The sequence below is a fragment of the Streptomyces kronopolitis genome (assembly GCF_014646275.1).
In the GTDB taxonomy this organism is placed as follows: domain Bacteria; phylum Actinomycetota; class Actinomycetes; order Streptomycetales; family Streptomycetaceae; genus Streptomyces; species Streptomyces kronopolitis.
The window spans coordinates 284176-339948 of the sequence record NZ_BMND01000002.1 but is presented as its reverse complement, the minus strand read 5'-3'; the positions used below and the strand labels follow the sequence as shown (position 1 = coordinate 339948).

Here is a 55773-nt window from a genome sequence, read left to right as displayed (position 1 = left end):
GGCAACGTGTTGCCGAACGGGACGCGCAGCAACTCCGCCTGCCCACCCGGAACTTGACCGTAGAGCTTGGAGAAGCCGAAGAGCGCCGCTCCCATCCCACGGTCCGTGACCTGGGTCGTTTCACACTGCGACTGCAGGCCCTGACGGCACATCCAACAGGTGCCGCAGGAGATGTTGAAGGGAACGACGACTCTGTCTCCGACCGCTAGCTCCGTGACCTCCGCACCGGTCTCCTCGACGATGCCCATCGGCTCGTGGCCGAGGATGTCCCCGGGATCGAGAAAGGGTCCGAGGACCTCGTACAAATGCAGGTCCGATCCGCAGATTCCGGTGGAGGTGATCCGCACGATGATGTCGGTCGCATCGACGATCTCAGGGTCGGGCACCGTCTCCACCCGCACATCACGCTTGCCTTGCCAGGTCAGGGCCCTCATCTTGGCTCCTTACCCGCGTGGCCTCCCACCGGCGGCACGCGAGACACGTTCGGCGATCCACTTCCACCATGCGACGGTTGTCCCGTCGGCGCAGGACCGGGAGGACGAGCGCGGCACGTGAGGGAGGTGGACCGAAACCGCTGGGCGTCGTCGGTCACGTCGTACAGGCCGGTTTCACGGTCGGCCCGGCGGATGAGCGGTGCGGTGCAGTGCCGTGCGATGACTCCACCCGGGCCCCTTTGCGGAGTCCGGGTGGAATGGGCGGTTCGACGTCAGACCGGTACTGCTTCCTTGATCTCGTGGTCGGGTGGCGTGGCTTCATTGGTCGCACCGTCGGGCCCGGAGGCCGATGCCGGGAGGGCGGCTTCGGCTGTCGGGGCGGGGGTTCGGTGCGGTCGGGGTGCGGCGGCGGGCTCGTGCCAGCCCGGTGGACCAAAGAGGTAGCCGGCCCGGCCGTGCCAGGTGCGGGCGTGGCGGATGTCGCGGAGCATTCCGGTGAACTCGTGGTAGTTGGCCTTGACCGGATTGTGGGTGTCGATGTTCGTGGTCAGGCCGTATCGGACCGGCTCGGCGGCCGGGGGCAACGGGGCGCCCGGGCGGGCACAGGTTCGCCCGCCCGGGCGCGCCGGAGTCAGGGCCGGTAGGCCTGGCGGAGGGCGCAGGTCCAGATGACGGCGCGGGATGTCGCGGTGGCGTCGGCCGCGGTGCCGCCGACGCGCTGGTCGTCACTGACCGCGAAGGCCTGGGAGGGGCCTTCCGGGGAGAGCCGGGGCAGGGCCAGGAGCGGGCCGGTGCCGGGCCAGATCTGGGCCTGGATCGGGGGCGCGGTCTCCGGCGGGAACGGGCCGTCCATGTAGCTGTCCCGGGCGGTGCCCACGCTGACGTTGGTGGTGGGGCTGATCGCCTCGAAGGTGCCGCTGGTGCGCTCGCCGAGGTGTCCGACCTGGTTCTCGGTGGTGTACGGCGGGAGCCACTGGGTGGGGGTCAGGGTGTCCAGGCGGACGTAGTCATAGGTGCCCACGATCCGCCCGGCGCGGTCGATGTCCCGGGGGTACCAGTAGTCGTAGGGCACTCCCGCCGGCCAGAAGCGCTGCAGCGGGATGGCCGCGGCGCCTCCGGCGGGCCAGGTCAGGCCCGCCGACCACGATTCGTCGCCCTTGACGGCCTCGCCGGAACCGGCGATCTGCCCGGCGTTGTTGAGGGCGGTCACCGACCTGAGCGAGTAGCCGGGCGGCGGCTTGAGCCGGCGAACGATCCGGGCCCCGTCCCATTCGAGACCGACGAGGGCGTCCGGTGCCCTCCCGTCTCCGACGATCAGGCCCCGGTCGTTGACGTCCGCCGCGTGCGCCCCCTGCGGCAGCAGGGTCACCCTGCGGGCCCCGACGCGGAAGCTGAAGGCGGCGGTCCGGCCCGCGCCGTTCAGGGATCCGACCATCAGCCCCTTCGCGTTGACCGCCGCGACCTCGCCGCCGGTGAATCCGGCGGGCAGCGGGACGGGGTGCACCCGGGTTCCGGTCCAGTAGACGGGCCAGCCGTGCGACCCTCCCACCGCCAGGCCATTCGGCCCAAGTCCCTTGACCTGGCTGTCTCCTGAGCCGGGGAGGGAGGCCAGGACCTGGAGGGCGGGCCGGCAGTCGGCGGGCTTGTGCACGTCGCCGGCGGGCCGGGCCGGGGAGGCGGGCGCGGGGCTCGCCGTCAGCAGGGGCGCGAACAGGACGGTCGCGACAACCGTCACTGCGGCACGGATGTGTCTTCGCATGGTGTTCTCCGTTTCCGAACGACGCGGGAAGGCCGCGTCGGCGTCGGGATGAGATGGGCGATGCCCGTAACTCCGCTGATCTGCGCAGGACTTCATGGACGTTGTTGGTGTCTGCGCGGGCTTTCCGGGCCTCGTCCGGGAGGCTCTGCGAGGCTCAGGAAGCCGGGGAGGCCGAGGAAGCCGAGAAGCCGGGGAAGGGCCCGGCCGGTGCCGTGCGGACCGCGGTTCGGTGCTCGGCGCAGTGGCGGGGGCGCGCTCCCCTCGCGCTGCCGCCGTGGCCGGCCGGGATTCGTGCACGCACGCGTACCGGTGCCGCGCGCCCTCCACTCCCTCCGGTGCCCGTTGGGGAAGTTCCGCGGAACGGGCCCCTTTCCTACCGCGCGTTCATGGTCGTGCGGGACGGGCCTGCCGTCCAATGGCCGGAATTCGTCCCGGAGTGTCCGGGAGTGTCAGGGTCCGCTTCCGGTGCACGCGTACGGCGCCGGGGCGGGGAGACGGCTGCCGTACGGGCTCGTCAGGGGCCCTGCCAGCGCAGGTACAGGGCGGCGATGTCGTCGGCGTCGGCGGGGACGGGCGCCGGGAGGCAGACCTGCTCGATATGGGCCAGGAGCTCGCCCTCCGGGACCGAGCGCAGTCCGGAGCCGAAGACGGAGAGGAGTTGGCGGGTACCGGCGTCCAGGTCGCGCCCGGGGCGCTCGACGAGTCCGTCGGTGTAGAGCAGCAGGTGCGAGCCCGGGGTGAGGGTCAGCGTCGTGGTGGGGAACTCCGCGTCCGGGTCGATGCCGAGCGGCAGTCCGCCCTCGACGGGGAGGATCTCAGGCTGCTTCCCCGGGGCGGCGTGCAGGGGCTGCGGGTGGCCGGCGCGGCACAGCGAGAGGTGCCCGGTGGAGGTGTCGAGGTGGGCTATGACGCAGGTGGCGAAGAGGTCGGAGTCCGGATCGGTGGAGAACTGGGTGAGCAGCGTGTTGGTGCGGTGCAGGACGTCGGCGGGTGAGTGGCCCTCGGCGCTGTAGGCGCGCACGGCCGTCCGCAGCCGCCCCATCAGGGCCGCGGCCGCGGTGCTGTGGCCCTGCACATCGCCCACGACCAGGGCGAGTTCGCCCGAGGGCGTGTACCAGGCGTCGTACCAGTCCCCGCCGACGGCGGCACCCTCGGCCGCGGGCCGGTAGTGGGTGTGCACCGTGGTGTGGGGCAGCTCCGGGAGAGCCTGCGGAAGCATGCCCTGCTGGAGTTCGACGGCCCGCCGGTGCTCCCGGTCATGGATGCGTGCCCGTTCCATGGCCTGGGCCAGCAGGGCCGCCACGACGGTGAGCAACGACCGTTCGGCGGGGGCGAATTCGTGCGGCGCGGAGAAGCCGATCAGACAGGCGGCGGTGCCGTCCTGGGCGGTGGGCAGGGGCAGGACCGCCCAGGACTGGCGCTTGGTGGCGTGGGCGAAGTCGACCAGCGAGGGGTAGGTGGCCAGGCCGTCGCGCAGGGAGCCGGCGAAGGTGGGGGTGCCCCCGAGCAGCGCGTCGCGGAAGGGCGTCGGGGCGTGCAGCGGGAAGCCCTCCGCGGCCGCCTCCTCCGCCGGGCCGTACCCCCAGGAGGCGATGACCCGCAGCCGGTCGCGTTCGGTGTCCACCACGAGCAGCCCGTCGGCGCCGAACGCCTGCAGGGCGGTGCCGGTCGCGCCGACGACCTCGTCGAGGCTGGCCGCGCTCACCAGATGCGTCGCCAGATCCCGCAGCCGTCCCGACTGCTCGGCCTGGGACGACAGCAGGCGCTGGTTGAGCTGCTGGCGGTCGCAGGCCACGGTGATGTCGGCGACCAGGCCGTCCATCATCATCGGGTGACCGTCGGCATCCGGGTGGGCCCGGCCGCGGGCCTCCAGGATGCGCAGCCGGCCGGTGGCGTCGTACGCGCGGTAGCGGACCTGGTAGTCCGCGCACCGCTGGGCGATGTGCCCAAGGCTCTGCCGGAGCGCGGGCAGGTCGGTGGCGGGCACCTGGGACAGGAAGTCGTCCAGGTTCAGCGGCGGATCGGACCGCGGCGCCAGGCCGTGGAGGCGGGCCAGCGCGTCGTCGCCCTCGACGACACCGGTGTCCAGGTGCCAGACGAACGTGCCCAGCTCCATGGTGCCGCTGGCGTCCGCGGCCACATCGCCGTCCTCCGGTCCGCCGTGGTCGAGTTGACGTCCCGTCAGGGCGGCCAGGGCCGGCCCGGCGTGGTCGGCCAGGCACTGGAGGAAGGCCCGCTCCACGGGGGAGAAGCCGCTCTCGTGCTGCCGCAGGACGGTCAGCACGCCGATGACGGTGTCGTTGTCGATCAGCGGCAGGGAGCCCGTCACCAGGTCGACCGGCAGTCGCTCGATCAGGCCCGGGTAGCGCGTCTGCCGCTGGGCGAAGGTATTCAGCCAGATCGGCTGCGCCTTGCGCACCGCGTCGGTGGCCGAAAGCTCCTCATCGATGCCGATGGCCTCCATGGGGAGGGCCACTTCGGCCGGGAGGCCCTGGGAGGCCACCAGGAACAGGTAGCGGCCGGAGGCGTCCAGCAGCAGGATCGCGCCACCCAGGTCGCCCAGCAGCGGCGCGGCCGCGTCGAGGACACCGGCGAGCAGCTCCCGGGCGGTGCGGGAGCGCGCCGCCTTCGAGGTCGCGCCATGGAGGGCGGCGAGCCATACGGCGGGATCGGACGGGGGGCGGCCCGCGGGGCCGACGGTGCGTACCGCCAGCGTGAGACGACCGGGTTCTTCCATGGCCGAAACCGTAGAAGGCACGAGTCACCGGCGAGCAGGATGTCAAAATTTGAACGATTCCGGCTGCTGCTGCCCGCGTACGCCCCCGGCGTGAACGGCTTCCGCCGGGCGCGAACGGCGGGTTCAGCGCGCTTCCCGCGGAGGGACACCCGCGGGAGAGCCGCGCACCGGCTCAGGGGCGGGGCGTCCAGTACCGCTTGAAGACCTCGCACCACCGTCATGGTCGGACTGGCGCTCCCCGGCATGCTGGTCGAGATCGGCGCGCAGGCGGTGGTCGGTCCCTGAAGGACGGCTTCCGGTTCGTCAACGACAGGCGGACGGATCCTCCGCCGGCCGGGCCGAGCGGTGCTCCCCGGCCGGGAGCCATTCCAGGCAGGCATTCCAGGCAACGGCATTTCCGCAGGTCAACACCCCTCCCGGCATTCCCGCGTTCTTCTCTGGCCCGGATTCGTTGCCGTCCGGCCCTCCCGCACCGCAAGCTGTCGACAGAGCCGGGCCGGAGCACACAGCACTGCGCACGCCGTACCCGCTTCCGCAGCGGCCGCGTTCGCGCCCGGACGGTCACCGTCCGCCCTCGGGCCACCCGCGGTGCCGACCCGCCCGCCGCCTGCTCCACCGCCACCATGCCCCACGGGAAGACGCACCGCCATGCACCGCAACCGCACCGCCCCCTGCCCACACCCGGGCCGCCACCACCCCTCTCCTCGCGGGACCTTCGGTGACCTCCCCGGCCGGACCGACGCGTTCCGGTCCGCCCGGCCGTCGGCTGCCGCCGCCCCCTGTGACCGGCAGCAGCACTGACCGCTCGGCGGACCCGGGCCGGAGTCACGGACTGCAGAAGACGAGGAAACCCCTATGCACACCACCGAGGTTCAGACCACCGAGCCGCAGATACCCGTCGTGGTCCGCGCACCGGACCCGATCTCCCTGGCGGGCGTGACCAGCCAGCTCAACCAGCACCGGGGCGTGCGGCTGACGGAGAGCGGCGGCGGACGCCCGGCCGCGGTGACCGTGGTGGTCGCCGCGGCGACGGACGAGTCCCTGATCCCGGAGCTGCGCCGCCTCGTCCGGATCGACCGGGCGCGAGTCGTGCTGATCGCGGACCGGATCCGGGAGGCCGAACTCCTCGCCGTCATCGAGTGCGGCGTCGGCGCGATCCTCTGGCGCCGCCAGGCCACCCCCCACCGGCTGTACCAGGCCGTACAGGCGGCCTACCGCGGCGAAGGCGACCTGCCCGCCGACCTGCTCGCCCGGCTGCTCCACCAGGTCGGCCAACTCCAGCGCACCGCCGACGACCGGCCCGGCACACCGGCCGGACTGGCTCCCCGCGAGATCGACGTCATCCGCCTGGTCGCCGAAGGCCTGGACACCGCCGAGATCGCCGCCAAACTCTCGTACTCCGAACGCACCGTCAAAAACGTCCTGCACGGCATGACCACCCGCCTCCACCTCCGCAACCGCGCCCACGCCGTCGCGTACGCACTGCGGGAGGGACATATCTGAGGGGTTGTTGCCGACAGGGACGGGACACTGGCGCAAGGCCGGGCCGGTCTGCGGTCAGACGGTCAATTCCGTTTGTGCCCCTGCCGCGGAGAGGGCGTCGTGGCGGATGTACCACTCGGTGGAGAGCAGCTGCTCCCGGTCGGACTCCGGGAGACCCGCGATCAGCCCCGGAGCGGCTCCCCGCGCCACTTCGGTGCGGTGCGCGAGCACGGCGGATACCTTCTGCTCCAGCCACGGACCGACGTCGACGGTCGCGGTGATCCGCGCGTCGGGAACGCTGAGCATGGCCCTGCCGGTGGAGGCCAGGTGTGCGCCCCACACCCGCATGGCCGAGTGCGGGTGCGCGGCCAGATACAGGGCACGGGGCTGCCACGGCTCACTGGCCTCCGGGGCGAACCGCTCCAACCCCGCCGCCTGGAACGCGAGCAAGGTGACCCGATGCGTGTGCACGTGTTCCGGATGGCCGGTCAGTCCACCGTAGGCATCGTGCGTGACCACGACCTCCGGGCGGAACTCCCGGATATGTGCCACCACTCGCCGCACCGCCCCGTCGAGCGGCGCCTGGCAGAACCGCTCCCGGCCGGGGGCCGAGTGTCCGGCGCCCGCGTCCCCGTAGCCGAGCATCCTCGGTTTGCCGGCCCCGAGGATCCGCAACGCCTCGGCCAACTCCGCGGCACGGGGAGTGTCCGGGGCCCAGGTCGCCGTGATCACCGCGGTGCGGGCGCCCGCGGCCGCGTGGCGGGCGAGCACACCGCCCGCCGACAGCGACTCGTCATCCGGGTGAGCGAAGACCGCCAGCAGACTCGGCACACGCATGCACGGTCACCTTCCCGAGTGTGGAATCCGGTTCACGTGCAGTATCGCGCTGCGAGCGAGGGCAGTGAGCCGCAGTGCGCAGAAAGGCCGCTTACCCTCCGAGCGATCACCCCGTCGGCAGTTTCTGTTGGAGCCAGTCGAAGACGACCTCGCAGTGTTGTTGGGGGGCCATCGGGGAGCAGTGGAGTTGGGCGCCGGTGGCGGCGGTGAGTTTTACGTAGTCCTTGGGGCAGGTGAGTCGGTCGTACATCTGGCGTGGCTGGCCCGGGTAGAACTGTTCGTCCTCGTAGTCGAGGACCAGGGTGGGCATCTTGATCCGGGGTACGACGTCGGTGATGTCCAGCGACTTGATGAGCATCGCGGGGGTGTAGAAGTCGGTGAACATCTTGCCCTGGCGGGCGGCGAGCATCGCCGGGATGGAGAAGGGCTCGAAGCGCTTCTTCATGGTCGCGGCCGCGGGCGGCGGCAGTTGCGGGACGACGTCGTTGTTCCAGATGGCGTTGGTCTGCTGCTTGTCCGGGGTGAGGATCTTCCGGATCTCCGGGGGAAAGCCCAGCCAGGGGGAGAGCACGCCGGGCATCGCCACCAGAGCGGCGATCCGGGTCTCGAAGGCGGCGGCCCGGGGGGCCAGATCGCCGGCCATGCTCAGGCCGGTCAGGGCGATCTTGCCGGTGTCCACGTCCGGGCGGGCGGAGAGCCAGTCGACGAGCGGGGTGACGACGGTTTCCCAGCGCGGGGTGAAGACCGTCTGGTCGACGAAGAGCAGCTGGCCCTGGCCGGGTCCGTCGTAGACCAGGGCGTTCCAGCCGCGTTGGAGGGCGGCCGGGACGCCGTAGGTCCACATGTCGACGTTCTGCCCGTCGCTGCCGTTGGTGAGGATCACGGTGGGGCGGCGCTTGCCGGAGGTGTCCGGGCGGAAGAACCAGACGGGTAGCGGGGTCCGCCCGCCGTAGGGGACATGGGCGGTGACCGGTGGCGGGTCGCACAGGCCGCAGAACGTGTCCCAGGCGTCGCGCCCCGCCTGATACAGCTGCTGCTCGCTGCCAGGGGTGTCGGAGCCGAGGACGAAGAACAGGGCCTGGGCGTAGTACTGGGCGGCCCGCAGCGCACGGAAGCGTGTGGTCTGGTTCCCGGGCTTGCCGTTGCCGGGCGGTCCGCTCAGCTGCTCGCCGAGGTTCTTGAAGGTCTCGGTGTAGGTCTGCGCGGAGAGGCCGGCCTTGTTGATCGTGTTCACGGCGGTGAGCACCTCGCCCACCTCGCCGGCGCCGTACCCGGCCGAGCCGAGCGCGAGGAGCCCGTTGAAGTTGAATCCGGGGTCCTTGAAGAGCGTCATCGCGCCGGGCGTGGGGTTGCCCATCGCCGCGGAGGCCCACGCCCGGCTCGTGGGGGTGGGATCCGGCGCGGGCGAGCCGCCGGCCGCGGTGCACCCGGTGGCCAGCACGGCCCCCGCCCCGCCGATGAGCCCGGCGAGCGTACTGCGGCGAGTGGGGCCTGACGCGGGATCACCCGATGCGTAGGTCATAGCGACCGAACGTACGAGCCGCGGACCCGGGCCCCTCGGTCCGACACCCGCCGTTCGCCCGAACGGCGCGTCCCGCCGTGCCGGGTGGCGGCGTGCGCGGGGGCGGTTTCGCGGGCGGCGCTCAGGCTCGGAATCGCTGGGCGGCCTCGCGCAGGCGCTTGCCGCGTTTGCCGGTCACGAATCTGACCGGGACCAGTACCAGCCACCACAGCTTCGCGCCGGTGGGCGAGACGAAGGCGAGCGGTACGGCGGCGGCGAAGACCAGCACCGTCGCGCCGAGGTCGGCCACGTCGTTGCGGGCGATGGCGTCGGGCAGGGGCGAGGTCCCCAACCAGGGGCGTTTCCACACCACCACGGCCAGGGTGAGCTGCACGGCTCCCATGGCCGCGACGGCTCCGGAGTAGATGGCCACGGCCTGCGGCAGGTCCGGGTACTCGGCCAGCAAGGTGGTGGGGAACGGCATCAGTGCGACCAGTCCCAGGCTCAGCAGCACGAGTCTGATGACCGTGCCGTCGACGTCCCGGACGGAGTGGAAGAGCTGGTACTGGCCGCGCCAGAACGCCGCGATGACCACCAGGCTGAGGGCGTACGCCCACACCTTGGGCATCACCTCGCCCAGCGCGTGCGCGAAACCGGCGGAGTCCAGCCCGTCGGGCACGGTGATGTCCAGCGCCAGCAGCGTCATCGCGATGGCGAACACGCCGTCGGACAACGCGAGGAGCCGGGGCGCGCTCCCCTCGTCGTCCCGCACTCTCCGGACGTCGTTCACCACGCCACTCTAGGATCACCTGCCCCGGAACAGTCCGATTGGTCCGTTGTGCGTGTGGGGCGGCCCCCGGCGCCGGGTGTCCAGGACGGGGCCGCGGGGCGCCCGACGTCACGTGCCCTTCCCCTCTCAGGCCTCCCCCGTCTCAGGCCTCCCCCGCCACCGCCGTCTCGTCCTGACGGTCGAGCAGCCGGGTGCGGAGGAGGTCGAGCACCCCGTCCAGGGCCGCGCGGGTCGGCTGGCCGGGTGCGTCGATGAGGTGCTCGGTCAGCACGGAGTGCGGTGGCAGGACGGCATCGGGGTGCGCGGCGGCGTCGTCCAGTTCGACGGCGGTGAACGCCGCGCCGAGTGTGCGGCGCAGAAAGGCGAAGCGGTCGCCCGGCACCAACCGGTCGCCGCGGAACCGCAGCCCCATGACCTGGAGCCCCTCCCGCTCGCAGCGGCCCCGGACGGCGGCGAGGTCCGCGGCGGAGATGTCGATGACGGCGGACCGGCGCCGGGTGAGGGCCAGCGGCAGGGACGGCTGGGACAGGACGGGGGCGAGCAGGCGCTCGTCGGCCGCCATGGCCAGGGCGAAGCCGCCGGTCAGGCACATGCCGACGGCGCCGACGCCGGGACCGCCGCAGCGCTCGTGCTCGTCCGCGGCCAGGGCCCGCAGCCAGGTCACCACGGGAGAGGTCCGTCCGGTGGCCAGGACGGTGAACTCCCGGCTGACGCACACCTTTGCCATCGACGCGGCCGTGTAGAGCGCGGAGTTCAGCCGGCCGTGGGCCGTGGGGTGGGCGTCGCGGCCGGGGGTGCCGAAGAGCACCGGGAGGACCGCGGTGCAGCCGAGGTCGGCCACGCGCGCCGCGAACTCCAGCACCTTGGGGGTGATCCCCGGTATCTCCGCCATCACGATCACGGCGGGTCCGGTGCCGCGACGCAGGAGGCGGCGGGTGGTGCCGTCATGGGTGAAGGTGCCGCGGTCGAACCCGGTCAGGTCGTGATCTGCCATGGAGTGCCGCCGTCCTGGTCGATTACGGGGAGGCCGGGCCCCCTCGCAGAGGTGCGGAGGGGGCCCGGCCGGATCCATACGGCATCGTAGGGACAGGGCGGCGGCGAAGCGGGTGGAGGGCGCGTTTTCGCCAACACGCCGCCGATGAGCTGGTGTTGGGGGCGGCGCGCCCTCCGGGTCAGGACAGTGCCGAGGCCAGGAGTGCGGCCGTCTTGGCGACCAGCGGGTTGTCGGCGGCCGCGTCGCGCGTGCGCTTCGCCGTCAGGACGGCCAGGACGATCGGTGCGCGGGCGGGCCGGCGGACCAGGCCCGCGTCGTGGTTGGTGCCGTACTCGCCGCCCGCCGTCTTGTCCGCGACGGTCCAGTCGGACGGCAGGCCGGCCCGGAACTTCTCCCCGCCGGTGGTCGTGGCCAGCATCCACTCGGTGAGCTGCTTGCGGTCGCGGGGGGCCAGCGCGGTGCCGAGGGTGAGGCGCTGGTAGGTCTGCCCGATGGCGCGGGGGCTGGTGGTGTCGGTGACGCGCGAGGGTTCGGCGGAGTTGAGGTCGGGCTCGTAGCGGTCGAGCCGGGTGACGCGGTCCCCGGTCGAGCGGCAGAAGCGGGTGATCGCGTGCGGTCCGCCCAGTTCGCGCAGGAGGAGGTTGCCGGCCGCGTTGTCGCTGTAGGAGACCGCGGCGGAGCACAGGGCCGCGACCGTCATGCCGTGCGCGAGGTTCTCGGGCTTGCCGGTGATCGGTGTGTAGCCCGCGTCGCCGACGTCCTTCGCGGTGTACCGCAGGCGCTTGGCCAGGAACTCGCCGTGCCGGTCGAGATCGCGCAGGACGGCCGCGGCGGCGAGCGTCTTGAAGAGTGAGCACATGGGGAAGCGTTCGTCGGCGCGATAGCGCACGCTGCGGCCGGTGGCGGTGTCGTGGGCGAACACCCCCAGGCGGGCGGAGTGCTGCCGTTCGAGGTCCGCGAGGCGGCGCGAGAGCTGGTCCGTCCGCGGCGTCGCCGCCTGGGCGCCGGCGCTCAGGGGCGTGGCGACGGCCAGTACGGCTCCGGCACCCAGGGTGAGCACGGTACGCCGAGAGGTGTTCGATCCTGTGGCGAGCACAGTCATGTCCTCCTGAAATCAAGGTACTTCGGTTCACAAACCTGCCTGAACGGGGTGGCCGGCCGGTGTTGCCCGCGGAACGGGGCGGTGCCGGCGGGCTGTTCCGGGGAGTGCGGGTGGGCCCCGGCACCTCCGCCGGTGGTGGGTCACTGGAGCGCCGCCTTCATCATCGCGGTGGCGACGGGGCCGGCCAGGCTGCTGCCGGAGACCTCGGCGCGCGCCGCGTCGGCCTGCTGGACGATGGAGGCGACGGCGACCTTGTGGCCCTGGGAGTTCTTCGCGTAGGAGACGAACCAGGCGTAGGGGGTGCCGCTGTTGTTCACGCCGTTCTGCGCGGTGCCGGTCTTCGCGCCGACCGTGAGCCCGGGTATCTGCGCGCCGGTGCCCGTTCCGGACTTGACGACGGTCTGCATGGCGGACTGGAGCGAGCGGGCGACGGCGGGGGTGACGGGCTTGCTGTATTCCGTGGGTGGGAAGTCCTGGATGCTGTTGCCGCTGCCGTCGGTCAGCTTGTCGACCGTCATCGGCTTCATCAGGGTCCCGTCGTTGGCGATGGCGGAGGTGACCATCGCCATCTGCAGCGGGGTGGCCAGGTCGTCGTACTGCCCGATGCCCGACATGGCTTCGCTGGCCCGGTCCATGCCGGTCGGGTAGACGCTCTTCCCGGCGCGCACGGGGATGTCCAGCTTGTCGGTGTTGAAGCCGAACTTCTCCGCCATCTGCTGGATCTTGTCCTGGCCGACGGTGTTGGCGACCTTCCCGAAGACGTTGTTGCAGGAGTACTGGAGCGCCACGCGCAGGGTGGCGTCCTTGCAGGGGGCGTTGGGGTCCTCGTTCGGCAGCGAGATGCTGGTGCCGGGCAGCGGGTAGGGGCTGTCCGCGTCCGTGCGGGTGTCGATGTCGGGGTAGGTGCCGGGCGCGTCGGTCAGGGCCGCGGCTGCCACCACGAGCTTGAACGGGGAGCCGGGGGCCAGGGACTGCCGCATGGCGCGGTTGACGTTGGGCTTGTTCTTGTCCTTCTCCAGCTTTTCCCAGGCGGCCTGGTCGGCGGGGGCCGAGCCGGCGAACGCCCCCGGGTCGTAGGACGGGGTCGAGACCACGGAGAGGACCTTGCCGGTGTCGGGGTCGAGGGCGACGGCGGCGCCGGACTTCCCCTTCAGCGCGGCGTATCCGGCCTTCTGCACCCGGGCGTCGACGGTGGTGCTGACGTCCCCCGCCTTGGGCCGCTTCTTCATGAGGGTGTCCGCGGGCTTGGCCAGCCGGGGGTCGCTGCCGTCCAGGACCTTGCTGTAGACGCCCTCCAGCTGGGTGCTCCCGTAGATCTGGGAGGAGAAGCCGGTGATCGGTGCGTAGAGCGGTCCGTCGGTGTAGGTGCGCTTGTACGCCAGGTTCCTGCCGGTCTTCGCGGAGCCGGTCACCGGGGCGCCGTCGACGAGGATGTTGCCCAGCGGCTGGGAGTAGCGGGCGAGGGCCACGCGCGGGTTGTGCGGGTCGGACGCGTAGGTGTCCGCCCGGAAGAACTGGATCCAGGTGGCCCGCCCCATCACGGCGAGGACCAGCGCCAGGAAGCAGACCGCGACCCGGCGCAGCGGCTTGTTCATGCCGGCGCGCGGCTTGGGCGCCGTGGGCCGCTGCCGTCGTGCGCCTCGTCTGCGCCGGGACCACGGCCGCCGGGGCGGCGAGGGCCGCGCCGCGGCCGGGTCCCGGGGCGAATCGGAAGATGCGGACATGCCCCGAGAACAGCACCGAAGAGCCGTTCATGTCCAAGATGCAGATCGTGCACGTATTCATTAGCTTTTGATATTCTTGCTGCTCATGGACCTCCTCGGGCATCTCCGGTGCTTTGTGGCTGTTGCGGAAGAATCACATTTCGGCCGTGCGGCAGCCCGCCTGGGCATGGGCCAGCCGCCGCTGTCGCAGCGCATCCAGCGGCTGGAGCGCGAACTGGGCATCCGGCTCTTCGAGCGCTCCAGCCGGCAGGTGACGATCACCCATGGCGGCGCCCTGCTGCTGGCGGAGGCCCGCGAGATCCTCAGCCGCTCCGAAACGCTCCTGGCCACCGCCCGGCGGATCCGCGACGGGGAGAGCGGGCTGCTGCGCGCCGCGCTCCCGCCCGACATCTCCGGCGAGACCATCGCCGCGCTGCTGGCGGACTTCGGGGAGCGCCAGGCCGGCACGGAGCTGGAGCTGCACGAGCTGACCACCGCCCAGCAGCTCGAACGCTTCGGGGCGGGGCGGCTCGACGTGGGACTCGTGCACCATCCCTGCGATGTGTCCGGGCTGGAGATCGGCCCCCTGCTGCGGCGCGAACTCGGCGTGCTGCTGCGGCACGACCACCCCGCCGCCCGGCTGACCGACGTGCCGCTGGCCGCCCTGGCCGGCCACGACCTGGTCCTCTTCCCGCGCGGCGACGCCCCCGCGCTGCACGACGAGCTGCTGACCACCTGCGCCCGCAACGGCTACACCCCGCCCACCGTCCGCCACGGCCGGAGCCCCAGCTTCATCCGCGGCCTGATCCTCTCCTCCCAGGCCGTCTCCTTCAGCCCGTGGGACACCCAGCCCGCGCCGCCGCACCCGCAGATCATCTGGCGTCATCTGGCCGACGCCCCGCTGGCCTGGCGGCACTCGGTCGCCTGGCGCCAGGGGCAGCGTGACGCCGCGGTCGACGCCTTCGCCGAAGCGGTCGCCCGGGCCCTGGGCGGCACTGGCACAGTGGGCCCGGACCAGCCCCTGCCCCCTCTCCACCTACGCCCCACAGCGGAGTACTGGCTATGACCCGCACCCAGCAGCAGATCCGGACCGCCTTCGCGGACGCAGCCGTCACGGGCTGGCTGCACGCCTGCGACATCGACTCCGGCGCGGAGGTCGGTCTGCATCCGGACCGTCCGGTGGTCACGGCCAGCGTCCACAAGCTCTGCCTGCTCGTCGCCCTCCACCAGCGCGCCGCACAGGGCGACTTCGACCTCACCGAGCAGATCGAGGTGCCGCCCACCGGCCGCACCTTCGGACTCACGGGCCTGGGGGCCATGCTCGATCCCGTGCGGATGTCCCTGCGCGACGCCGCCTATCTGATGATGAGCGTCAGCGACAACATCGCCGCCGACCTGCTGCTGGAACGCGTCGGCCTCGACGCCGTCAACCGCACCACCGCGCAGCTCGGCCTCTCCCACACCCTGGCCATCCACACCTTCCGCCAGCTCCTCGACACCCTCAAGAAGGACGCCGGGCCCAACGGCCCCCGGGCGCTGAACGATCCACACACCCTCACCCGGCTCACCGCGCTCGACCCCGCCCGCACCAACCGCAGCACCCCGCGGGACATGACCCGGCTGCTGGCGCACATCTGGCGGGACGAGGCCGGCACCCCCGACCACGGCGCGGCCATCCGCCGGCTGCTCGGCCTCCAGGTCTGGCCGCACCGCCTCGCCTCCGGCTTCCCGTTCGACGATGTGCACGTCGCGGGCAAGACCGGCAGCCTTCCCACCCTGCGCAACGAAGTCGGTGTCGTCGAATACCCCGACGGCGGGCGCTACGCGGTCGCCGTCTTCACCCGGGCGGCCAACACCGCCGCCACCCTCCCCGCGGCCGACGCGGTCATCGGCACCGCGGCCCGCATCGCCGTCGACGCCCTCCGGGCGGCGGGCACGGGGCGGCGCGCGGGCGCGTAGGGCGGGTGGAGCGCCCGGGGCGGGTGCAGCGCGTAGGGCGCGGGTCCTCCGGGCCGCCTCGGGGGACGTGCGGCCGGTTCATTCGTCGGGAGGCCACAGCGGTTCGATCGGGCGGCTGCCGCGCACCCAGGAGCGGTGCAGCAGCGGCAGGCACGCCTGCACCCGGACCTGCTCCGGGTCGTTCTCCTCCTCCGGCGTTATGGCCCAGTCCATGACCGGTGACCGCTCCCCGTCGAGGTACCCGCACAACAGGTCGTTCCAGGCGGAGTACGAGCTGCGCAGCACCTGCGCGTCCGGCACCTCCAGATCCAGGACGACGACGCCCGCGGCGAACTGCACGTCGCTGAGCAGCAGGCGGGCGGTCACCGCCACCCGGCTGTCCTGGGTGTCCGGTTCGGGCCACGCCCACACCGGGGGCCGGCCCGCACAGTCGACCCCCCGGCGCGCCATCTCGGCGGCCATCACCCGGTAGGCGGGGCGCCATGCCGCGGGCACGAGGTCCCAGTCACCGACCAGCCGCCCGGTCCGCTCCAGCACCCCGACGACGTCCTGGTGCTGCGCCGTCCACAACCGCATGTGCTCTCCCCCGCTTTGCCACGGTCCTCGCTCCGCTCTGCGCCGCCACGGTCCTTCCTCCCGGCGCGGAACGGCGCATGCCCCGGCCCGTCGGCAACGCCGCCGCGGGCGGGACTTCTTGCACGGTCCACGAGGGAAGCGGCAGAGGCCCGCTGCGGACGAGGATCCGGTCAGTGCCGTGCACAAGACACTACGAGTGCGGGAGGCGGCTGCCATCAGCCCGTCGGCTGATCCTCGTGGCGTCTCGGTGCACCCGGCGAACGATCTCCGCTACGCCTACGGGTGGCAGCGGCTGCCACCGAAGCGGGTCCCGTGGTGGCGCGGCGGGGCGCGCCGCGAGGGGGCCCGTGCGCATGGGCGCGGCGCGCCTCCAGGAGGCCGGTGCGCATGCGGCGGCGCCCGTCGCGGGCCACAGTGAGAAGGGTGGGCACGGAACGGAAGGCGGGCGGGCGCATGGGCGACGACGGGCTGACAGGGTACCGCGGCAAGCGGCGTTTCGACCGCACTGCCGAGCCGCGGGGCGAGCAGGCGGCCGCCGGCGACGCCCCCTGCTTCGTCGTGCAGATCCATGAGGCGAGCACCCTGCACTTCGACTTCCGGCTGGAGGTCGACGGGGTGCTGAAGTCCTGGTCCGTCCCCAAGGGGCCGTCCGCCGATCCGCACGACAAGCGGCTCGCGATGCCGACGGAGGACCATCCGCTCGAGTACCGCACCTTCGAGGGCGTCATCCCGCGGGGCGAATACGGCGGGGGCACCGTCATCGTCTGGGACCAGGGCACCTATCGGCCGCTGCCGAGGAAGAAGAAGGGCCGCACCCTCTCCTTCCTCCAGTCCCCGGAAGAAGGCTACGCCTCCTTCTGGCTGGACGGTCGCAAGCTCCGTGGCGGCTACGCCCTCACCCGGTTCCGCGGCGGCAAGGACTCCGGGGAACGGGAGGCCTGGCTACTGGTGAAGGAGAAGGACGAACGGGCCGGGCGCGGCGGCACCCCCGACCCCTGGCGGGCCCGGTCGGTCCGCAGCGGACGCACCCTCAAGCGGGTGGCCGCCGAGGAGAGCACGGAGGAGAGCGCGGAGGAGGACGAGAAGGAGGACGAGGAGTCCTGACGGCCGGGCGTGCGGACGCCCCGTCGCCGCGGTGGTGGTCGTGGCGCCCGGCCCGTTGCTTCAGCGCAGTTCCAGGCCGAGTTCCTTGTGCAGCACGGCGGCCTGCTCGGGGGTGGCGAACGCGAAGTAGCTGTCGTAGGAGCTGTACTTGAGGCGCACGAACCGGACGTGGTGGAAGCGGCGTCCGTCGTCGCCGGGGCCGGGGTCGGGGTCGGCGTGGCCGATGAGTTCCATGATCGCCAGGTGGTCGAGGTAGTCCTCCGACGCGTGCTCGGTCGGCTGGGTCACCTGGACGCCGTTGCGGGCGAACTCCAGGACCTCGCCGTGCTCCTCGTCCGCCCGCAGCCGGACATCGGTGAAGCTGACCGCGCCGCCGGTGAGCGCCGCGGCCTCGCTCAGCAGGGCCGCATAGCTCTCCTCCAGATCGTCGACGTCGTCGCCGTGGGCCGATATCGCCACCCCGAACGCTGCGAGGGCGTCGGGCACTTCATGGGGCGGCAGCTGTACATGGGCGAAGTCGGCGTACTCCGCGAGGACGCGCGCGGCCTTCTGCGGAGAGACCATGCCCATCCGCTGGAGGAGCGCCCCCACGTGCGCGTACGAGGACGACCGGAACCAGAACAGCACGTCCCGCAGGCTCTCCTGGTGCGCCGTGGGCGCTCCGTCGGGTGCCGCAGGCGCTCCGTCCGCCTCCTCCGGGAGGTACAGCTCGCGCAGGCACCCCAGGGGGACCGCGGCGCCACCGAGCCGCTTGTCCGGCTGGTCCACGAACGGTACGCCGGTCCACGCGCTCTCCCGCGACCCCGGGCGCCCGGGCCCGGCGTCCGGCTCGAAGGGGACGTACTGCCACACGGCCCCCTTGTTCCGCCGGATCACCTCGCCCAGATACCAGCAGGCACCTTGCACGAACGGCTCGGCGCGGGCGGCGTCGAACTCCTCGACGGTGGCGAACCGCCGCCGCACCGCGGCTTCCAGCCCGTCCAAGGTGTCCGGGTGGAAATTCCACCGCCACGCCCCCTCGAACGCCTCCCGGGCCCACTCGGGGAGCGCCGCCTCCCGCTCGGCCAGCCACGCCGTCAGCACCGGATGCTCCGGCAGCGGTGCGCCGGGGTCGACATGCGGGGTGTGCTCCTTGACCGGCTCCCACTCCGCGGCCGTATGCCGGCGCGCCGTCACGGCCTGCCGCAGGCGGGCGATCTCCTCGGCGAACGCGGTCCCGGTGCGGACGCGCAGCGCATACGAGATCAGCAGCATCGGTGCGACGGGCGAGAGCGCCAGCTCCGGGTCCGGCCGGACGACCGGCTGCCCCGGGCGGTCGCCGAGCGGCCGGGTGTGCCAGGCCCAGGCGCCACCGGCGGTGCCGAGCAGGACCTCGCCGAGATAGGCCGCCGCGCCGTCCAGGAACTCCGTGCGCCGCGCGGGGTCCCGGCCCGCCTCGGCGCGCTCCAGCAGGCACGCCTCCAGAGCCGGCAGCGACTCGGGGGTGAAGTCGAAGGGGAAGCTCTCGGGAAGGAGCACCTTCTCCAGGAGCAGCAGGTGGTACGGCAGTTCGCCGGTCCACTTCTCCAGCAGCTGCCGCGGGGAGTGGTCGGGGTGGGCGTGCGGGGCGTTCTCCGGCGGTGTTTCGGGGGCCATGCGAGCACTGTAGGCGGGCCCACTGACAGCGGCCCGCGCGGCGGCCGTCGCGCGGGCCGGAAGCTGAACTTCCGTGCCAGCAACTGTAGTTGAAGCCTGATGTCGATAGCCGCCAACGGGCCACCGGCACGTCGGCATACTCATTCCGGGCTGTCGCCCTGCCGTCCCAGCGCCACCCCCTGCACCCCCGACAGCTCGGACACCCTCTCGACCAGGAGGTACGGGGAGGAGGTCCCCTCCAGGCGGAGCAGCACCTCGGCCGGGGCCTCCGTCGCGTCCGTGCCGCCCGTCACCTGGACGGTGGTGACCCGGAAGCCGCTGCCGGTGCAGGTCTCCAGCACCCGCCCGAGTGCTCCGTGCCGCGAGAGGTAGCTGATGCGCAGCTCGACGCGGGCGAAGGACGGCCGTGCGGAGGTCCGCGCCGTGAGCTTGGGGAAGCCGCGGATGACGAGGAAGTGCACGGCCGTCGCGCCGATCGCCAGCAGGGGCAGGCTGCCTCCGCAGGCCATGCCGATGGCGCAGGTCAGCCAGACGGTGGCGGCCGTCGTCAGGCCGCGGACCGCGTCCTTCCTGACGAAGATCAGGCCGCCGCCGATGAAGCCGATGCCCGAGACGACCTGCGCGGCCACCCGGGACGGGTCGAGCACCACCCCGTCCATGCCCAGCACCGACCCGAAGCCGTGGATCGACACCTCCATGAACAGCGCGCTGCCCACGCCGACGAGGGTATGGGTCCGCAGTCCCGCGCTCTGCTGCCGGGCCTGGCGCTCCAGACCGATCAGGGAGGACAGCAGCAGGGCCAGGGCCAGTTCGCTGAACTGGCGCAGGCCCTGCCCGCTGCCGACATCGAACAGCGCGGTGGAGAGGTACGAGAAAGACATATCGGGGATTATCGCCCTGCTGTCCAGCCACCCGGAATCTCACGGTCCGTCAGCGGTGGTTGCCGCCGGCGGTGCGCGCCGGCCACCCGCCGCCGCCCTATCCGCGCCGGCTCTCCTCGCTCACCACGACGACCGGACACGGTGCGTGCCGGGCGAAGCGACGGCTCAGGGAGCTGCGCAGCCCGCCGAGGACCCCGCGCCGGCGGCTGCCCACCACCAGCAACGAAGCGTCCCGCGCGGCCTCTTGGAGCACCCCGGACGGCGTGCCGTACGCCACCGTGGCGGCGACCGGCGGGGCGTCGTACGCGCCCACGACCTCGCTGACCGCGCCGTCCAGCGTCTCCCCCGCCCACACCTTCATGTCGGTCGCGAGGTGCTGCGGTGCGTCGATCCAGCCGATCGAGCCGTACATCGGCGGGTACTCCCAGGCCATCACCGCGTTGACCGTGGTGTGTTCCCGCTCCGCCTGGCGCACCGCCCAGTGCAGGGCTTCCTTGGACGATTCCGAGCCGTCGACCCCGACGACGATGCACTCGTTCCCTTCGGTCCTGCCGTTCATGGTCACCTCCGCATCAGGGCGCGCCCGGAGGGTTCTCCCGGCTCGCCGGTGTGTCGGCCGTGCTGCCTCTCTCCCCTCCTCGGACGTGCCCGGGGGTGTCGGCGCCCAGGGGTGGTGAGCGCCCGGTGCACCGGAGCCGGAGGGCTCCGCGCGCCGACCCGTGAAGGGGCGGAGCGCGGTGCGCCCGCACGCCGAGAAACGACGGCCTGAAAGGGGCGAGGAGGCGGTCCGCTGCCTCGCGGGCCGGGCTGCGCGGTGCACGGTCTCGCCGCTGTTCCGCGCCGCCACTGTGCTCCTCGTCACTTTCAGTAGAGCGCACCAGGCCGCCCCTAACCACGTCCGATCGGCCCGACCCCGGGGGCGGGCGGACCCGGTCGCGGGCCGGGACGATGTACCCCTCCCCGGGGCACTTCGTCCCGTCCCCGAGAGGTGCTCGCAACTCCCGGCCCTGTCCCCCACGGGTTTTCCCCTACGCGGACGGATGCCCGTCCCGGTGCGGCCCGGCCGGCGGGCCCTCGGCGATGCGCACCAGGAGGTCCGCCGTGGCCTGCGGGTCGGCGAGCATCATGTCGTGGCCGCAGTGCAGGTCGTAGGTCTCCCAGCCGGCGGCCAGCGCCTGCTCGTGAAAGCGCGTCAGGCTCTCCAGGGGCGGGTCGGTGTGCCGCACATAGACCGTGCGGATCCGGTCGAGGGCCCCGGGGTCGTAGGCGACCGGGTCCGTCTGACAACGGAACGGGAAGTCGGTCAGGCGCGGCCCGGCCCAGGCCCGCAGGCCGGGGTCGGTGACACCCCACAGGTCGAGGAACGCCGGGCTCGCCGGGAGCCGCCAGCCGTCCCCGGCGGCCACCTCCCGGCGGTAGCGGGCGGCGGTCGCGGCGGGTTCGACGTCCAGCAGCGACTGCCCGGGGCCGGCGAGGAAGGAGCCGAGGAACACCACACCGGCCAGCCGTTCGCCGGCCCGCTGCGCCAGTGGTCCGGCGAGGATCCCGGCGTAGCTGTGCAGCACCAGATGCACCTCGCGCAGATCCTCGAACCAGAGCAGCTCGGTGAGATCGGCGACATGCGTCTCGACCCCGACGTCAGGGGTGAGCGACCCGCGGCGCTCTCCCTGCCCGGTGAGGGTCGGGGTGAACACCAGGTGCCCCGCCCGCTGGAGCCGCGCACGCACCTCGCGCCAGGCCCAGCCGCCGTGCATCGCTCCGTGCACGAGGACGAATGTCGCCATGCCTCAGCGCCTCTCCGTCAGCGGCCCCACGCACCGGAGGTACGGCATGCGCCGGATGCGGCGGACGCACCGCGCGGGGCATCTCCCGCGATTGTGGCACCGGGCTCCGTGCCGGAGGGCACGGGAGCACGCTGCGCGGGGGGGGCGGCGTGGTGCACAGCAGCCAACCCGTGCGGGAGCGCCCGCGCACCGCGACCGGGACCCCTCGCCGGGGGCGAAAGCGCTGGTCCCGGCCGGACGGAGGTGCGGTCGGACGATCCAGGGGACCATGGAAGCCGGGGCAGCCGCCGGGCCGGAGCGGGCACGAGCCGGCTCCGCGGACCGGCCGCCGAACGGAGCGGGGAAGGCCCGTCATCAGGCGGAACGGCAGGCCCCGTGGTCGGGTGGACGGGAAGGGCCCCGTGGTCCGGCGGACGGAAGGAGTGCCGGGGTGAGCGCAGCCGAGGTGCCTTCCGCTGCCGCCGGCGGACCGGAGGCCGGGTCGTCGCAGCCGAGCGGGCTGATGGACCTCCTCGCCGTCGCCGCGGTGCTGGTGGACGACGAGGGCCGGATCGTGCTGTGGAGCCCGCAGGCCGAGGAGCTGTACGGCTACTCCCCGGAGGAGGCGCTCGGGGAGTACGCGGCGCCGCTGCTCATCCACCAGGAGCACTGGGACCTGGTGATCAAGAAGTTCGCCGACGTCATGGAGACCGGCAGGAGCTGGGGCGGCACCTTCCCCGTCCGGCACAAGGACGGCGCCGCACGGCTGGTGGAGCTGCGCACCATGCGGCTGACGGACGACCACGGCGAGTTCTACGCACTCGGGCTCGCCACCGACTCCCCGACGCTCCGCGAGGTGGAGCGCGATGTCGCGCTGTCCACCCGGCTGATCTCCCAGTCCCCCATCGGCCTGGCGATCCTCGACACCGAGCTGCGCTATGTCGCCGTCAACCCCGCCATGGAGCGGATGCACGGCATCCCCGCGAAGGACCACCTCGGCCGGCACTACCGCGAGATCATGACCGCCGCGAAGTTCGAGGTGCCCGAGGCCGCGATGCAGCAGGTCCTGGAGACCGGCGTCCCCATGGTCGACCAGGCCACCGTCGTCGGCCGGACGCCCTCCGACCCGGAGCACAAGCACGCCTGGTCGATCTCGTTGTACCGGCTGGAGGACCCCCAGGGGCGGGTGCTCGGGGTGGCCGACCTGGTGGTGGATGTGACCGACCGCTACCAGGCGGCCATGGAGGCCGCCGAGGCCCGGCGGCGGCTGGCCCTGATCGCGGACGGCTCGGCACGCATCGGCACCACCCTGGAGGTCGGGCAGACCGCCCGGGAGCTGGTCGAGGTCACCGTGCCCGAGCTGGCGGACCTGGGCACGGTCGATGTGCTGGACTCCGTCCTGGGCGAGCACCGCCCCAGCCGCGGCGAGGGCCCTGCGCTCTTCCGCGCCCTGGCGGTGAAGGCCGCCTACCCCACCGAGGCCCTCCAGGCGGTCGACCCGCCCGGCCGGACCGCCGCCTACGAGGCCGGCCGGCTGGCCACCGAGTGCGTGCGCACCGGCCGCCCGATCCTGGTCTCCCACGCGGACCGCGACGACCTGGCCCGTATCGCCCGCAGCGACCGCGCCGCGGCCCTGCTGGCCGGCGCCGGAGTGCACTCCTACCTGCTGGCCCCGCTCATCGCCCGCGGCCACATCCTCGGCTGCCTGGGACTCAGCCGCGCCGGCAACCCGCAGCCCTTCGACGCGGACGACCTGGCCCTCGCCGCCGAGCTGGCCTCCCGCGCCGCCGTGTGCATCGACAACGCCCGCTCGCACCAGAGCGTGCGCAACGCCGCCGAGACCCTCCAGCGCAGCCTGCTCCCCGACCACCCGCCGCACCTCCCCGGCCTGGAGATCGCCTCCCGGTACCGGCCCGCGCAGGCCACCTACGAGATCGGCGGCGACTGGTACGACGTCCTCCCGCTGGAGGGCGACAAGACGGCGCTCGTGGTGGGTGACGTGATGGGCAGCGGTATCGACGCGGCCGCCACGATGGGCCGGCTGCGCACCGCCACCAGCGCCTTCTCCGATCTGGATCTCGACCCGGCCGATGTCCTCCAGCACCTCGACAAGATCACCTCGGGGCTGGAGCACTACATCGCCACCTGCGTCCACGCGGTCTACGACCCGCACCGCGGCGAGTGCCACATCGCCACCGCCGGCCATCTGCCCCCGGTCCTGGTACGCCATGGCGGCCACCCCGTCCTCCTGGACCTCCCCACCGGCACCCCGCTCGGCGTCGGCGGCGTCCCCTTCGAGACCGTCACCTTCGGCCTCGCCCCCGGCGACCAGCTGGTGCTGTACACCGACGGGCTGGTCGAGACCCGCCACCACCCCATCGACGAACGCCTGGAGACCCTGCGCGGCCTGCTGGACGCGCCCGACCGCCCCCTGGAGGAGACCTGCGACCGGCTGCTGGCCGCGCTGCGGCGGCCGGACGACCCCGATGACGTGGCGCTGCTCATCGCCCGCGTCCGGCCCTTCGACCCCGGCGCGTAGCGCGGCCGGGCGGCCCGTCCCCCTTGGAGGCGCCGATCAGATGACCCGCCACCTCAGCGATGCGCCGACGCCCCCGCCGGGCGGTGCGGACAACGGGCCCGCCGTCTCGCGCGCGGAGTTCGACGCGCTGTTCGCGGCGGTCCGCTCCTGGGGCCGCTGGTCCGCCGCCGACCGCGGCGCCTGGAACCGGGTGACCCCGGAGCGGGTACGGCGGGCCACCGCGCTCGTCCGCTCCGGAACGGTGGTCCCGATGGCGCGCCCGTGGGACACCTCCCCCGGCCCGGACAACGCCCGGCCCGCCCTGCACCACATGTCCGACCCCGGCGACGCGGAGCCCGGCGAGCCCGCCGTCCACAAGGACTTCATCGGCGCCGACTACCACGGCAAGGCGGTCAGCCACCTGGACGCGCTGTGCCACGTCGCCTACCGCGGGCAGCTCTTCGACGGCCGCCCGGCACGGGAGTGTGTCGACGCGGCGGGTGCCCGCTTCGGCGCGGTGTCGGCGCTGGGCGCCCTGGTGACCCGGGGTGTGCTGCTCGACCTGCCCGCCGTACTGGGCTGCCGCTGGCTGGCGCCGGGGCAGGCGGTGCACGCCGAGGACCTGGCGGCCGCCGAGCGGGCACTGGGCGTGACCCTCGGCGAGGGCGACGCGGTGCTGCTGCGGTCCGGCGGCCTGCGCCGCCGCCGCGAGGAGGGCGCCTGGGACCTCGATGCGGCGAGCGCGGGGCTGCATGTGGACGCCATGCCGCTGCTTGCCGAGCGCGGGATCGCGCTGCTGGGCGGCGACGGCGACAGCGATGTGCGGCCCTCGCCCGTCGACGGCCTGCACTCGCCGGTGCACGCGCTCGCCCTCGCCGCGATGGGAGTGCCGCTCCTGGACAACCTCGACCTCGAAGCGCTCGCCGCCGCCTGCGCCGCGGAGGGGCGCTACGCGTTCCTCTTCATGGTGGCCCCGCTGCACATCCCCGGCGGCACGGGCTCGCCCGTCACCCCCCTCGCGGTGCTGTGACGGCCCCGCTGCCCCTTCTGGCCCCCGCTCTCCGTCACGACCGATAAATGTACAAAGCTCTACAATTGGGGGCGTGGTGCCGCCGCCCCCACGTACGGGCGGCCATGGCAGCACGTATCGATCGGGCAGGTGATCGGGATGGGGCTGGTGGCAGGCGACCTCGGCCCCGCACGCGCCCGTGAGCGGTTCCTGCACGGCGGTCCGGTCCCGGAGGGCGTGCGCGGCCCGATCCTCGATTCCTGGCAGCGCTCCCGGTCCCTGGGGCTCTCGCCGGACGGCTGCGAGCTTCCCTACCGCCAGGACATCGATCTGGACGGCCGGCTGGTCCGCGCCGCCGGCCCGGTGCTGGACCGGCTCCAGGCCAGGTTCGCGGGCCGGAACATGAATGTGTGCCTCGCCGACGGGCACGGGGCGGTGCTGCAACGCCGCTTCGGTGAGGCCTCGCTGGTCAGGCGGCTGGCCGCGATCCAGAGCGTGCCGGGCTTCGTGTTCGCCGAGCAGTTCGCCGGGACCAACGGCATCGGCCTGGCGCTGGCGGAGCGGCAGCTGATCAACGTCTACGGCGCCGAGCACTTCGCCGAACGCTCGCAGGCCAACGCCTGCGCGGCCATTCCCGTCCGGGACCCGCTCAGCGGGCGCATCGAGGGCGTGCTGTGCTTCGGCTATCCGCCCGCCGACGCGGACGCGGACCTGAACACCGTGATCAGCCGGGCGGCCGGCGCCATCGAACAACGGCTGCTGACCCAGAGTTCACTGCGCGAACGGGCCCTGCTCCAGGCCTACTTGGACGCCCGCGGCCGCGCGGCGGCCGGTGCGGCGACGGACAACGGCGAGCCGGCCGGGACCGGGCTGGACTGGCGGGACGAGTTGATGCTCAAGGAGCGGGCCGCCGATCTGATCGCCTCGGGCCAGCGCGCCGCCGTCGAGGTCACGCTCCCCGGCGGCCGCCGGATCACCCTGCTGAGCCGCCCGGTGACCAGCCCCTCCGGGGTGGCGGGCTTCGTCATCGAGGCGGTGCTGCCCGGGCCGCACGCGCACCTCGCCGTCCTCACCGACGTGGGCACCCCGCCCGGTGGCCCGGCGGCGGAGGCCCGCCCCCTCACCCCGCCGCCGCCCGGACACGGTGCCGGCGCCGCCCCCGGCCGCCCGGTCGCGACGGCCGGCGCGCCGAGCACCGCCGGATCCACCGGACCGGCTCCCGGCGCCGCGGCCGGCCCGGTGGTGCTGATCGGTGAGCCGGGGGTGGGTTCGTACGCCGTGGCCGCCCGGCGCCGGCTGGAGCTGCTGTCCGAGGCCAGCACCCGGATCGGCACCGCCCTGGATGTGAGCCGCACCGCCCGGGAACTCGCCGAGATGGCCGTCCCGCGGCTGGCCGACTACGTCACCATCGACCTCCCCGAGGCGGTGCTGCGCGGCGAGGAGCCGACCGACCTGCGGACCGGCCTGCACCGCACCGTCGTGCACGGCATCCACTCGGACCACCCCTTCTACCCGGCCGGTGAACCGGTAGCCCTCCTGCCGACGACGCCGCAGATCCGCTGCCTGACCAACCGTCAGCCCGTCCTCGAAGCCGACCTGACGGCCGCCACGGACTGGATCGCCCAGGACGCCCCGCACGCCCGGCACATCCTCGGCCACGGCATCCACTCCCTGATCGCCGTCCCGCTCCTCGCCCGCGGCATCGCGCTGGGCATCGCCAGCTTCTACCGCGCGCAGGACCCCGCCCCGTTCGGCGACGACGACCGTTCGCTGGCCCAGGAGCTCGCCACCCGCGCCGCCATCTGCATCGACAACGCCCGCCGTTTCACCCGCGAACACACCATGGTCCTCGCCCTGCAGCACAGCCTGCTGCCGCAGCGCTTCCCCGAGCAGAGCGCCGTCGAGGTCGCCCACCGCTACCTGCCGGCCGCCTCCGGGGTCGGCGGCGACTGGTTCGACGTGATCCCCCTCTCGGGCACCCGCGTCGCCCTCGTCGTCGGCGACGTCGTCGGCCACGGACTGCACGCCGCCGCCACCATGGGCCGGCTGCGCACCGCCGCGCGCAACTTCGCCGAACTCGACCTGCCCCCGGACGAGGTCCTCACCCAGCTCGACAAGCTCGTGGCGCGCCTCGACCGGGACGAGGGCACCGAGGACCCCGCCGCCGACAGCCCCGGCATCATCGGCGCCAGCTGCCTGTACGCCATCTACGACCCCACCTCGCAGATGTGCGTGACGGCCCGCTCCGGCCACCCGCCGCCCGCGCTCGTCCACCCCGACGGCACCGTCAGCATCCCCGACCTGCCCGCCGGCCCGCCGCTGGGCCTGGGCGGCCTGCCCTTCGAGACCGCCGCCTTCCCGCTCCCCGAGGGCTCGCAGCTCGTGCTCTACACCGACGGGCTGCTCGCCGACCGCCACCGCGATGTCGACATGTCCCTGGACCGGCTCCGCCGTGCCCTGTCCCACCCGGCCCGCTCCCCCGAGGACACCTGTGAGGAGGTGGTCCGCACGGTGGTGCCGCCGCATCCCGACGACGACATCGCGCTGCTCGTCGCCCGCACCCGCGCGCTGGACCGCCGGCGGATCGCCACCTGGGACCTGCCCGCCGACCCGTCGCTGGTCTCCGGCATCCGTGCCGCGGTCACCCGCCAACTGGCCGCATGGGGGCTGGAGGAGGCCGTCTTCATCACCGAACTCCTGCTCAGCGAGCTGGTCACCAACGCCGTCCGCTACGGCACCGCCCCCCTCCAGGTCCGCCTGCTCCACGACCGCAACCTGATCTGCGAGGTGTCCGACGCCAGCAGCACCGCCCCGCACCTGCGCCATGCGGCCAGCACCGACGAGGGCGGCCGCGGGCTGTTCCTCGTCGCCCAGCTCGCCCAGGCGTGGGGCACCCGCTACACCCCCGGCGGCAAGGTCATCTGGGCCGAGTGCGCGCTGGAGGCCCCCGGCGGAAAGGGCGCCGCCGAGCGGTTTTTCGACGACATCCCGGCCCTCTGACGGCGGCTGCGGCGCCCACGCCACAACGGGCCGTACCATGACGGAATCCCACAGAGCGTCATGAAGGGTGCAGTGCGGCCCGGCCCGTCGGGCCCCAGGAAGAACCACGAGGCCGACCCCCGGAGAAGTCCGTGCACGACGCTCCCGACCGCAGCCCTCCCCCGCGCCCCGGCCCCGAGCCGCTCGTCCGCATCCGCGGCGTCGGCAAGCGGTTCGGCGGCACGCTCGCCCTGGACGCCGTCGACCTCGACATCCGGCCCGGCCGCGTCCTGGCCCTGCTCGGGCCCAACGGCGCGGGGAAATCCACCCTCATCAAGGTGCTCGCGGGCGTCCATCACGCCGACGCGGGCACGGTGACGGTCGCCGGGCACCCGCTCGGCACCGAAGCGGCCTCCCGCGCCATGTCGTTCATCCATCAGGACCTGGGGCTGGTCGAGTGGATGACGGTCGCCGAGAACATCGCCCTGGGCGCCGGATACCCGCGCCGCGCCGGCCTGGTGTCATGGCGCCGCACCCGCCGGCAGGCCACCGCCGCGCTGGGCATCGTCGCCGCGCATCTGGACCCGGACACGCCGCTGGCCGACCTGCCGCGCGCCGAACGCTCCCTGGTGGCCCTCGCCCGCGCGCTGTCCAGCCGGGCCGCGCTCCTCGTCCTCGACGAGCCGACCGCCAGCCTCCCGGCGGCGGACTGCGCCCGGCTCTTCGACGTGCTGCGCACCCTGCGCGACCAGGGCCACGCCCTCGTGCACGTCACCCACCGCATCGACGAGGTGTACCGGGTCGCCGACGACTTCGCCGTGCTGCGCGACGGCCGTCTGATCAGCGAGGGCCCGCTGCGCGGCTACGACCCGGCCCGCCTCGTGCACGACATCGTCGGCCGTCCCCCGGGCGGCCACCGGATCGCACCCGCCGCGGGCCCGGCCGTCCTGCGCCTCGACGGGGTGGGGACCGCGAACACCGCACCGGTCAGCCTGGAACTGCGCGCGGGGGAAATCCTCGGCATGGTGGGCCTCACCGGCGCCGGGCACAGGGAACTGGGCCGTGCCCTCGCCGGCGCCGGCCGCCTCCTCGGCGGGCGGGCCCTGCTCGACGGGCGGCCCTACGCGCCCGACACGGTCGCCGCCGCGGTCGCCGCCGGCGTCGGCCTGGTGACCAGCAACCGCCAGGAGGAGGGCTGCGCCGCCGAACTGACGGTGCGGGAGAACTTCCTGGCCAACCCCCGGGCGGGCGGCGGCCCGGCCGTCCACTGGATCCGCCCCCGCCGCGAGCGCGCCGCGGCGGCCGCCCTGATCGAGCGGTTCTCGGTGTCGCCCGGGGACACCGAGGCGCCGATCGCCACCCTCTCCGGAGGGAACCAGCAGAAGGTCATGATCGGCCGGTGGCTCGGGCGCGAGCGGCGGCTGCTGATCCTGGAGGAGCCGACCGCCGGGGTCGATGTCGGCGCCAAGGCCGCGCTCTACCGCCTGCTCCAGGAGGCGCTGGCCGACGGCCTCGCGGTCCTGCTGCTGTCCACCGACTTCGAGGAGGTCGCCCAGGTGTGCCACCGGGCCCTGGTCTTCGTCCGCGGGGACGTGACCGTGCAGCTGAGCGGCGAGGCGCTGACCGCCGCCGCACTCGCCCGCGCCTCCTCGGCCATGACCGCGCTCACCGGGACGAGGAGACAATGACGCGCTCGCCCCGTCCCCCGCTGGGCCGCCGGTGGGGTCACCTCCTCGGCGCCTACGGCCTGCTGGCCCTCACCGTGCTGCTGTTCCTCGCCTTCTCGCTGGCGCTGCCGGACACCTTTCCCACCCTGGACAACATCTCCGAGGTGCTGTCCAACGAGTCGATCCCCGCCGTCCTCGCGCTCGGCGCGATGATCCCCATCGTCACCGCGAAGTTCGACCTGTCCATCGGCTACGGACTGGGCCTCGCGCACGTCATGACGATGCGGCTGATCGCGGAGGAAGGGTGGCCCTGGCCGCTCGCCTGCCTCGTGGTGGTGCTCGGCGGGGCGGTCGTCGGCGTCTTCAACGGGGTCGTCGTCGAATTCGCGCGGATCGACTCCTTCATCGCCACCCTCGGCACCGGCAGCATCCTCTACGCCGTCACCGGCTGGCTCACCAACGGGTCCCGGATCGTCCCCGGCCCGCAGGGCCTGCCGGCCGGCTTCACCGACCTCTACGACTCCCGGTTCCTCGGCCTGCCGGTCTCCGCGTTCTACGTCCTGGCCCTCACCGCCGTCCTGTGGCTCCTCCTGGAGCGGCTGCCCCTCGGCCGGTACCTGTACGTCATCGGCTCCAACCCCCGCGCCGCCGAACTCGTGGGCATCCCCGTCCGGCGCTATGTCATCTACGCGTTCACCGGATCGGGCCTGGTCGTGGGCGTCGCCGGAGTCCTGCTGGCCGCGCAGCAGCGGATCGGCAACCCGAGCGTCGGACTGGACTACCTGCTGCCCGCCTTCGTCGGCGCGCTGCTCGGCTCCACCGCGATCAGACCCGGCCGCGCCAACGCCCTGGGCACCCTGGTCGCCGTCGTGATCCTCGCCGTCGGCCTGGCCGGCATCGGTCAGCTCGGCGCCCAGTTCTGGGTCACCCCGCTGTTCAACGGCGCCACGCTGCTGCTCGCCGTCGGCATGGCCGGGTACGCCGCGCGCCGTCAGCTGCGCCGGGGCCGCGCGGAACCCGTCCGGCCCCGCCACGACGCGCCGCAGGCCACCCCGTGACCGCCACCCGTGCCTCCCCTCCGCAAGGAGCGCCCGTGTCCGCGCACCGCGCCACCGCCCTCGGCGCCGCCGCCGTCCTGGCCGTGGCCGTGGCCGCCGCGGTCCTCACCGGCTGCGAGCGCGGCACCTCGGCCGGCGCCGGATCGTACGCGCCCGGACCGGTGCGGACGGGCTGCCCCGCCGTCCTGGCCAGGGCCCGGGCGACCGTGGAGCGGGCCATGACGACCGGCTCCACCTGGGACGGCCCCACCACCGGCCCCCGGGCGGTGCCCGACAAGCGGATCGTCTATGTCGCGCAGACCATGAACAACCCCGGTGTCGCGGGCGCCGCCGACGGCGTGCAGCAGGCCGCGCGGGCCATCGGCTGGCAGGTCAGGGTGATCGACGGCCAGGGCACCCCCGCGGGCATCCAGGCGGCCTTCAGCCAGGCCCTCGCCCTGCGGCCCTCGGGCATCGTCATCGGCGGCTTCGACCCGCATCTGACGTCGCAGCAGGTGGCGAAGGCGGGCGCCGCGCACATCCCGCTCGTCGGCTGGCACGCCGTCGACGCCCCCGGCCCGAGCCGGAACCCCGCGCTCTTCAGCAACGTCACCACCCGGGTCCAGGACGTCGCGCGGAGCAGCGCGGACTGGATCATCGTGCACTCGCACGGCCACGCCGGGGTGGTGGTGTTCACCGACGACTCGATCCCGTTCGCCAGGCACAAGTCCGAGCTGATCGAGAAGGAGCTGGCCACCTGCTCCGGCGTGCGGTTGCTGGCCGAGGAGAACATCCCGCTCGCGGACACCAGCAGCCGCACCCCCCAGGAGGTCTCCTCGCTGCTCTCCCGCTTCCGGGACGGCTGGACCCACTCCGCCGCCATCAACGACGTGTACTTCGCCGATGCCGCCCCGGCACTGCGCGCCGCACGCAGGAAGGGCCGCGGCACCCCCTTCAACATCGGCGCCGGCGACGGCGACCCGTCCGCCTTCCAGCGCATCAACGGCGGCCAGTTCCAGGCCGCCACCGTTCCCGAACCCTTCGCCCAGCAGGGCTGGCAGATCCTCGACGAGTTCAACCGTGCCTTCTCCGGCCGACCCGCCAGCGGCTATGTCGCCCCCGTGCACATCGCCACGGCCGCCAACAGCAAGGGCGCCACGACCTGGGACCCGCCGGGCTACCGCGCGGCGTACCTGCGGATCTGGGGGAGGTGAGCCGCCTCTCGCACCGTCCTGGGGAGCCGGGCGTCAGCGCGGCGGGCCCGGGTGCTCGCGCGCCACGGAGTCGACGAGGGCGCGCACCGCCGGCAGCCAGGGGCGGTCCCGCGGTCCGCACAGCACCAGCTCCCTGCTGTGGTGCGGGGTGACCGGCACCAGGACCAGATCATCAGGGACGACCGAACGGGAGACCTCGGGCAGGATCGAGACGCCGAGCCCGGCCTGGACCATGCTGAGCAGCGTGCCGAGGTCCCGCACGCGGTGGGCCGGGGTGTACTCCTCCCCCGCCAGCCGGTGGATGGTGCGGATGTGCCGCTCGCAGCCGTTCGGCGAGAGGACCAGCGGGTCGTCCGCGAGGTCCGCGACATGGACGCTCTCCTCCCCCGCCAAGGGGTGGTCCTGCGGGAGCAGGGCATGGAAGGGGTCGGTCACCAGCAGCGCGCCGCCGCGGCCGTCCCCGCGCACGGTGTCCGGCGGCGGATCGGCCACGATGGCGGCGTCCGCCGCCGCCCCGGCGAGCCAGGCCTCGGTCTCCTCGCCGCTCCCCTCGAACACCCTGACCTGGAGCGCGGGCAGCCGCTCGGACCACTCACGCAGCAGTGCGGGCAGCAGTCCCTGGCAGACCGTGGGGGTGGCGGCGAGCCGCACCGTGCCGCCCGACGTCGCCCGGTGCCGCGCCGCGACGTCAACCACCGCGTCCGCCCCCGCGAGCGCCGCCCGGGCATGGGACAACACCGCCTCCCCAAGCACCGTGCTACGTACAGGAGTTGAACGCACCAGCAGCACATCACCAAGCGCCCGCTCGAGCGCAGCCACCGCATGCGAAACCGCCGACTGACTAACCCCCAATTCCACCGCCGCCGCTCCAAAACCCCCCGCGTCGACCACCCCGACGAACGCCCGCAACTGCGTCAGATTCAACCCCACGCCCCCGCTCCCTCCCTCTCGTGCCCCGCCATGAGAGCACATGAAGCCACTCTCGACAGGACACCGAGCCCCTCCCACACCCTCCCTCCCACGGATGCCCATGAGGCCCTCTCATGCCCCCATCGACGCTCCTCGTTGGACCCATCGTCCCTGACCGGAGAAGCTCATGAGCATTCACTCCACTCCCGGAAAGGCACCGCCCCATGCCCTACATCCGAGTCACCGTCTCCGACCCTGACCTGCCCCCCGCCCGCCGCCACGCTCTCGCCGAGGGCCTCACGGACCTGGCCGTCTCCGCCCTCGGAAAGTCCGCGGCCCGCACCACGGTCCATGTCCACCCGGTCCCCGCCGACCACTTCTTCGTCGCCGGCCGCCCGGTCCACGAAGCCACCGGCGCACACGTGGAAGCGAGCATCACCGCGGGCACCAACAGCGCCGAGGAAAAAGCCCACTTCCTCACCGGCGCCTACGCCCTGCTACGGGAAACCCTGGGCATCCTCCCCCCGGTCGCCGGCGTAGCCCTCTACGAACTCCACCCCGAAAGCTACGGCTACAACGGCATCACCCAACTCGCCCACTACCGGGCCACGACCGGGGCGGCCGTCCCCCAGGAGTCGCCATGACGCCACCGCCACGCCTGATCCGTTGATGACGCGCACGGTATGACACCGGCGCCCATAGGTGGGCGTGAACCGGGTACCCGGTTCACGCAAGCCGCCGCAACGGAGCGGCAGGTGCCCGCCCGGGCCGGTTGCGGTATCGGCCGGCCTTCGCATGAAAGGCACAGCATGCTCTTTTTGGTCGTCTCCCTCTTCCTCTTCGGTGCGTTGCTCGGGACGGCGGGTCATGTCCCGGTGCCCGTCACGGTGCTGGGCGGGATCGCCATCACGGCCTGGCTCGCGGTGTTCTTCTGGCGGGAACGCCGCAAGAGCGGCATGAAGGGAGCCTCGCGATGACCTCGACCTGGATTCCGCTGAAGACCGGGCCCCGCCCGCAGGCCGACCGGATGGCCGTCGCCGCGTTCGTCTGCGGCCTGGTGGGGACCGTGGTCTTCAACGTCTTCTTCGGCCCCTGCGCCGTCCTGTTCGGCATCCTGGCACTGGCCCGCGGCACGATCCGCCGCCTGCGCGCCTGGCTGGGCATCGCCTTCGGCGTCCTCGACCTCGTCCTGCTCTTCGTCCTGACCTCGTCCGGCGGAACGGTCAGCTGGCACCTCTAGGGGTACCTCCAGATGCCACGCGGCGGAGCACCCACACCCCGCATCAGCCGTGCTGGGCCCGGTCGTACACCTTCTCGGCGGTGGTTCCCAGTACTTCTCCCTGCATCTGGGTCGGTGTCAGCGAGTCCAGTGAGCTGTTGACCGAGACCAGGGTGCCCTTGCCGGTGGGGGTGTGGAAGTCGGCCAGCCACGGGCCGCCGCTGGAGCCGCCGCTCATGTCGCAGGGGATGGCCTGCTGGGCGCTCTGCTTCTTCGCCGTACCGACGCAGCGCAGGAGTTCCTCGCCGAGCTGCGGGCGGGTGGCGGAGTAGCCGAAGGAGGAAATGGTGCCGCCGACGGGGCGGTTGAAGGCGATGTCCTGGCCGCCCACGACATCGGTGAGCTTGCGGCCGCTCCCGTCGGTGTCGACCACCAGCGTGGCCAGGTCGTCGGTGGAGTCGTTCTCCCAGGCGCGCGGGGTCATCGCGGTGCGGACCGCGAACGCGCCGTAGGGCAGCTTGCCCTTGCTGTAGCCGGGGGCGAACACCATCAGGATGTGGGTGTTGCCGGGAGAGGAACCCCGGCGGACACAGTGTGCGGCGGTCATCACGGCGGAGCGGTTGGCGCTCTTCACCGCCGTCGCCGTGCACCAGGTGTCGGCGCCGTTCGCGTTGACGAAGAAGAGCCGCCCGATCGTCTTCAACGCGGTGCCCTGCCACGGCTTGGCCCTCGGCCCGGTCGGCCCGAGGTCGACGGACTTCCCGACGGCCTTGATACGGGCGGGCGTCCAGTAGGCGAGTGATTCCCGGCGTTCCTTGGCCGTGTACGCCAGGACGGAGACCGGGTCGGCCGCGGCGGCTCGGGGCATCGAACCGGCCTTGGCCGTTGCCGTCGCCGGGAGGGGGACGGCGAGGGCGAGGGCCGTACCGGCCACGGCGAGTGCCATGGCCCGGCCACGAAGGCGCAGCAGCAAGGAAGTTGGGGTCTTGGGCATGGTGGGTGGTGTCTCCTCGGTGCCGATGGGGCCTTGCCGACGGGGCCTGGCCGACGCGCCCTAGTGGCGGGTGACGGAGCGGATCCAGGCGAGCTGCTGGGAGACCTCACCGGCCTGGGCGGTCGTCTCCCGGTCGGAGCCGTTGAAGACGCCGAGGAGGGTTTCGGTGCCGTGCGGGCCGATGCTCATCACCGGGCCGCCGGAATCGCCGCCGGCGGGAATCCCGGACACCTTTTCCATGCAGAAGTCCGGGCCGCCCGGGGCGGTGAAGCCCGCGCAGCGGGGATCGTCCGGCCGTACGACGCGCAGGTCGGACTGCTTGAGCACGGGAGACTGGCAGGTGTTCTCGTCCCCGGTGCAGGTGGCGCCCCACCCGTACTGCCGCACCACCTGGCCGAGGTGCACGCCGGCCGTGGCCAGGGGCGCCGTGCGGATGTTCATCGGCTGGACCTTGATGAGCATCATGTCGGAGTGCGCGCTTCCCGCGCGCTTGCCGGGGAGCGGGCGGACCGTGGTGCCCTTCCGCATGTCGAGGTTGCCGACCCGGAACGAGATCCGCTTGTCGGCGACCGGCTGCGCCTGCTCGTAGAAGCAGTGCGAGGCGCTGATGATCCACCGGTCGGTGACGGCGGTGCCGGTGCACGTCGGCTTGCCGTCGATGAGCATGCGCACCGCCCACGGGCCGTAGGTACTCTTCGAGCCGCCGATGACGGCGGAGGCCGGCGCGGACGACATCACCACACCGGTCAGCAGCAGTAACGCGGTCAACAGCAGCACACGCACGCGACGCACCATCCGGAACAGCTCCTCTCAACGGGCACCATCCGTACGAAGGAGGAGATGCCTCGCGGGGGCGAAAAGTTCCGAAGGGCGCGAACGAAACGTATCGGGGCCGTCGTTCGGCCGCTCGTCGTTCGCCCGGCCGGGGGTTCCGGCCGGGCGGCGGGCCCTGCCACGCAGGGCGCCGATGGCCGTCAGCCGCGGCCCGTGAAGGCCCGCATGAACTCGTTGGTGTTCTTCCCGGTGCTGGAACACGTTGCCTGCGCCTGGATGTTGGCGCCCTCCGGGCACGGCTTGTCGCGGGTGGCGGACCACATCGACAGCCGGCCGAGCCCCTTCTGCCGGGCGAAGGCCTTGAGTTCGGCCGCGTCGCCGGGCGTGAAGATCTCGCCCTTGACGTCGTTCACCCCGATCATCGGCGTGACGCCGACCGCCTTCCACGCCGCGGCCTCACCGCTCAGGCCCAGCGCGGACTTGACCTGCCGCTGGGTGGCAGTAGCGGCGGCGATGGCGTATTTGCCCATGTCGCCGGTGTAGGAGGTGCCGTAGTCCATGGCCATGATGTTCACGGTGGAGATCCGGACGCCGTTCTTCTTCGCGCTCCTCAGGAGGGCGACGGAGTTCCGGTTCAGGCCCGAGGGCATCACCGGCAGGGTGAAGGAGACGTCCAGCTTCCGGCTCTGCTGGAGCTTGGCGATCGCCCGGGCGCGCCTGTCGTTGGCCTTGGTGTCGGTCAGGGCGGCGGCCTCGATGTCGAAGTCGGCCCCGGTCAGATGGTAGGCGTCGATGACCTTGCGGTAGGCGTCCACCAGCTTGTCCACCGAACCGCAGGACCGCGCCAGCTCGTTGCCGCTCTGGCCGCCGAAGGAGATCCGCACCTCGCCGCCCTGGGCGCGCAGTTGCTCCGCCTGCTCCGCCACCGGGTTGTCGGCCAGTTCCTGCCGTCCGCCCCACTTGGGCTCGCAGCCGCCGCCCGGGGAGACAAACGCCAGGGTGTAGTCCTTCACGCCGGTCTCCCGGGCGCCCTTGAGGAGGTCGTAGGAGGGCGTGAGCGAGGTGTCGACGTACGGGGCGAAGGCGCCGGAGGGCCTGGAGGGGGCGTGCGGGGAGGGCGCCTTGGTCGCGGGGGGCGTGCTCTTGTGCGGCGGGGGCGTCGCCGGCCCGGGGGTCTTGGCGGGGTCCGGGTCGCCGGACGAGCAGCCGGCGAGCAGCGACGCCGCGAGTGCCGCGGCCGTCGCCGCCGCCATGGCGGCCGGTATCCGAGTGCGGCTCCCGCGCACGGCGGGCTGTGAGGTGTGCTTCGTCATCGTCGGGCTGCATCCTTTGTGGGGGGTGAGCGGTGGTGTGGGGGTCTGGGTCCCGCACGGCTGCCGCGGTCCTCCCCCACCGCCCCGGGAGCGGACCGCGATCCGGACGCGTTCCGGATCAACTTCCCTCGGCCCAAGGCAATCGCATCCTTTTTCCCTGGTCAAGAAATGCCCTTCGGCGCGGGCGGGCGCGGGCACGGTCCGCAGCCGAGGTGCTGCGGACCGTCGCTACTGTGGGACGATCCGCCGGCGTGGTGACCGGCGGCGGGCCGCCGCCCCCTCCGCGCGCCGCCCGGAGCCCCGTGGCGGCCGGCCCCGTGACGGATCACACCGTCACAGGTGGCACCGTGACCGACACCACCGTGACCGACAGCACCCTCGCCGGCGGCCTGATGGCCGGCAGCCGGAGGAAAGGAAAGCGAGCATGACAAACGTGCAAGGAACCTCCCTGGACATCCGCACCCCGGACGGGACCGCCGACGCCTACCTCGCGCACCCCGGCGACGGCGCGGCGCACCCCGGCGTCCTGCTCTACATGGACGCCTTCGGGCTGCGCCCCGCACTGGAGGACATCGCCCGCCGGCTGGCCGGGCACGGCTACACGGTGCTGGTGCCCAATGTCCTGTACCGGGCCGGGCGCGCCCCCGTGGTGGAGCTGCCGGACTTCATCGATCCCGCCCAGCGGCCGGAGATCTTCAAGCCGCTCTTCGGCCTGGTCCAGTCGCTCACTCCCGACCTGGCGCTGCGGGACGTCGGCGCCTACCTCGACTGGCTGGACGCCTCCCCGCTGGTCGCCGACGGGCCGATGGGCACCGCCGGCTACTGCATGGGTGGCGTCCTCGCGCTGCGCACCGCCGCGGCCCACCCCGACCGTTTCGGGGCGGTGGCCTCCTTCCACGCCGGCCGCCTGGTCACCGAGGCCGAGGACAGCCCGCACCGGCTCCTCGGCCGCGTCACGGCGGAGCTGTACTTCGGCCACGCCGACCAGGACCAGTCGATGCCGGCCGACCGGATCGAGGCCCTGGAGCAGGCCGCGGACGCGGCGGGCGTGACGTACCGCAGCGAACGGTACGAGGGCGCCTCCCACGGCTACACCCAGGCCGACACCGCCGCGTACGACGCCGAGGCGGACGAGCGGCACTGGCGCAACCTGCTGGAACTCTTCGCACGCCGCCTCTGACCCCGCGGGCCGTCCGGGGCGCTCAGCGGGCCCTCCGGGGCGCTCACCCGACCGCGACAGGCAGCCGCTTGAGGGCGTGCGACCGGAACGACGCGCGCCACTGCAGCTGTTCGTCGGGGACGGCGAGCCGCAGCCGCGGGAAGCGGTCGAGGAGGGTGGAAAGGGCGGTGCGGATCTCCAGCCGGGCCAGGGCGGCGCCCAGGCAGTAGTGGACGCCGTGGCCGAGTGCGAGGTGCACCTTGTCGGCGCGGTGGAGGTCGAAGCGGTCCGGTTCGGGGTAGCGGGCCGGGTCGCGGTGGGCGGCGGCGAGGCCGAGCAGCACGGTGTCGCCGGCCGGAATCCGTACGCCGCCGATGTCGACGGGCTCGGTGGGGAAGCGCCGGATGGCCATCTGGTTGGGGTGGGCGAAGCGGAACAGCTCCTCCACGGCCTCGGGCATCAGCTCGGGCCGCGCCCGCAGGGTGCGCAGCTGGTCGGGGTGGCGGAGCAGGGCGAGCAGCCCGCCGCTGATCAGGTGCTGGGTGTTCTCGCTGCCCGCCATGAGGATCAGGAAGGCCAGCGAGACCAGTTCGTCCTCGCTGAGCCGGGTGCCCTCGTCGCGGGTGGCGATCAGGGAGGACAGCAGGTCGTCCGCGGGCCGGGCCCGGCGGTCGGCGATGAGGTCCACGAGGTAGCGGTGGATGTGTCCGATCGCCTCGGCGGTGTGTCCCGGGTACTCGGGGGCGAACATCGCGGCGACCCAGCCGGAGAACGTGCGGCTGTCCGCCTCGGGCACGGCCAGCAGGTCGCCGATGACGGCCAGCGGCAGGGGGTTGGCGAACGTCGTGACCAGGTCGGCCTCCCCGGCCTCGGCCAGCCGGTCGGCGAGCTGCGCGGCCACCGTGGCCACCCGCGTGCGGAGTTGCTCGACGTGCCGCGGCGTGAAGCCCTTCGAGACCAGCCGGCGCAGCCGCAGATGGTCGTCGGGGTCGATGTTGAGGAGGTTGGCGTCCAGCGCGGGCGGCAGGGAGAAGCCCCGGTAACCGTTCGTGGAATGCGCCTTGTTCACCGACAGCCGGGTGTCGGTGAGTCCGGCCCTGACGTCGCGCTCGCGGGTGACGAGCCAGACGGGGGACCCGTCGGGCAGTGCGATCCGGTGCACGGACCCCGCGTCGCGCAGCCGGGCGTAGGTGGGGTACGGGTCCTGGAAGAACTCGTGGTCGAAGGGCCGGCTGAGGGCGGTGGTCGGCTGCGTCATGGGCGTTCCTGGGGTGCCGGGACGGCCGCGGGGTGCGCGGCCGCGGCCCGGGCGATCGGGGACGTGGTGAAGGCGCGCGCCAGCTTGCGCTGGAAGGCGAGTTCGGCGGCGAGGTCCTGGGGCTCCGCCATCCGGGGGGTCTGCGGGTGGACGGCGGGCCGGCGCTGGGCGGCGCGCGCCTCCAGGGCGGCCCTGAGCTGTGCCGCCTCGACGGTGGCCGCCAGGTCGGTGCCGGCCAGACCGGCCGCGAGGGCGCGCTCCTCGGCGGCGCCGGCCACCGCGGCCGGGGTCCACACCCGCAGTGCCCACTGGGCGTCGCGGATCTCCACGAGCCTGCGGTAGAGGCGGGTGCGCAGATCCGTGTCGGGTTCGAGGTGCAGCACCGGTTCGGGGATCTGGGAGGTGACCTCGCGGTGCAGCGGGCCGAGCTCCCGGAAGGCGCGGTAGTCGGTGAACCGCCCCCACAGCGCGCTGAGATGGCGGCCCCAGTCGGGCAGGATCCAGCCCAGGGTCTTGCTGAGGGTGGCGATGGTGACGGCGACCTGCGCCACGGGCTCCCAGGCCTGCCCGCCGACGCCGAACTGGGCAGCGACGATGTCGGCGGCCCGGCAGCCGGTGTAGACGAGGGCGAACGGCAGGGTGGCGGCGATGAGGTACAGCCCGCGGCGCATCCAGGGGTGCGGTGCGATCCGGGCGTAGCGCCAGCCGAGGACGCCCACGTCGATCTGGTTCGCGGCGTAGGCGAGCAGATAGAGGGTGAGGTAGGCGGGGTAGTACTGGGCGCTGTCGAGGGCGAAGTCGTCGGGCTTCTCACCGCGGCTGGTGGCCGCGGCGAACAGCGCGACCATGGCGGCGAGGACGAGCCCGAGCCCGATCAGCCGGGGCCGCGCCTTGCGCCAGGCGAGGGGGGCTTCATGGGTGAGGTGGAGCAGCACGACCTGCTGGCAGGCCGTCAGCAGGACGACGCAGCTCTGCGACAGCAGCCCGGAGAAGTTGACGATGCCGACGGCGCTGCTGAGGGCCGCCCAGACCGCGGGGGTGGAGACGGTGTAGGTGACGAACAGGAAGAAGAAGTTGCCGAGCAGCGCGAGCTGCGTCACGGACCGGTCGGTGCGCAGCACGCGCAGTTTGTACAGCAGCGCCAGGCCGGCGACGACGGCGCACAAGGGGTAGAGAACGCTATTCATGACTTCCTCGGAAGGCGGGATTGTCCAGCGCACCGAGCCGGGCGACCAGCTCCTGCATGGCGGGTGGGACGGGCCGGGGCCGGCCGGTGGTCCAGCTGCCGATCCGTCGTCCGATCAGGGAGCCGACGTACTCGGCTTCGGTCTCCGCCCAGGACCGGGCGTGTTCGCGGCCCAGGGTCCGGCGGATCAGCGTGGGGTCGAGCGAGGGCAGCAGCAGCCGGGAGGCCTCGGGGGTGAGGACCGGGCTCGCCTCGTGGTCGCAGATGAGGTGGCCCAGCTCGTGCAGGATGACCTGCTGCTGGTGCACGGGGGCGAGCCGCTCCTCGTAGACGACGTACTCCGCGCCGGCCGTGGAGACCCAGAGGCCGTCGGGGCTGCCCAGCGGCAGGGGGCAGGGCAGCAGCTGGATGGGCCGTCCGGAGCGCCGGCTGAGGTGGGCGCACAGGTCGTCGACGGACAGCTCGGTGCGGGCGGGCAGCTCCAGCTCGTCGACCCGTCGCTCGCACGCCTCGCGCAGCCGCGCCGCCTGCGGGTCCACGTGCCGGTGCCGCCAGCGCATCACCATCACTGCGCGGTGGCGTCGTCGCCGCCCTGCCCCGGAAGGTCCTCGAGGGTCGCCCGGGCGGCTTCGGCGGTGGTGACCAACCGGGTGATGAGATGGCTCAGTTCGGTCAGCGAGGAGGCGGGCGCGGCGGGTCCGGTCTGGCGCAGTGCCACGCTCTCCACGCGATGGCTGCGCAACTTGCTGAGCAGCTCCAGCTCGGAGTTGACGTCGTTGAAGACCTGCTCGTCGAGGAAGTAGGCGACGCGGGAGATGCCCAGGCTGTGGGCCACCTTGACGAGCGTCTCCACGGTCAGGTTGGTGCCGTCCGCGGATTCGGCGGCGGCCAGGGTGCGCTTCGAGACCCCGGCGAGTTCCGCGAGCCGGGCCAGGGTGACGGGGCCTTCGGGGTGGTGCTGGCGGAGATGGCGGAGCCGGCGGGCGATGGCGGTCTTGGCGGCGTGCGCGGCCTCGTCCGGACCGGCGGACATGCCTGCCCCCTTGGCGAGTTCGTGACGGTCCACCCTTGTCCCTCCATGGCGTGTGCACTACAGGATCGCACGCGGCACGATGCCCCCGGTGCAGGGTACGCGGCGCCGCTGACCTGCGTACGGAGGGAGGGATGCCGGCCCCCAGCGGCGGCCGGCATCCCGGGCGGAGTGCGGTGTGGCCGAAACGACGCGGCCCCTGGCCGGATCGAGTGGCCGGTCAGCCGCCCGCGGTCGCGTCGTGGACGAGGTGCAGTCCGGGGCAGAGGTGCGGGGCCGGCAGCGGCCACGAGGGCGGCAGCGCGGACTCCGCCGCCATCGACTCCCGGGCGGCCCGTTCGGCCTCCCCGCGGCCCGGGCCCAGGCGGTCCCGCCAGATCAGCTCCTCGGCGATGCCGTAGGCCCAGGAGCCGAGCCAGCCGCTCTGCCGCGGGCAGTGCAGCGCCAGGGCGCCCCGCAACGCGTCGTAGGCGCACAGGAGTTGGCCGGACAGCTCGGCGTCGCGATGAAGGGCGTGCGGACGCTCGTGCGGCGGCGGTACCGGGCAGTCCTCCAGCAGGTGCGCCACCCGCCGGAGGAGCAACTGGGCGCCGTCCTTGAGCGGCTGGGGCGCCGAGCCCTTCGGGCACGAGACCTCCCAGAGCTCTTCGAGCGGATCGTCGTCCCGGGTGAAGGGCGGCGCGGGCGCCTCCTCGCACGGAGAGTCGTCCGCGGTGACCGCGGCGGGCGCACCGCCCTCGGCGCGGCGGTGCTGTGTGCACTCCGGGACGGGGCCCACCACGGGCGAGTGCCGCAGGAGGTGTTCGTGGTGCAGTTGGGACCACAGGTCACGCGGGGCGGCCGGTCCGGTGAGCAGGCACCAGACGGGGTTGATGTGCCAGCTGTAGCCGGTGACGCGTTCTATGTGTCCCGAGCCGCGCGTGGCGAATACGGCCAGCCGCCCGGTGGAATTGTCCTGGACCTGCGTGTAGAGGCTTTCCCCGAGCTGCCAGGCCGCGCCGATACCGAACGGCGCCTCCTGAGCGGCCGTTGCGCCTTTGTGCGCGGCGGCGGGAAGAAGCGTGTGCAATACCGCGTCGCCCGCCGGATTCTCGCGGTCGGCGAGGAAGGGAATGCGTCCTCGGCGGCTGCCGGAGAGAGAACTGCTGCGCTCAGCCGCCATGCGGGTCTCCCGTCGCGGTTCGGCAGGCGGCAACAGCCGTGTCCGGCTGGGCCGCAGAAGCTATGACGGTCACTGGTCGTCCCCCTTTGGCCATCTCTCGAAGGCTCCGCTTCGAGACGATAGACACAAGCGCAGCATGGTGCAACTAACTGCCGGTGTCATGCAATAAACTGCACCGTCCCCCTACGCCGGCTCGGGTTCCTGCGTACCGGCAGGGGTCCGGCGGCGGACCCGCTCCAGCAGGCCCGCGGGGTCCGGTTCGGCCTGGAGGGCGCGGAGCAGCAGCAGCCACATGTCGTGCAGATGGGCCTCGATGTGCCGGCGCCCCTCCAGCGCGTCGGAGACGGTGTGCAGCCCGAAGAAGGCGCAGACGACGCTGTGGGCGGTCGCGGCGGGCGACACCCCGGCGGCGAGTTCGCCGCTGTCCCCGGCCTCTTCGAGGAGCTGGGTGACCGCCTCGATCCAGCCGAGGAACGGGGCGGGCAGCTCGGTCTCGATGGCCTTGCGCTCGGCCCAGAGGCGGGACCCGGCGCGTACGACGATGTCGTCACGGAACGAGCGGGCCACGTCGAAGCTGAGGCCGACGAGCTGCTCCAGGGCGGGCAGGCCGGGCTTCCGGTTGCGGGTGATCAATTGCGGCCAGGTGGCGAAATGCTCCTCGACGATGGCCAGCGCGAGTTTCTCCTTGCTGGCGAAATGAAAATAGATGGCTCCGCTGGTACGGCCGGAATGTGCGCTGATATCGCTGATGCTGGTACCGGCGTAGCCCCGCTCGTCGAACAGGGCTGCCGCCGCCTCCAGAAGGAACCTGCGGGTCGTCTTCGCGCGGATCTGCACGTACACCTCAGACGTCGTTCTCGTGCCGGCGGCCCGCAATCTATCGCGCTGCGCCACCCGGAATGAACAGGTGCGGATGTTCGAATTTCGATATTCCCTGGTCGTATGAGTTCCTCAACTGCTGGCACTGCCGGAAAGAGTGAGCCGCTCAGCCGGTCCCGCACCGTCGAGCGGGAGCTGGTGCACCGCACCTCCGTGGCGGAGGTCCTCCTCACGGACGTACGGCGGACCCGTACACCCGACGTCTTCGCCGCGGCCGCGTCCTGGCCGCGGGCCCATGCGACGTTCCCCCGCGACGGGTCACAGCGGCACAGCCCGTTGATCATGGTGGAGACGCTGCGCCAGCTGGGCCTGTACATCCCGCTGCGGTTCTACGCCGTTCCCGCGGCGTGCCACGCGGTCATCACCGACCTCTACTTCCGCCTCGCGGCCGGCAGTGCGCCGCCCGCTCACTCCGGCGCGACCGAGGTCACCTGCCGCGCGCGGGTGAGCGCCGTACGGCGCACCGCGGACCACCGCGTGTGCGCGCTGCGCCTGGACGCCGTCTTCACCGTCCGCGGGCTGGCCTTCGGGCAGGGCGGCGGCGGTGTGCGGTTCCTGAGCGAGGCGCAGTACCGGGCGTTGCGCGGCCGGGCCGCCCGGGTCGCGGTGGCCGTCCCGTCCCCGGACGGGGCCCACCGGCCGCCGGCCGCGGCGCTGGCCGTGAACCACCCGCAGGACGCGGTGCTCGCCGTCGCCGGGGACGGGCTGCTCCTCGCGCCCGCCGACCCGCTGCACCCGTTCCTCTTCGACCACCCGACCGACCATGTGCCGGGGATGGCGCTTCTGGAGGCCGCGCGGCAGGCCGCCTCGTACGGCAGCGGCGGCACCCTGCGCCGCCCGCGCGCCGGCCGGATGAAGGCTGTCCGGTTCACCGAACTCGCCCCGCCCGCCCGGGTGCTGTGCACGCAGTACGACTCCCTCTGCGTCTTCCGGGTCACCCAGGGCGGTACACGGACGGCCTACGGAACCCTCAGTTATCAATAGAAACATACAATATGGACAATTAGGAGCCTATTGACCGGGGCGAGTTGCCGTCCGTAACGTAACGATCGTTATTTTCCGATGCAGAGCCCACCAGGCCCCCTTTCGCGGTGGCCGACCTCTGCCGGAAACCCCCAGCCCGGTGCCCGGCGGCCGTCATCCGACGCTGCCTCGCCCCGCACGCGACCGGTCATTCGCCGCCCCGGGCCTGTCGGAACGGAAACCCGGATGACCGCACATCGCCTTTTCTCCTGGACACCCGCCGCCGTCGTCTTCGACTGCGACGGCACCCTCATGGACACCGAACGCCACTGGGTGGACGCCCGCGACCTGGTGCTGCGCGAATACGGCTGCACCCCCTCGGCCGAATTCTCCGAACAGGCCCGCGGTGTGCACTACACCGAATGCGGGCGCCTGATGGCCGAGGCGGCCGACCGCCCCGACCTGACCAAGACCATGACGGACACCCTGCTCGACCGCTTCCGCGAGCTCGTGGCCGCCAACCCCACCACCATGCCCGGCGCGCCGGAACTGGTGCACTCCGCCGTGCAGTTCGCCCCGCTGGCGGTGGCCAGCAACTGCCCGCTGGAGGTCGTCGAGTCCTGCCTGGACATGGCCGGGCTGCGGGAGTGCTTCCGCCACATCGTGGTGCCCGACGCCGCCATCAGGCCCAAGCCGCACCCCGACGTGTACGTCACCGCCGCCCGGCTCTGCGGGGTCGACCCGGGGGACACGCTGGCCGTCGAGGACTCCCACTGCGGCGTGCAGGCCGCGGCGGCCGCCGGCATGCGGGTGCTCGGGGTGGGCGCCCAGCCCGGCGAGAAGGAGCAGGAGCTGGCCGACTGGTGGGTCGACTCACTGGCTGAGCCGACGGTGCAGGGGTGGGCCGGTACCCGCATCCCGGCCCAGGACACCGGGCCCGGCGGCAACGGGGCCGCCGTCTCCTGAGTCACCCCGCCGGGTCAGGACACCCGCCCGTCCGGGGCGCGCATGAGGGCTTCGGTACCCGTCATATAGGCCTCGACGGCCCGGCGGGCGGCGTCCTCGTCGCCCGCGGCCACCGCCTCCGCCACCGGGTGGAGGCGGTCCGCGGCGGCAGCGGCGTCCTGGAACGGACCGGCGAGCGCCTGGCGCACCGGGAGGTAGCCGCCGAGCAGGGTGTTGGTCATCAGCAGATAGACGCGGTTGCCGGTGGCGCGGGCCAGGGCGCGGTGGAACTCCGCGTCGGCGAGCTGCACCTGGTCGCCGACGCCGCCGGCCCGTACGGCGGCGACCTGCTGCCGCAGCGCCGCGACATCCCGGGCGGTGGCCCGGCGCGCGGCCAACCCCCCGATCAGGGTGCCCACTTGGCGGCGCACCTCGAAGATCTCGCCCAGCCAGGCCGCGTCCCGCCGCACCAGCGACGGCAGCAGCTCCGCCGTCCCCAGCCGCCAGAAGTCCCGGACCCGCGTGCCCACCCCGTGCCGGGTCTCGACCAGGCCCGCCTGCATCAGCCGGACGAAGGCGTGCTTGAGGGTGGTGCGGTTGACCCCGTAGGAGGCGGCCAGCTCGCGCTCGGGCGGCAGCAGGGCGCCCACCGGGTGCCGGCCGTCGATGATCGCGTCCCGCAGCCGGCGCTCCAGGGCGTCGACCGTCGTGTCACGAGTGATCGGATCGTCCATCGGCGCCACCACCGCTCCCCCACCCCCACGCGGCCCGGCGGCCGTCCGACGTTGTCGTGCGCGCCCCACCGTACAAGGGCGCACGGCCGGACGCGGGATCCGCCGCCCGGGCCTCAGCCGCCCTCCGCGCCGCAGGCGGCCTCCGACACGGCGAGGGCCAACGCCATGATGGTGACCTGCGGATTGACCTCGGGGCAGCTGGGCAGCGCGGAGCCGTCCGCGATCAGTACGCCGCGCACACCGCGCAGCCGGCCGAGGGGATCCGCGGGTGCCCGCCGGGCGTCGGCGCCCAGGGCGACGGTGCCGGTCGGATGGAACGCCGACAGATGGAGCTGCCGCGGGGTGACCGTCTCCAGGGCGGCGTCCAGCTCGCGGGTGCTGCGGACGGACGGGGCGCCCGGCACCCCCGTGAACACCTCCTCGGCGCCGGCCGCCAGCAGCAGCTCGCCCATGGCCCGTACGGCGTCCAGCAGCCGCCGGCCGTCGCGCGGATCGAGGCGGTACCAGGAGACCGCCCGCTCCCGGCCCGTCACCCCGCCGCCGGGCCGGTCGGCGATCATGGCGCCGAGGGTGGCGAGATGCCCGGCACCCTCCAGGCCGGAGCGCAGCGCCCGGCCCGCACCAGGCAGCACGAAGGAGCTCAGTCCCGGCGGCGGGGCGGTGGCCTCCAACAGGATGCCGCGGTCGTGCAGTTCCTCCACGCCGGCGCTCTGCAGCACCGACGGCGTCCCGGCGACCGGCTCGGCGAAGCGGCCCGCGACGCTGGTGGCCGGGTGGACCGCGAGATTGCGGCCGGTCATCGGATGGCCGCCGAGGCCCGACCGGCGCAGCAGCAGCGGCGACTGGAGCGCGCCGGCGGCCACCACCACCAGCGGGGCGAGGATCTCGAAGGCGGTGCCGTCCGGCCGCCGGGCCGCGACCCCGGCCACCCGCGGGCCGCCCGGGCGGTCCCGCTCGACGAGGAGGCGGTCCACCCGGGCCGAGGTGACGAGGCGGGCGCCGTGCGCGCAGGCGTCGGGCAGCACCGACAGCTGCACGCTCTGCTTGGCCCCCGTCGGGCAGCCCACGACGCACTCGCAAGAGCCCCGGCACCCGGGGGCGTTGCGGCGCAGGGTGTCCGCCCGCCAGCCCAGCCGCTCGGCGCCGAGCAGGGTGAGGCGGCCGTTGGCCCCCAGCACGTCGGCGGGCTGCCGGGCCACGGTCAGGGTGCGCTCGACCTCGTCCAGCTGCCGGGCGAAGCGCGGGGCGTCGGCGAGCGGCAGGCCGAAGGAGTCCCGCCAGCGCGCCAGCACCCGGTCCGGAGTGCGGTAGCAGGTACCGGAGTTGACGATCGTGGTGCCGCCCACCGCCCGGCCGGTCGGCAGCAGCACGCCGGGCGCGCCCAGCATGACGCTCGCGCCGCCGTCACGGTAGAGCGCCCCGAACCGGTCGAGCGGGGTCCGGCGGGCGAACTCGGCGGTGGGGTGGTGCCGCCCCTCCTCCAGCACCAGCACCCGCAGTCCGGCCCGGGCCAGGGTGCGGGCGGCGATGGCGCCACCGGCACCGGAGCCGACGACGACCGCGTCGGCGCCCTGCCGGTCGGGCCACTGTGCCGAGGGCGTGCAGTCCAGCGGCGGGTCGGCGGGCGCCACCGGGCGGGCCGCCGGGGTGGCGCGGCGCGCGTGGTACTCCGTACCGGCCGCGAGCAGCACCGGGACCTTGACCAGGTCCATGAGGTGCGCCGTGCCCGGCCGGCTCGCCAGTGCGGTGACGGTGCGCTCCCGCTCCTGCGGGGTGAGGCGGGCCAGCGGCCGGCCGTGCCGGGCCCGGGCGCAGACGTCGACGGCGCGCGCCGCCGCGGCCATCGCGGCACGGGCGGTCCGCGGCATGGCGGCGAGGGCCCCGTCGAGGCGGGCGGCCACCGCGCGCACCGCCGCCGGATCCTCCTCGGCCAGCAGCGCGGCCAACAGCCCCTCGGTCGCGGTGTTCATCGCTCGCCCACCTCCGCGTGCGCGGTGCCGCGCAGGGTCCAGGCGGCCTCCGGGCGCCAGCCGCCCCACCAGCGCTCCAGGACGATCCGGGCATCGGCGGTGACGCTGTTGCGGCACACCGCACGGCTGCCGTCCGGATCGGTGTACTCCAGCGCCAGGGTGCGCTCTTCGGGCTGGTCGACCGTGACCCGGATGCGGCGCGGGCCGGCCCGTCCGGTGACGGTCCAGGAGGGCAGCCCGACCTCCGCGCGGAAGCGGCCGAGCCCGCCCCAGCCCAGCGCGGTGCGGGTGCCGCGCCGGGGCCAGTCGCGGCCCGCCCGGCGCAGCCGCAGGAACACCAGCGGCGGCAGTCGGTCCAGCCCCGGGCGGCGGGCCACCGCGGCCACCACCTCCAGCACGTCACCGCCGCCGAGGTCGGCGTGCAGCCAGGTCCAGCGGCGGGCGTTGCCGTGGCCGTAGATCCGTCCGGTGGCGCCGGGCGCGTCGGAGAGGGTGAGGTCGGTGCCGGGGCCGCGGACCGTCCCGGTGTAGCGGGCCCGGCCGCCCGGGACGATCTGCGCGGCCGGCAGCAGGGGGCGGCGCCAGGCCCAGGCGGGGAAGGTGTGCAGGGTGGCGCCTTCTTGATGCTCCGTCAGGTCCCAGGTGTACGGGCCGCAGCTGCCGCGCAGCCGGCCGGGCCCGGCCAGGGCGTCCGTGGCCCGGAACCCGGCGGCATCCGGCGTGACCGGTTCGGGTCCGAAGCGGGCGTGGTCGACCGGGCCGCCGGGCGGGCACACGGCCACCCACCCGTGCGCGTAGGCGCGGCTGCCGTCCTCGGGGGCGGTGATCTCGTGGTGCAGCCAGACCCCGGTGCCGGTCGACGGATCCGTGAGGGTGGTGTACCAGACCTCCGTCCGGCCGGGCCGGCCGTTCCACCGCGGGGCGAGCTGCGCCGGGCCGGGGTCCTCGGCCGGGAAGCGGAAGCTGGCGAGGAACGGCAGCAGGGCGCCCGACAGCGAGAAGCGCACGGTGCCGCGCCCGGCCTCCCGCCGCTCCTCGTCGTGGACGGTGAAGGGCAGGACGGTCATGGAGGTCAGCGGGTGGCGCGGCGAGGGGGACTTCCAGCCGTCCAGCAGGTAGGTGCGCCCGTCCCTGCGGAAGGTGAGGCGGTAGCGGATCCGGCGCCGGGCGAGCGGCGAGATCTCCATTTCGCCCGCCACCGGGGTGGCGCCCTCCCAGCCGTCCACCCGCAGCCGGCCGCGGGCCTGTGCGCGGGTGGTGCGCCACGGCAGCAGCACGGTGTCGGTGCGGACCTCCAGGTCCAGGCGGACCGGCCGGGCCTCCCGCTCCCCGGTCAGCGTCACGGTGCCGGTCATGGTCTCGGTGAAGCGGGTGCGGCGCTTCGTCATCGGGCGCCTTTCCGCGTGGGGGTGCTCTGCATCCGACAGCTCCTCGTCGACGTGGATCGGTCGCAGTGGCTCAGTGGATGAGCCACTCAACCAATCGACTCGCCGGGCGTCAAGAGGTCCGGCCATGACTGGAGTTGGCGACGGCGGCGAGGAGGGCGGTTCACGGGGACGCCGTGCGCGACCGTATCCGGCGATTCCCGCCCGGCCCGGACACCGGCCACGACCGTGCAGGTCAGCGGTTGCCCTTGCGGCCGGGCCGGATCACAGTGAGAGAGGAGACATGTACGAGATCGGAGAGCAGCATGATCATTCTGGGTGTCATCTTGCTCATCATCGGTTTCGTGACCGGCATCGCGATCCTGTGGACGATCGGGATCGTGCTCGCCGTCCTCGGCGCGATCTGCTGGATCCTCGGCTCACTGGGGCACGCGGTCTTCGGCCGACGGCACTACTGGTAGCGCCGTCCGCACCGGCTCGCGCGCCTCGCACACAAGGAGGAGCTCTCCGGCATGGACGAACAGACGCAGGATCCCGGCCCCCGTGGCCGCCCCGGCCCCGTAGGCGGAGTGCCGCCCGGCGAAACCCCCGCGGGCGAGGGCAGCACGGGCGCCGAGACCGGCCCCCGCGACCAGCAGGCACGCGGATGGGCCAAGGGCCCGATCATCATCCTCGGCATCATCGTCGTGCTCTGCGCGGCCTTCTTCATCGCCTACGCGGTGACCGTGGCGATCTAGGGGCTGCCGGCGCGGTAGCCGGATGCCTGGTGGTGCGGCGGGCCCGCGCCCCGGCGGCGGCTCCAGCTGCGAAACCGCGCATACGAAGCGTCCGGTGCGACTACGGAGTGTGCCCGGGTGTCCGCGGATCGATATCGCCCCCGGGGCCACTCCTCGCCCGCGGCTCTCCGTGGACCCGGTCGGCCGTCACGCCGTCGACGGTGACGGTGACGGCGACCAGCGGACCGGAAGGTGCCGGGGCCCGCGGAGCAACGCGCCCAGGCGCCAGCGCAGATCGGCCGGGTGGGCGTCCAACTCCAGGTCCGGGCAGCGTTCCAGGAGTGTGCGCACCGCGATCCGCGCCTCGATGCGGGCCAGCGGGGCGCCGAGGCAGAAGTGGATGCCATGGCCGAAGGCCACATGCCCCCGGGCGTCGCGGGTGATGTCGAAGCGCCCGGGGTCACCGAAGCGGACGGGGTCCCGGCCGGCGTCCGCGATCACGGGGAGCACGACCTCGCCGCCGCCCGGGATCACCGTGCCCGCGATCTCGGTGTCCTCGGTGGTGAAGCGGAAGGTGGAGGTCTCGATCGGCCCCTCGTAGCGCAGCATCTCCTCGACCGCGTTGTCGATCAGGGACAGATCGGCGCGCAGCGCGGCGAGTTGCGCCGGGTGGGTGAGCAGCGCGAGGACTCCGTTGGAGATGAGATTGGCGGTGGTCTCATAGCCCGCGATCAGCAACAGCTGTGCCATGCCCAGGAGTTCGGACGCGCTGAGCCGGTCGCCATCCTCGTCGCTCACCCCGATCAGGGCGCTCAGCAGATCGTCGCCGGGGCGGACCCGCTTCTCCTTCACCAGTCCGTCGAGGTAGTCGGTCATGGCCACCAGGGCTTGCCCGGCCTCCGGCGAAGCGGCGCCGAGGAGCAGGACCTCGGTCCAGGCGCGGAAGGCCTCGCGGTCCAGGGACGGCACGCCCAGCAGCTCGCAGATGACGGTGATCGGCAGCGGGAAGGACAGCGCGTCGACGAGGTCGGCGCGGCCGTCGGGCGCGGCGAGCATCGACTCCAGCAGCCCGTCGGTCAGCTCCTGGACGCGTGGCGCGAGGGACGCCATCCGGCGCGCCGTGAAGGCCCGGGCGACCAGGCCGCGCAGCCGGGTGTGGTGCGGCGCGTCGGAGCGCAGCATCGTCACGCCCAGGGTCACCTGCTGGAGCGGCTGCGCGGACGTGGCGTGCTCCCACTCCTTGGACAGCCGCGGGTCGCTGAGCGCCGCGCGCACCTCGTCGTATCCGACGACCAGCCAGACGACCGGCCCCTCCGGGAGGCGCACCCGGTGGACCGGGCCCCGCGCGCGCAGCGACGCGTACACCTCGTACGGATCGCGGACGAAGTCCTCCCCCATCGCCGTCAGATCGAGTGTCTCCACCGGTTGCGTCGCCATCCGGCCTCCTCCCCGTCCTGCCTGGTCTCGGTGCGGCCGCGTACGGGGCATCCCTTCCCGGCGCAGGGGCCGCTCACCGCGCCTCCCGCCGAATGGCCGGTCCTCGACGGCGGCGGGGCGGGGTGGCGTCCGCCGCGTCAGCCGAGCAGGTAGAGGAACGTCCCGGGCGCGGTGACGCTGCCGCCCGTGGTGGTGACCACGATGGAGACGGCGCCCAGGGAGTGGGTGGGCGCGATGGCCGCGACCCGGGTGCTGGAGAGCGCGGCGAATACGGCCTGGACGCCTCCGAAGGTGACGCCGGTGGCCGTCGACAGCCCCGTCCCGGTGATGTCGACCAGGGTGCCGCCCGCCGGGAGGCCGGTGAGCGGGGTGAAGCCCGAGACGGTCGGCGCGCCCACGACGGTGAAGGTCACCGAGGCGGTGGCGGTGCCGCCGCGGGCGGTGACGACCAGGGCCACCACGCCCGCCGCGTGGGCCGGACTCACGACGGTGAGCTGGCTGTCGGACACCACCGTCGGCGTCACGACCGTCGCGCCGAACGCCACGGACGTGGTGGTGGCGAGCCCGCGCCCGGTGACCGTGATGGTGGCGCCGCCCGCCACGGGACCGGACGTCGGCGACACGCCGACGATGACGGGCGGAGGGATGTAGTAGAAGGGCTCCGGGTCGCTGGTGCCCGCGGCCGTGCTGACCGTGGTGTCGACCACGCCGGCCCCCGAGGGGGCCACCACCGAGACGGAGGTGGCCGTATTGGCCGTGATGGTGGCCGACTTGGCGCCGAAGAGCACCGCGGTGGCGTTGGCGAGATGGGTGCCGGTCAGGGTCACGTCCGCGCCGCCGCCGGTGGATCCCTGGTTCGGACTGATCGGCATGTTCTCGCCACCTTCCCCGGCAACACCCGTGCCCTGCCTGTCACTCACCAGTTAGGCAGGGCCGCTTTCACCGGGCGAGGGCGCACTTGCCTTCTTCATCCGGATGGCGCAGCGCGGAAGCGGCGTCCGCGGGCCCCGGTGGCATCCGGCGGGGCGGGGAAGGCGCCGACGCCTGCCGGGCGCCCGCGGGGTGCCGCCGCCGGTATGACTTGCCACCCTCCGGGGTGAGCGCCCTCCCGTTCCCCGCACGGCGGGCCGTGCCGCGGCGCTATCAACGCGTGGTGAGGGAGACGGCCGCCGCCCGGCCCGTCGTGGCCGTCGCACCGCCGAGGCTGCGGCGCCGCCGCCGGGCACGCGCACCCACCGCACCGCCGAGGACAAGGAAGTCCCGTCATGCCCGATGAGCCCGAACTCCTCGTCCTCGACGCCCGCGGCGCCGACCCGGACGCCGAGATCCGCGCGCTGCACGCCCGGGGGCCCGCGTCGCGCGTGGACATCCTCGGCGTGACGGCGTGGTCAGTCAGCGAACCCACCCTGCTGAAGCGGCTGCTGAGCAGCCCGGACGTGTCCAAGGACGCCCGGCAGCACTGGCCGCGCTTCGCGGAGGTGAGCGGCAGCTGGCCCCTCGCCCTGTGGGTCTCGGTGAAGAACATGTTCACGGCCTACGGCGGCGAGCACCGCAGGCTGCGCCGCCTGGTGGCGCCCGCCTTCGCCCCGCGCCGGGTGGCCGCGCTCACCGGGACCGTCGAGGCCCTGGTCTCCGGTCTGCTCGACGGCCTGGCGGCCACCGCGCCCGGCGAGACCGTCGACCTGCGCGAGCGCTTCGCCTACCCGCTGCCGATCCAGGTCATCAGCCATCTCATGGGGCTGCCCGCGGACCAGCGCGAGGGCTTCCGCGGCGTCGTCGACGGGGTGTTCGCCACCACGCTCACCCCCGAGGAGGCGGCCGCGAACACGGCGCGCCTGTACGCCGTCCTCGACCGGCTCATCGCGGCCAGGCGGGCCGCTCCCGGGGAGGACATGACCTCCCTGCTCATCGCCGCGCGGGACGAGGAGGGCGGGGAATCGGCGCTGTCCGACGAGGAGTTGCGCGACACGCTGCTGCTGATGGTCTCGGCGGGCTACGAGACCACCGTCAACCTGATCGACCAGGCCGTCACGGCGCTGCTGACCCATCCCGACCAGCTCGCCCTGGTACGCACAGGCCGGGCCGGCTGGGCGGATGTCGTCGAGGAGACCCTGCGTCTGAGGCCGGCCATCAAGCACCTCCCGCTGCGCTTCGCGGTCCGTGACATCCCGCTGCCCGACGGACAGGTGATCGCCGCGGGCGAGGCGATCCTGGCCTCGTACGCCGCGGCCAACCGCCATCCCGGCCGGCACGGCGAGCGCACCGGCGTCTTCGACCTCACCCGCACCGCACCGGGACCGGAGCATCTGGCGTTCGGCCACGGTGCCCACTACTGCCTGGGGGCGCCGCTCGCCCGCCTGGAGGCCGTCACCGCCCTGCGGGCGCTCTTCGCACGCTTCCCCGACATCGAACTCGCCGTGCCCACAAGTGAGTTGGAGCCGGTTCCGTCGCTCATCACCTACGGGCACCGGCATCTGCCGGTACGGCTGCGGCCCGCCGTCTGACGGGCCGCAGCTGTCCGGGGGATGCCCCCGGCCGGGTGGGCGGACCGACCCGTCCGCCCACCCGGGGCTCAGGCGCCGGCCCTACGAGGCCGCCGCCGGTCCTCGCGGGACGACCGCGCGGGCGCCGCTCACACGTAGGTGTAGCCGCCGGGGACGAGGGTGCTGCCGCCCGGCGTGGTGACCGAGACCGGCACGTTGCCGGCGGCCCCGGCCGGGGTGAAGCCCACCAGGGATGTCCCCGCGGCGTTTACCGAGACCCCGGTCGCCGGCACCCCGTTGAACGTCACCGACGCCCCGGTCAGCGAACTCCCCGAGATCACGAACGCCGTACCGCCCGCCGTGCTCCCGGTGGCCGGGGTGATCGACGTGGCCACCGGCGGGGGCGGCGCGGTGTAGGTGTAGCCGCCGGGGACCGAGGTGGAACCCGTCGGCGTGGTGACCACGACCGGCACGTTGCCGACGACTCCGGCCGGGGTGAAGCCCACCAGGGACGTCCCCGCGGCATTCACCGAAACCCCCGTCGCCGCCACCCCGTTGAACGTCACCGACGCCCCGGTCAGCGAACTCCCCGAGATCACGAACGCCGTACCGCCCGTCGCGCTTCCCGAGGGCGGGGTGATCGATGTGGCCACGGGCGGGGGCGCGGTGTAGGTGAACCCGCCGGGGACGGTGGCGCTCCCGGCCGGTGTGGTGACCACGACGGGCACATTGCCGGCCGTGCCGGGCGGGGTGATGCCGGTGAGCAGGGTGCCGGCCGCGTTGACGGACACCCCCGTGGCCGGCACCCCGTTGAAGGTGACCGTCGCGCCGGTGAGACCGGTGCCGGTGATGGCGAACGCGGTACCGCCGGTGGTGGGCCCGGTGTTGGGCACCAGGGCGGTGACGGTCGGGCCGGGCGGCGGGACGACCACGTAGGTGTAGTACACGGGGTTGGTGGTCCCCCAGGGCGTGGTGACGACGACCTGGACGGCGCCCGCCGCGTGCGCCGGTGCGAGCACGGTGATCGAGTTGCCGTAGGGGTCGATGGAGACGATGGTGGCGGGGGTACCGCCGAAGGTCACGAGGGTCGCGCCCTGCAGATTGGCCCCGTTGAGCTGAACCGTGTTCCCTCCGGTGGTCGGCCCCTGGCTGGGTGTGACGTTGAAGAGTCTGGGATATCTGGACCCGCCCCCGCCCCCGCCCCAGTCCCCGCCGGGCCAGGAGTCCGTGGGCTGCGCGATTGCTGCCTGCTGTACGACTGCGGACATGGCATCTCCCTGGGCAGCGTCCGCGCCGTTTCCGTGCACGAACCGATTCGTGCGCGGAGGCGTCCGAGGCGGATGGTGCTGCCGTCGAGTGGTGGATGCCTGCGACAGTAGGGTTTCCGGCAGAGGCGAAAAAAGGCGCGTACGTGACAGCAATGGTGCGTTCGGCGATCAAAATGACAATAGGCAGATGAGCGTCGCCCCCGCGGACAGCAACGGCGCGCGCCGTTGTTCCGCGGAGCCGTCATCCGAGCCTGTCCGCGAGGGCGGACCCCCGCCAGGCGTCGCCGGCCGGGCGGGCGTCACGGCCC

At 73.4% G+C, this 55773-nt stretch carries 50 protein-coding genes and 1 pseudogene (1 of these 51 only partly in view); 19 read left to right on the top strand and 32 right to left on the bottom strand.

Annotated elements, in window-relative coordinates; translation table 11 throughout:
* The 4 genes from IEY78_RS03345 to IEY78_RS03330 all read right to left on the bottom strand — a co-directional run.
* Positions 1-434 carry the beginning of an alcohol dehydrogenase catalytic domain-containing protein gene (locus IEY78_RS03345; RefSeq protein ID WP_189095995.1) on the bottom strand. It extends 751 nt beyond the left edge of the window, so 434 of the gene's 1185 nt are visible here — the first part of the coding sequence; the start codon lies at positions 432-434; its stop codon lies beyond the left edge, outside the window.
* Between the two features lie 272 nt (positions 435-706).
* Positions 707-1018: a hypothetical protein gene (locus IEY78_RS34150; RefSeq protein WP_229699673.1), complete on the bottom strand. Its 312-nt coding sequence runs from the start codon at positions 1016-1018 to the stop codon at positions 707-709.
* A 47-nt stretch (positions 1019-1065) separates the two neighbouring features.
* Positions 1066-2193: a hypothetical protein gene (locus IEY78_RS03335; RefSeq protein WP_189095994.1), complete on the bottom strand. Its 1128-nt coding sequence runs from the start codon at positions 2191-2193 to the stop codon at positions 1066-1068.
* A 514-nt stretch (positions 2194-2707) separates the two neighbouring features.
* Positions 2708-4930, bottom strand: coding sequence for a SpoIIE family protein phosphatase (locus IEY78_RS03330; protein WP_189095993.1), 2223 nt, complete (start codon positions 4928-4930; stop codon positions 2708-2710).
* A gap of 855 nt (positions 4931-5785) precedes the next feature.
* Between IEY78_RS03330 and IEY78_RS03325 the strand changes: the two genes are divergently transcribed.
* Complete coding sequence (locus IEY78_RS03325) at positions 5786-6433, top strand: helix-turn-helix transcriptional regulator (protein WP_189095992.1); 648 nt, start codon at positions 5786-5788, stop codon at positions 6431-6433.
* Positions 6434-6487: 54 nt separating this feature from the next.
* On the opposite strand, the gene IEY78_RS03320 is transcribed toward IEY78_RS03325, so the two are convergent.
* The 6 genes from IEY78_RS03320 to IEY78_RS03295 all read right to left on the bottom strand — a co-directional run bounded on the left by IEY78_RS03320 (position 6488) and on the right by IEY78_RS03295 (position 13231).
* On the bottom strand, positions 6488-7249 hold the full coding sequence (locus IEY78_RS03320) for a PIG-L deacetylase family protein (RefSeq protein WP_189095991.1): 762 nt from the start codon (positions 7247-7249) through the stop codon (positions 6488-6490).
* A 106-nt stretch (positions 7250-7355) separates the two neighbouring features.
* On the bottom strand, positions 7356-8771 hold the full coding sequence (locus IEY78_RS03315) for an alpha/beta hydrolase family protein (RefSeq protein ID WP_189095990.1): 1416 nt from the start codon (positions 8769-8771) through the stop codon (positions 7356-7358).
* 121 nt (positions 8772-8892) lie between these two features.
* Positions 8893-9543 (bottom strand): TMEM175 family protein, encoded by a 651-nt coding sequence (locus IEY78_RS03310; protein ID WP_189095989.1) that lies wholly within the window; start codon positions 9541-9543, stop codon positions 8893-8895.
* A gap of 139 nt (positions 9544-9682) precedes the next feature.
* A complete protein-coding gene (locus IEY78_RS03305; protein WP_189095988.1) occupies positions 9683-10534 on the bottom strand; it encodes a dienelactone hydrolase family protein in 852 nt (283 codons plus the stop codon).
* Positions 10535-10712: 178 nt separating this feature from the next.
* Positions 10713-11636 carry a class A beta-lactamase gene (bla, locus tag IEY78_RS03300; RefSeq protein WP_189095987.1) on the bottom strand — a complete coding sequence of 308 codons (924 nt, stop codon included), beginning with the start codon at positions 11634-11636 and terminating at the stop codon, positions 10713-10715.
* Positions 11637-11776: 140 nt separating this feature from the next.
* Positions 11777-13231 carry a penicillin-binding transpeptidase domain-containing protein gene (locus IEY78_RS03295; protein WP_189095986.1) on the bottom strand — a complete coding sequence of 485 codons (1455 nt, stop codon included), beginning with the start codon at positions 13229-13231 and terminating at the stop codon, positions 11777-11779.
* Between the two features lie 214 nt (positions 13232-13445).
* Here IEY78_RS03295 and IEY78_RS03290 point away from each other — a divergent pair, with 214 nt between their 5' ends.
* Together IEY78_RS03290 and IEY78_RS03285 are read left to right on the top strand one after the other, a co-directional pair.
* Complete coding sequence (locus IEY78_RS03290) at positions 13446-14405, top strand: LysR family transcriptional regulator (RefSeq protein WP_189095985.1); 960 nt, start codon at positions 13446-13448, stop codon at positions 14403-14405.
* The gene (locus IEY78_RS03285) at positions 14402-15298 is read left to right on the top strand and encodes a serine hydrolase (protein WP_189095984.1); all 897 of its coding nucleotides are present in this window, start codon (positions 14402-14404) and stop codon (positions 15296-15298) included. The genes IEY78_RS03290 and IEY78_RS03285 overlap by 4 nt, the downstream gene beginning before the upstream one ends.
* Before the next feature lie 78 nt (positions 15299-15376).
* On the opposite strand, the gene IEY78_RS03280 is transcribed toward IEY78_RS03285, so the two are convergent.
* Positions 15377-15874 carry a DUF3841 domain-containing protein gene (locus IEY78_RS03280; RefSeq protein ID WP_189095983.1) on the bottom strand — a complete coding sequence of 166 codons (498 nt, stop codon included), beginning with the start codon at positions 15872-15874 and terminating at the stop codon, positions 15377-15379.
* A 453-nt stretch (positions 15875-16327) separates the two neighbouring features.
* Here IEY78_RS03280 and IEY78_RS03275 point away from each other — a divergent pair, with 453 nt between their 5' ends.
* A complete protein-coding gene (locus tag IEY78_RS03275; protein WP_189096192.1) occupies positions 16328-16978 on the top strand; it encodes a DNA polymerase ligase N-terminal domain-containing protein in 651 nt (216 codons plus the stop codon).
* Between the two features lie 60 nt (positions 16979-17038).
* Here IEY78_RS03275 and IEY78_RS03270 read toward each other — a convergent pair whose 3' ends face one another.
* The 4 genes from IEY78_RS03270 to IEY78_RS03255 form a co-directional block, all read right to left on the bottom strand.
* Complete coding sequence (locus IEY78_RS03270) at positions 17039-18613, bottom strand: hypothetical protein (RefSeq protein ID WP_189095982.1); 1575 nt, start codon at positions 18611-18613, stop codon at positions 17039-17041.
* Between the two features lie 140 nt (positions 18614-18753).
* On the bottom strand, positions 18754-19494 hold the full coding sequence (locus tag IEY78_RS03265; RefSeq protein WP_189095981.1) for an MgtC/SapB family protein: 741 nt from the start codon (positions 19492-19494) through the stop codon (positions 18754-18756).
* 97 nt (positions 19495-19591) lie between these two features.
* Positions 19592-20053, bottom strand: a complete 462-nt coding sequence (locus IEY78_RS03260; protein ID WP_189095980.1) for a universal stress protein — start codon at positions 20051-20053, stop codon at positions 19592-19594.
* Positions 20054-20522: 469 nt separating this feature from the next.
* Positions 20523-21278: an alpha/beta fold hydrolase gene (locus IEY78_RS03255; RefSeq protein ID WP_189095979.1), complete on the bottom strand. Its 756-nt coding sequence runs from the start codon at positions 21276-21278 to the stop codon at positions 20523-20525.
* A 430-nt stretch (positions 21279-21708) separates the two neighbouring features.
* On the opposite strand from IEY78_RS03255, the gene IEY78_RS03250 reads away from it, so the two are divergent.
* The 6 genes from IEY78_RS03250 (at position 21709) to IEY78_RS03225 (ending at position 31681) form a co-directional block, all read left to right on the top strand.
* Positions 21709-23796, top strand: coding sequence for a SpoIIE family protein phosphatase (locus IEY78_RS03250; protein WP_189095978.1), 2088 nt, complete (start codon positions 21709-21711; stop codon positions 23794-23796).
* Between the two features lie 40 nt (positions 23797-23836).
* Positions 23837-24805, top strand: coding sequence for a cyclase family protein (locus tag IEY78_RS03245; protein WP_189095977.1), 969 nt, complete (start codon positions 23837-23839; stop codon positions 24803-24805).
* A gap of 138 nt (positions 24806-24943) precedes the next feature.
* Entirely contained in the window at positions 24944-27784 is a 2841-nt protein-coding gene (locus IEY78_RS03240; protein ID WP_189095976.1) for a SpoIIE family protein phosphatase, read from the top strand.
* Positions 27785-27915: 131 nt separating this feature from the next.
* Positions 27916-29451, top strand: a complete 1536-nt coding sequence (locus tag IEY78_RS03235; protein ID WP_189095975.1) for a sugar ABC transporter ATP-binding protein — start codon at positions 27916-27918, stop codon at positions 29449-29451.
* Positions 29448-30488, top strand: a complete 1041-nt coding sequence (locus IEY78_RS03230; protein ID WP_189095974.1) for an ABC transporter permease — start codon at positions 29448-29450, stop codon at positions 30486-30488. The genes IEY78_RS03235 and IEY78_RS03230 overlap by 4 nt, the downstream gene beginning before the upstream one ends.
* A 35-nt stretch (positions 30489-30523) precedes the next feature.
* On the top strand, positions 30524-31681 hold the full coding sequence (locus tag IEY78_RS03225) for a substrate-binding domain-containing protein (RefSeq protein ID WP_373294050.1): 1158 nt from the start codon (positions 30524-30526) through the stop codon (positions 31679-31681).
* Positions 31682-31714: 33 nt separating this feature from the next.
* Here the strand turns inward: IEY78_RS03225 and IEY78_RS03220 are convergent, their stop codons facing one another.
* Both IEY78_RS03220 and IEY78_RS34145 read right to left on the bottom strand, forming a co-directional pair.
* The gene (locus IEY78_RS03220; RefSeq protein WP_506417101.1) at positions 31715-32419 is read right to left on the bottom strand and encodes a LysR family transcriptional regulator substrate-binding protein; all 705 of its coding nucleotides are present in this window, start codon (positions 32417-32419) and stop codon (positions 31715-31717) included.
* 18 nt (positions 32420-32437) lie between these two features.
* Positions 32438-32653, bottom strand: a pseudogene (locus IEY78_RS34145) (helix-turn-helix domain-containing protein); the annotation flags it as partial.
* A gap of 161 nt (positions 32654-32814) precedes the next feature.
* Between IEY78_RS34145 and IEY78_RS03215 the strand changes: the two are divergent.
* From IEY78_RS03215 to IEY78_RS03205, 3 genes are all read left to right on the top strand, one after another.
* Positions 32815-33234, top strand: a complete 420-nt coding sequence (locus IEY78_RS03215; protein ID WP_189095972.1) for a tautomerase family protein — start codon at positions 32815-32817, stop codon at positions 33232-33234.
* A 165-nt stretch (positions 33235-33399) separates the two neighbouring features.
* Positions 33400-33567, top strand: a complete 168-nt coding sequence (locus IEY78_RS03210) for a hypothetical protein (RefSeq protein ID WP_189095971.1) — start codon at positions 33400-33402, stop codon at positions 33565-33567.
* On the top strand, positions 33564-33830 hold the full coding sequence (locus IEY78_RS03205) for a DUF4190 domain-containing protein (RefSeq protein ID WP_189095970.1): 267 nt from the start codon (positions 33564-33566) through the stop codon (positions 33828-33830). Before IEY78_RS03210 ends, IEY78_RS03205 begins: the two co-directional genes overlap by 4 nt.
* A gap of 43 nt (positions 33831-33873) precedes the next feature.
* Here IEY78_RS03205 and IEY78_RS03200 read toward each other — a convergent pair whose 3' ends face one another.
* The 3 genes from IEY78_RS03200 to IEY78_RS03190 form a co-directional block, all read right to left on the bottom strand.
* Entirely contained in the window at positions 33874-34803 is a 930-nt protein-coding gene (locus IEY78_RS03200; RefSeq protein WP_229699672.1) for a trypsin-like serine peptidase, read from the bottom strand.
* Positions 34804-34863: 60 nt separating this feature from the next.
* Positions 34864-35598, bottom strand: coding sequence for a S1 family peptidase (locus IEY78_RS03195; protein ID WP_189095969.1), 735 nt, complete (start codon positions 35596-35598; stop codon positions 34864-34866).
* A 179-nt stretch (positions 35599-35777) separates the two neighbouring features.
* A complete protein-coding gene (locus tag IEY78_RS03190; RefSeq protein ID WP_189095968.1) occupies positions 35778-36890 on the bottom strand; it encodes a chitinase in 1113 nt (370 codons plus the stop codon).
* Between the two features lie 424 nt (positions 36891-37314).
* On the opposite strand from IEY78_RS03190, the gene IEY78_RS03185 reads away from it, so the two are divergent.
* Entirely contained in the window at positions 37315-38070 is a 756-nt protein-coding gene (locus IEY78_RS03185) for a dienelactone hydrolase family protein (protein ID WP_189095967.1), read from the top strand.
* Between the two features lie 43 nt (positions 38071-38113).
* Here the strand turns inward: IEY78_RS03185 and IEY78_RS03180 are convergent, their stop codons facing one another.
* The 6 genes from IEY78_RS03180 to IEY78_RS03155 form a co-directional block, all read right to left on the bottom strand.
* The gene (locus IEY78_RS03180) at positions 38114-39307 is read right to left on the bottom strand and encodes a cytochrome P450 family protein (RefSeq protein WP_189095966.1); all 1194 of its coding nucleotides are present in this window, start codon (positions 39305-39307) and stop codon (positions 38114-38116) included.
* Positions 39304-40494: an MAB_1171c family putative transporter gene (locus IEY78_RS03175; RefSeq protein ID WP_229699671.1), complete on the bottom strand. Its 1191-nt coding sequence runs from the start codon at positions 40492-40494 to the stop codon at positions 39304-39306. Before IEY78_RS03175 ends, IEY78_RS03180 begins: the two co-directional genes overlap by 4 nt.
* Positions 40487-41059, bottom strand: coding sequence for an ImmA/IrrE family metallo-endopeptidase (locus IEY78_RS03170; RefSeq protein ID WP_189095965.1), 573 nt, complete (start codon positions 41057-41059; stop codon positions 40487-40489). The genes IEY78_RS03175 and IEY78_RS03170 overlap by 8 nt, the downstream gene beginning before the upstream one ends.
* Entirely contained in the window at positions 41059-41559 is a 501-nt protein-coding gene (locus IEY78_RS03165) for a helix-turn-helix domain-containing protein (RefSeq protein WP_189095964.1), read from the bottom strand. Before IEY78_RS03165 ends, IEY78_RS03170 begins: the two co-directional genes overlap by 1 nt.
* 184 nt (positions 41560-41743) lie before the next feature.
* Complete coding sequence (locus IEY78_RS03160) at positions 41744-42685, bottom strand: hypothetical protein (protein ID WP_189095963.1); 942 nt, start codon at positions 42683-42685, stop codon at positions 41744-41746.
* A 183-nt stretch (positions 42686-42868) separates the two neighbouring features.
* Positions 42869-43528 (bottom strand): ScbR family autoregulator-binding transcription factor, encoded by a 660-nt coding sequence (locus tag IEY78_RS03155; protein ID WP_189095962.1) that lies wholly within the window; start codon positions 43526-43528, stop codon positions 42869-42871.
* 99 nt (positions 43529-43627) lie between these two features.
* Here IEY78_RS03155 and IEY78_RS03150 point away from each other — a divergent pair, with 99 nt between their 5' ends.
* Together IEY78_RS03150 and IEY78_RS03145 are read left to right on the top strand one after the other, a co-directional pair.
* Positions 43628-44548 (top strand): ScbA/BarX family gamma-butyrolactone biosynthesis protein, encoded by a 921-nt coding sequence (locus IEY78_RS03150; RefSeq protein ID WP_189095961.1) that lies wholly within the window; start codon positions 43628-43630, stop codon positions 44546-44548.
* A 225-nt stretch (positions 44549-44773) separates the two neighbouring features.
* Positions 44774-45493: an HAD family hydrolase gene (locus tag IEY78_RS03145; RefSeq protein ID WP_189095960.1), complete on the top strand. Its 720-nt coding sequence runs from the start codon at positions 44774-44776 to the stop codon at positions 45491-45493.
* A gap of 14 nt (positions 45494-45507) precedes the next feature.
* On the opposite strand, the gene IEY78_RS03140 is transcribed toward IEY78_RS03145, so the two are convergent.
* The 3 genes from IEY78_RS03140 to IEY78_RS03130 all read right to left on the bottom strand — a co-directional run bounded on the left by IEY78_RS03140 (position 45508) and on the right by IEY78_RS03130 (position 49564).
* A complete protein-coding gene (locus tag IEY78_RS03140) occupies positions 45508-46206 on the bottom strand; it encodes a FadR/GntR family transcriptional regulator (RefSeq protein ID WP_189095959.1) in 699 nt (232 codons plus the stop codon).
* Between the two features lie 113 nt (positions 46207-46319).
* Positions 46320-48176 carry a GMC family oxidoreductase gene (locus IEY78_RS03135; RefSeq protein WP_189095958.1) on the bottom strand — a complete coding sequence of 619 codons (1857 nt, stop codon included), beginning with the start codon at positions 48174-48176 and terminating at the stop codon, positions 46320-46322.
* Positions 48173-49564 carry a tocopherol cyclase family protein gene (locus IEY78_RS03130; protein ID WP_189095957.1) on the bottom strand — a complete coding sequence of 464 codons (1392 nt, stop codon included), beginning with the start codon at positions 49562-49564 and terminating at the stop codon, positions 48173-48175. The genes IEY78_RS03135 and IEY78_RS03130 overlap by 4 nt, the downstream gene beginning before the upstream one ends.
* 302 nt (positions 49565-49866) lie before the next feature.
* Here IEY78_RS03130 and IEY78_RS03125 point away from each other — a divergent pair, with 302 nt between their 5' ends.
* Complete coding sequence (locus tag IEY78_RS03125) at positions 49867-50022, top strand: DUF6131 family protein (protein ID WP_189095956.1); 156 nt, start codon at positions 49867-49869, stop codon at positions 50020-50022.
* A gap of 51 nt (positions 50023-50073) precedes the next feature.
* Positions 50074-50298 (top strand): DUF6480 family protein, encoded by a 225-nt coding sequence (locus tag IEY78_RS03120; protein ID WP_189095955.1) that lies wholly within the window; start codon positions 50074-50076, stop codon positions 50296-50298.
* A gap of 186 nt (positions 50299-50484) precedes the next feature.
* On the opposite strand, the gene IEY78_RS03115 is transcribed toward IEY78_RS03120, so the two are convergent.
* Positions 50485-51714, bottom strand: a complete 1230-nt coding sequence (locus IEY78_RS03115; protein WP_189095954.1) for a cytochrome P450 family protein — start codon at positions 51712-51714, stop codon at positions 50485-50487.
* 137 nt (positions 51715-51851) lie between these two features.
* Complete coding sequence (locus tag IEY78_RS03110; RefSeq protein WP_189095953.1) at positions 51852-52586, bottom strand: IPT/TIG domain-containing protein; 735 nt, start codon at positions 52584-52586, stop codon at positions 51852-51854.
* A gap of 393 nt (positions 52587-52979) precedes the next feature.
* Here IEY78_RS03110 and IEY78_RS03105 point away from each other — a divergent pair, with 393 nt between their 5' ends.
* Positions 52980-54218, top strand: a complete 1239-nt coding sequence (locus IEY78_RS03105) for a cytochrome P450 family protein (protein WP_189095952.1) — start codon at positions 52980-52982, stop codon at positions 54216-54218.
* A 128-nt stretch (positions 54219-54346) separates the two neighbouring features.
* Here IEY78_RS03105 and IEY78_RS03100 read toward each other — a convergent pair whose 3' ends face one another.
* Entirely contained in the window at positions 54347-55465 is a 1119-nt protein-coding gene (locus tag IEY78_RS03100; RefSeq protein WP_189095951.1) for an IPT/TIG domain-containing protein, read from the bottom strand.
* Between the last annotated feature and the right edge of the window lie 308 nt (positions 55466-55773).

Excerpts from the sequence above, each read along its gene's own strand:
- IEY78_RS03335 (WP_189095994.1), bottom strand. The coding sequence starts at position 2,193 with ATGCGAAGACACATCCGTGCCGCAGTGACGGTTGTCGCGACCGTCCTG.
- IEY78_RS03330 (WP_189095993.1), bottom strand. The coding sequence starts at position 4,930 with ATGGAAGAACCCGGTCGTCTCACGCTGGCGGTACGCACCGTCGGCCCC.
- IEY78_RS03325 (WP_189095992.1), top strand. The coding sequence starts at position 5,786 with ATGCACACCACCGAGGTTCAGACCACCGAGCCGCAGATACCCGTCGTG.
- IEY78_RS03320 (WP_189095991.1), bottom strand. The coding sequence starts at position 7,249 with ATGCGTGTGCCGAGTCTGCTGGCGGTCTTCGCTCACCCGGATGACGAG.
- IEY78_RS03315 (WP_189095990.1), bottom strand. The coding sequence starts at position 8,771 with ATGACCTACGCATCGGGTGATCCCGCGTCAGGCCCCACTCGCCGCAGT.
- IEY78_RS03305 (WP_189095988.1), bottom strand. The coding sequence starts at position 10,534 with ATGGCAGATCACGACCTGACCGGGTTCGACCGCGGCACCTTCACCCAT.
- bla (WP_189095987.1), bottom strand. The coding sequence starts at position 11,636 with ATGACTGTGCTCGCCACAGGATCGAACACCTCTCGGCGTACCGTGCTC.
- IEY78_RS03295 (WP_189095986.1), bottom strand. The coding sequence starts at position 13,231 with ATGAACAAGCCGCTGCGCCGGGTCGCGGTCTGCTTCCTGGCGCTGGTC.
- IEY78_RS03290 (WP_189095985.1), top strand. The coding sequence starts at position 13,446 with ATGGACCTCCTCGGGCATCTCCGGTGCTTTGTGGCTGTTGCGGAAGAA.
- IEY78_RS03285 (WP_189095984.1), top strand. The coding sequence starts at position 14,402 with ATGACCCGCACCCAGCAGCAGATCCGGACCGCCTTCGCGGACGCAGCC.
- IEY78_RS03280 (WP_189095983.1), bottom strand. The coding sequence starts at position 15,874 with ATGCGGTTGTGGACGGCGCAGCACCAGGACGTCGTCGGGGTGCTGGAG.
- IEY78_RS03275 (WP_189096192.1), top strand. The coding sequence starts at position 16,328 with ATGGGCGACGACGGGCTGACAGGGTACCGCGGCAAGCGGCGTTTCGAC.
- IEY78_RS03270 (WP_189095982.1), bottom strand. The coding sequence starts at position 18,613 with ATGGCCCCCGAAACACCGCCGGAGAACGCCCCGCACGCCCACCCCGAC.
- IEY78_RS03265 (WP_189095981.1), bottom strand. The coding sequence starts at position 19,494 with ATGTCTTTCTCGTACCTCTCCACCGCGCTGTTCGATGTCGGCAGCGGG.
- IEY78_RS03260 (WP_189095980.1), bottom strand. The coding sequence starts at position 20,053 with ATGAACGGCAGGACCGAAGGGAACGAGTGCATCGTCGTCGGGGTCGAC.
- IEY78_RS03255 (WP_189095979.1), bottom strand. The coding sequence starts at position 21,278 with ATGGCGACATTCGTCCTCGTGCACGGAGCGATGCACGGCGGCTGGGCC.
- IEY78_RS03245 (WP_189095977.1), top strand. The coding sequence starts at position 23,837 with ATGACCCGCCACCTCAGCGATGCGCCGACGCCCCCGCCGGGCGGTGCG.
- IEY78_RS03240 (WP_189095976.1), top strand. The coding sequence starts at position 24,944 with ATGGGGCTGGTGGCAGGCGACCTCGGCCCCGCACGCGCCCGTGAGCGG.
- IEY78_RS03230 (WP_189095974.1), top strand. The coding sequence starts at position 29,448 with ATGACGCGCTCGCCCCGTCCCCCGCTGGGCCGCCGGTGGGGTCACCTC.
- IEY78_RS03215 (WP_189095972.1), top strand. The coding sequence starts at position 32,815 with ATGCCCTACATCCGAGTCACCGTCTCCGACCCTGACCTGCCCCCCGCC.
- IEY78_RS03210 (WP_189095971.1), top strand. The coding sequence starts at position 33,400 with ATGCTCTTTTTGGTCGTCTCCCTCTTCCTCTTCGGTGCGTTGCTCGGG.
- IEY78_RS03205 (WP_189095970.1), top strand. The coding sequence starts at position 33,564 with ATGACCTCGACCTGGATTCCGCTGAAGACCGGGCCCCGCCCGCAGGCC.
- IEY78_RS03200 (WP_229699672.1), bottom strand. The coding sequence starts at position 34,803 with ATGCCCAAGACCCCAACTTCCTTGCTGCTGCGCCTTCGTGGCCGGGCC.
- IEY78_RS03195 (WP_189095969.1), bottom strand. The coding sequence starts at position 35,598 with ATGGTGCGTCGCGTGCGTGTGCTGCTGTTGACCGCGTTACTGCTGCTG.
- IEY78_RS03190 (WP_189095968.1), bottom strand. The coding sequence starts at position 36,890 with ATGACGAAGCACACCTCACAGCCCGCCGTGCGCGGGAGCCGCACTCGG.
- IEY78_RS03185 (WP_189095967.1), top strand. The coding sequence starts at position 37,315 with ATGACAAACGTGCAAGGAACCTCCCTGGACATCCGCACCCCGGACGGG.
- IEY78_RS03180 (WP_189095966.1), bottom strand. The coding sequence starts at position 39,307 with ATGACGCAGCCGACCACCGCCCTCAGCCGGCCCTTCGACCACGAGTTC.
- IEY78_RS03175 (WP_229699671.1), bottom strand. The coding sequence starts at position 40,494 with ATGAATAGCGTTCTCTACCCCTTGTGCGCCGTCGTCGCCGGCCTGGCG.
- IEY78_RS03170 (WP_189095965.1), bottom strand. The coding sequence starts at position 41,059 with ATGGTGATGCGCTGGCGGCACCGGCACGTGGACCCGCAGGCGGCGCGG.
- IEY78_RS03160 (WP_189095963.1), bottom strand. The coding sequence starts at position 42,685 with ATGGCGGCTGAGCGCAGCAGTTCTCTCTCCGGCAGCCGCCGAGGACGC.
- IEY78_RS03150 (WP_189095961.1), top strand. The coding sequence starts at position 43,628 with ATGAGTTCCTCAACTGCTGGCACTGCCGGAAAGAGTGAGCCGCTCAGC.
- IEY78_RS03145 (WP_189095960.1), top strand. The coding sequence starts at position 44,774 with ATGACCGCACATCGCCTTTTCTCCTGGACACCCGCCGCCGTCGTCTTC.
- IEY78_RS03140 (WP_189095959.1), bottom strand. The coding sequence starts at position 46,206 with ATGGACGATCCGATCACTCGTGACACGACGGTCGACGCCCTGGAGCGC.
- IEY78_RS03135 (WP_189095958.1), bottom strand. The coding sequence starts at position 48,176 with ATGAACACCGCGACCGAGGGGCTGTTGGCCGCGCTGCTGGCCGAGGAG.
- IEY78_RS03130 (WP_189095957.1), bottom strand. The coding sequence starts at position 49,564 with ATGACGAAGCGCCGCACCCGCTTCACCGAGACCATGACCGGCACCGTG.
- IEY78_RS03125 (WP_189095956.1), top strand. The coding sequence starts at position 49,867 with ATGATCATTCTGGGTGTCATCTTGCTCATCATCGGTTTCGTGACCGGC.
- IEY78_RS03120 (WP_189095955.1), top strand. The coding sequence starts at position 50,074 with ATGGACGAACAGACGCAGGATCCCGGCCCCCGTGGCCGCCCCGGCCCC.
- IEY78_RS03115 (WP_189095954.1), bottom strand. The coding sequence starts at position 51,714 with ATGGCGACGCAACCGGTGGAGACACTCGATCTGACGGCGATGGGGGAG.
- IEY78_RS03110 (WP_189095953.1), bottom strand. The coding sequence starts at position 52,586 with ATGCCGATCAGTCCGAACCAGGGATCCACCGGCGGCGGCGCGGACGTG.
- IEY78_RS03105 (WP_189095952.1), top strand. The coding sequence starts at position 52,980 with ATGCCCGATGAGCCCGAACTCCTCGTCCTCGACGCCCGCGGCGCCGAC.
- IEY78_RS03100 (WP_189095951.1), bottom strand. The coding sequence starts at position 55,465 with ATGTCCGCAGTCGTACAGCAGGCAGCAATCGCGCAGCCCACGGACTCC.